The sequence below is a fragment of the Flammeovirgaceae bacterium genome (assembly GCA_015180985.1).
GTDB lineage: Bacteria > Bacteroidota > Bacteroidia > Cytophagales > Cyclobacteriaceae > UBA2336.
Window position 1 is genome coordinate 1,582,570 of sequence record CP054185.1, and the last position, 57,671, is coordinate 1,640,240.

Here is a 57,671-nt window from a genome sequence, read left to right on the forward strand (position 1 = left end):
GGCAAGCTATATGTACCTGGAGCAGTACGAGAAAGCCATCGACCAGTACCTTCAGGTAATACCGATTATCGAAAAACTTAACGATAAGTATAAACTCTGTATCGTATCCGATAACCTCGGGCTCTTGTACCAGAAAATCCTCCAGTACGACAAAGCCCTTCAGTATGGCGAACAATCCGTTAAGCTTGCCCGTGAAATTAACCGGCCGCTGGCTTTGATCAATTCCCTGATCAATTTGGCAGTTACTTACAATTCGCTGGGAATGATGAAGAAGGCCATTGAGCAACTGGAGGAAGCAAGCGTTTTGTGCCGGAAAGCTAACCACCAGTACGGCTTGCTGGTAGCCACGCTCAACCTGGCTGATGCACATATCAAGATGGCCAATTTTGCTCCATTAAAAGGATTTTTTGAAGAAGCGTTGAAGCTTTCTGAACAATTAGGTGAGCCGGAGTCGCACGCTATTGCCCTGCGCGGCATGGCCATTTATTATTTTAATCACAACCAGCCAAAGGAGGCCGAACGCTTTGCAAACCTTTCCTTGCAGGAAGCTCAACAAAACAACATGCTAAGTCACATTGGTAAGGCATATACCGTACTGGCCGAAGTTTCCATATTGAAAAGGGATTTCAGGATGAACTCGGTTTACTCTTTTAAGAGCGATTCCATCCGCAATGTGTTGGTTAACGAATCGGTAGTGCGTAATGTGCAGAGCCTGGAAGCTTTGTACGAATCAGAGAGAAAGGCGCAGCAAATCAAAGACCTGCAACAGGAATCGGAGATTAAGGATTTGCAATTAAGCCGCGGGCGGCTTGTCAATTATATTTTAGGAGGTTCCCTGTTTTCTCTTTTGCTGATAGCCCTTTTTGCCGGGCGAACTTATTTGCAGAAAAAGAAATTGCTGGAGAAAGAAAATCAGATTCAGCAAGCCCGCATCCTGCAACTGGAAAGTGAAAAACAATTGATGGCCAGCGAGGCCATCATCAAAGGCCAGGAAGAAGAACGCGGCAGGCTGGCAAAAGACCTGCACGATGGACTTGGCGGATTATTATCGGGAGTTAAATTTACCTTAACCAATATGAAATCAAACGTTGTACTGGATGCCAACAGCGCGCTGCTCTTTGAGCGGTCCCTCGATATGCTCGACAATTCTATTACTGAATTAAGGCGTGTTGCGCACAACATGATGCCCGAAGTGCTGGTGAAGTTCGGGCTTGCCGAGGCCCTGAAAAGCTATTGCCAATCCGTTAGCGAGTCGGGGGTATTTCAAATAAATTTTCAGGCTATCGGCATGGAAAACAGGATTGAATCGAATAAAGAAATAATTCTTTACCGTGTTGTGCAGGAACTGCTCAACAACATAGGCAAGCACGCTAAGGCTACCGAAGTTTTAGTACAGGTTGCCCGCCAGAATGGCGAGATTATAGTAACCGTAGAAGACAACGGTTCAGGTTTTGATGTAGCCTCCCTGCAACAGGCCAAAGGTTCCGGCTGGACGTCCATCCGGTCGCGGATTGATTATTTGAAAGGAAAAGTGGACATTCAGTCTGTTCCAGGCCAAGGCACCTCCATCAACCTAACCGTGCCGGTATGATTCGGATTTTCATAGTTGATGATCACCCCATGGTAATTGAAGGCATGCGCAGTATGCTGCAACAAGTAGCCGGTGTGCAGGTGTGTGGCTATGCCATGAATGCGGCTTCCTGTATGGGATATTTTGTCAATAACCAGGCGGATATTGTTTTGCTGGACATCAATCTGCCGGATCAAAGCGGTATTGAGGTATGCCGGTTGTTACTCAAGAAAAATCCCCTGCTTAAAATAATTGCGCTTACCAATTTTGATCAGCTCACCTATTTACAAAGTATGCGGGGTGCAGGTGCTAAGGGCTATTTGTTAAAGAATGCTTCGCTGGAAGAATTGGAAAGAGCCATCGGCCAGGTTAGCAATGGCCATGAATACTGGCTGGGTAAAGAAAATGTAAAAGAAAGCATCAGCGATCATAACAAACTGCTGCTCACGCGCAGGGAGATTGAAGTGCTGCGGTTAATAGCCGAAGGATTAACCAATCATGAAATAGCCGAAAAGCTTTTCATCAGCGACAGCACCGTTGACTCGCATCGCAAAAACCTGATTTCAAAACTGCAGGCCAAAAACACCGCAGCGCTTATCCGTACGGCATTTCAGAATAAAATTATATAACTATGAAAACTGTGGTTCAGGCTTTACTGATAGTGGCCTTTCCGTTTGTCGAAATAGCAGCTCAGCAAAAGGAGACGTTGGATATCATAACCTTTACCCCGCCACCGGGGTGGAAGCGCGAAGCCAAAGAGGGACTGGTAAGTTTTTCGATTGTCAATCAGAAAACCGGTACGTGGGCACAACTGGAGTTTTACAAAAGCATCGGTAGTTCTGGTGATGCACGGGTTGATTTTGAGCATGAATGGAAAGAAATGGTGGCAAAACGCTTTGAAAATATTCCGTTGCCGGCTGCCGAAGCAGTAACCGAAGACGGATGGACAGCCCATCAGGGTGCCAGCGTATTTACCTGGCAAGGCAAGCAATCGTATGCTGTGTTAAATACCATATCCGGGTATGGCCGTGTGGTTACGGTTGTGGTGCTTACCAATACCGATCAATACAACCCGCAGATTGACCGGGTTATACAATCCATTGACCTGCAAAAGCCAGCAGGAGGAGTAAATACTCAACCTTTATCGCAACCCCTTACACAACCGATGGTGGTTTCTGATAAACCCGGTAATTCCGGCATTAGTACTTCTACAACCAATTTTGATGACGGCTGGGTGGCCAAACCGTTTGCCGATTACGTAAAGATTACCAAGGGTACCATTACCGTGTTGCTGCACTATGCCATTGAATTGGATGATAACCTTCGAAACGCAGGAAGTATTGAGGGTGCATTATTCGACCGGTTCATGCAGCCCCGGTATGTGGTAAGCAACCTGCGCAAATACGACAACAACGGACCATGCTACTTTTGTATTTACTTTTACGAAGCCGATGTAGTGGATAAAACCACCGGCCGGAAATACTATGCCGGTTTCCGCATACTGATTGAAAGCGGCATTGCCCGTTGCATCGAAATAATAGCGCCATCTGCACAGGAGTTTCAGAAAGAATTTCCGAATCAGGAAAAAATTGCCGGTATGCTGGGTTATAACAAATTTGCCGTTACGCTGGCCGACCTGGTGGGTACCTGGGAGGAATCGTCCGGTGCAGGTGTTAATATGTACAGTGTAGTAACCGGTGCGTATGCCGGCATGGCTACGGCATCGTCTTCCAGTTCATTTACCTTTAATGCCGATGGCACCTACACCAGCAAGCACCAGGGCGCTTCAGGGATGGTGGGTAACATGACCTTCTTCGATCAGAAATATGAAGGCAAACTAACGGTAACCAACTGGGATATAACCATGACCAACCGCTGGCAAGGCAAAACGGAACATTGGTGGGCACAGTTTGAAGCTGTGCGGGGCGGCAGGGTTTTACACATTACTGATAAAGCGGCATCGGCTATGCATTATGCATTAGTCAAGACCAGGTAGTGTTAAGTCGTCTTAAGACTTCAAGTCGTAGGACGACTCTTCTCACATACTTGTTATGCGCATCTCCACCCTCCGGTTTTGCGCTCTGCCTCCGGGTGTATCGTTTGTTGCCACCGGACGGTCGGGTCCGTATCCCACCGCTATCAGCCGGTCTTCAGCTATGCCCGCGGCCACAATATAATCCTTACAGGCTTTTACCCTTCGGTAAGAAAGCGTCTTGTTCAGGCTGCGTTCACCTTCTGACGAAGTATGTCCGGATAACTCAATCTGCGCAGTTGGATTTGCCTTCAGGAAAGCCACCACCTTATCCAGCTCAGGTTTTGATTCATCCTTAATAGCAGCCTTACCCTGGTCGAACAGGATAGTATTTAATGTAATGGCTTCGCCTACCTTTACCTGCCGGTTATCAAACCGGGCCACTTTGCCTTTTGCCAGGTAAATTACCACCTCGGGATTATCATCACCCTCACCAACATCTGCCGTGGCGCTTCCATCGGCATACCCGTTGGCCGAAGCGCCAATAACTTCAAATCCGGTGGGCACCTCGTTGATGACAAACTCACCCCTGGCGTTTGTGTTCACGGTTACTTTATCCACTGTAAATACCTGTGCTCCGGCAACCGGGGTTTCGCTGTCTTTAATTAAAACACGACCACGCACAGTTCCTTTGCAGCTATTTTCACGCTTACGGTTTACCAGTAACCGCACGAAGTCGATTGCAAAGCCATCCGCACTTCCGGTGGATTCATCAATCAGCAACGAAATACCGGTACCTGTTGCCAGCACGGCATAGAACTCTTCGTTTAATGGAATCGACACCAGTTTACCCACCGGCCCGGTTTGATCAATGGCATTCAATATCCGTTCACCTTCTACAAAGCGTTTACCATTAAGAAGCATTTGAAATTTGGAACAAAAGGTAAGCGGTTGAAAATCGTCCATGAAAAGCTGAAGAAAGGCATTCTGGATAACAACATCTTTAAGAATGGTTGTTGGGATTTTCCAGGTTACCGGTTTGGATGTTTTTGGGTCGTAGGCTTCGCTGTATCCGTCACCACCACATGGTGCAATCTTACCCTGCACATATTTGGATGACATCAGGATGCGGTCAAAGCCCGGCATATCGCTGGCATCCGGGCTCCACGGATACCCATGCGCCTGTGTCATACGGCCACAGAAAGGATCAAAGTCATCCGGCCATCCAAAGTTTAAATTGTCGGCATCACCCAGCCGAATAATGTAATCGGCCTCCATGGTGTTGGTTAATACCACCAGTTGACTTTTCCAATCTGTATCGGAAGACACGGTTTTAACCTGGGCCTGAGCGGGTGAGCAGAGCAAACCATAAAAGAGGCAGATAAGAGAAAACGAGGCGTTTTTCATACAAGGTCTTGTTTCGAAGATTAACAAGGTAAAGATAGACATAAACCTCCCGAATTAAAGTCGTCCTGCGACTATAAATCGCAGGACGACTGCTTGCCTCACATTTTCTCAATCTTCGGTTTGGTTTCCAGTATTTCCTTCATTCCAAGGATATCGAACACAAAGGTGTACTCCAGTGCTACCTCGCGCAGCCTTCTGAACCGGCCGCTGGCACCGCCATGTCCTGCATCCATGTTGGTATATAAATAGAGTCTGTTGTTATCGGTTTTCATGGCACGCAGTTTGGCAACCCATTTGGCGGGTTCCCAGTACTGTACCTGTGAGTCGTGAAGACCTGTCGTTACCAGCAGGTTCGGGTAGTTTTTCTTTTCCACCTGGTCGTATGGCGAGTAGGAGAGCATGTACTCATATTCTTCCTGGATGTTCGGATTGCCCCATTCTTTCCATTCAAACGTAGTTAACGGAATGCTTTCGTCCATCATGGTGGTGATTACATCCACGAAGGGCACGGCCGCAATAACCCCGCGGTACAGGTCCGGTCGCATGTTGGTAATGGCGCCCATCAGCAGGCCGCCCGCGCTTCCGCCTGAGGCAAACAACTTATCTTTTGCAACATAGTTGTTTTGAATCAACCACTCCGAACAGTCAATGAAATCGGTAAACGTATTTTTCTTGTTCAGCATTTTACCGTTTTCATACCATTGGCCGCCCATTTCCTGGCCGCCCCGGATGTGTGCGATAGCGTAAACAAATCCGCGGTCAAGCAGGCTGATGCGGTTTGAGCTAAAGGTTGCATACATCGTAGCGCCATAGGAGCCATACCCATAGATCCATCCCGGCATGGAGCCGTCTTTCTTGAATTTGTCTTTGCGGTAAACGATGGACAGCGGTACTTCTTTTCCATCGCGCGCTTTTACCATCACGCGTTCGGTGGCGTAGTTATTTTTATCAAACCCTCCCAATACGGGTTGTTCTTTTTTCAACTCCTTTTCACGGGTATCCATATTGTAATCAAATGTGGAATTGGGTGTGGTCATGGAGGTGTAGGTATACCGGATGATGTTGGTGTTGAACTCCGGGTTGTAACCAAACCCCGCATAGTAAGCAGGCTCACCAAAGTCAACATAGTGTTCCGATTTGTCGGCTCGTTTGATCAGCCTGATTTTAACCAGCCCGGCATTCATTTCGGCCAGGGCCATGTAATCGCGGAAGAAGTCCACATCCTGCAGGAATACATCTTCACGGTGCGGGATAACATCTTTCCAGTTTTCCTTTGAAGGTTTAGCAATTGGCGCTTCGGCTAGTCTGTAATTTTTAGCATCAAGGTTTGTGTAAATGTAAAACTTATCGCCACCGGCATGGTCAACCGAGTACTCCACATTATCCTGCAGGGGTTGAATAACCACCGGCTTGCCGGGTTTGTCGGCATCCAGGTATTGCGAGAAACTTGCATCCGTACGGCCCGAGCTGATAATGAAATACTTCTTTGATTTGGTTTTGCCGATGCCCACATCGAGTGTCTGGTCCTTTTCTTCATAGATAACCGGATCAGATGAAACAGGGGTTCCCAGTATGTGCCGCTTGATTAAATAGTTGCGAAGTGTTTTCGGATCGGGCACCGAGTAGAGAATGGACTTATTGTCGTTGGTCCAAACATAACCACCACGTGTATCAGGTATTTTGTCGGCCAGCAGTTTGCCGGTGGTCATGTCTTTAATTTTAACCGTGTAGAAATTCCGGCCCACCGTATCCATTATAATAGCCACCAGGGTATGGTCGGGGCTTGCCGAGGTGAAAAAATTAAGGAACGATTGCCCTTTGCCGAGTTCGTTTCCATCGGCAATGATTTCTTCAGGGGCATCCAGCGAACCTTTTTTGCGGCAGTAAATGGGGTACTCGCCACCGGTAATGTAGCGTGTGTAGTAATAGTAATCATCCAGTTTGTAGGGTACTGATGAGTCATCTTCTTTAATCCTTCCGCGCATTTCTTCGAACAGCGCATCCTGGAATGCTTTGGTGTGCGCCATCATTGTATCCAGGTACTTGTTTTCAGTCGTGAGGTATTTGATTACGGTTGAGTCTTCGCGGTTTTTCAGCCAGTAGTAATTGTCCGTGCGTTTGTGCCCATGCTTCGACACAATTTCAAACGGCTCAACTTTTGCAACAGGCGGCTTTACATCGGGCAGTTTAACTTCTTTTTCGGAAGGGGAACAAGCCAGTAAAAGAGTAAAAACAAGGAGCGGGAATAACCGGGTTAGTGGACTTTTCATAAGTAGGGTATTAATCAAGATAAAAATAGTGAATGTATTGTTTTAGTTAGTTTACAATTTTTTAAAGGTGAAGATTTATTACCAACGGCTGATATGCACATTCCTACAGGTTTGCGGCTTTGCAATAGCGGGCAAAAAACCGGTGGTAGCCAGCATTCTTGGCTTTTGTTTAATTCCTGAAATTGTAAGCAAATCCGATACAGAGGAAGACCGGTAGTTTTTATCCGTACAGGTACGGAGTCCACAGCTAACTCATGCACCATACTTTTGAAAAAAAGTAGTTTATGGTTAAACAAAAAGTGGTATTGATACTGGCCTGCTTCTTTATGATGTTACGCGCGGCCATCGGACAGTCATTGCAGGAATTTAAAAACGGCAAGGAATATTTTTACAAAGAAAAAGGAGGTATTGGCGATCATGGAACCTGGGGGTTTGCCTTGAGTGTTTCTAATTTATCCAATCCGGCTGCACCAAATAGTAATGCGCACAGCATGACTAAATTGAGTATGCGGATGGATTATAAGCGGTATCGGAAAGAAAAAGGCAAGCCGCGTATGTTTTATCAGAATAAAAGCCTGGGTGATGTATTTGCCATCCTGGGAAGCGAGTTGAAAAGTAATACCGGTGTCAATCAGAAAGAAGGCAGTACAATATCCACATTTATCGGGTGGACCTCATGGGGTTGGAATGTGCTGGTAACTGACAGAGCCATTGTTGCCATGGGGTTTAATATTAATGATTATGTGGTGGGTACCCGGTATTATTACCGCGATATTAATGGGGGTATCATCAGTCAGGAGTCAAAGGAACCTCAGGGGCTTTATTACGGCAGCGGGCTTTCGGTTTTTTTTGATTATGCCCTATCGGAAAAAGTAATTCTGCAAACATTAACCAGTTACACCGCTTCGTTCTGGCGGCCGGTTTCGTTAAGTTATGCTACGGTAGATTCATCGTATCCGAAACCGCAATTCCTGCATCTGAATGCCGAACTGCAAACTTCATTCAAACTGTTTGTAGGTTTTGATTTCAGTATGCTGATTAATCGGGGCGATTTACCCAACGATACCAGGCGACTTGACATTCTGCTGGGGTATCGGTTTTAAGTGCTGTATTTTTATCAGCAGCCGGCATCGGGTTTAAACGGTTATCGTTTAAGCGACAGGAATCCTGTTTTGGCGGGCCTGCCGCTGTTAAACTCGATTTTATAAAAGTAGGTGCCGGTGGTCAGTTCCTTGCCTGAGTTGGAAATACCCCTGAATACCCGTGTATCATTATCGTAGTTGGAAATAGAAAACACCTCATCGCCCCAGCGGTTGAAAATGGTAACACGGTTTTGTTGGGTATCGGGGAACAGGTTGATGTATTGAATGAGGAAAATTTCATTCTTTCCGTCTCCGTTGGGAGAGAATGCATTATAAACAATAATATCTCCTGCCACTTCGATGGTCAGCACTTGTTGGGTACATTCGCCAAATAAGTCGCACACCTGTATCGTTACCTGATCGGTACCCGAAAAGAATACGCCCCCATAGTCAAGTACCAGTTGCAGGGAGCCGTTGATGCTTGCGGAGGCGCCCTGTTGTGAGGTGGAGGTAACAACGCTTAAGGAAGCAGGATCCAGGTTATCATCCGGATCATTAATGAGGTCGAGAACATTGATGGTTATAATTCCTTCTACAGGCACTGCAGCTACCGTTGATTGAATAACGGGTGCCTGGTTGTTGCACGGGGCGGGTACAATATTCACAGTAAGTGCAACTGATGCAGGACTGCTGCAGCCGGTGGCATTGGTAACCGTAACAGAATATAGGCCGCTTGCTGTAACGGTTATCTGTTCGGTGGTTTCACCGGACGACCAGCTGTAGGTAGCGTAGCCAGTTGGGGCAGTCAGTGTGAGCGTGTTGGTGCTGCAGAAGGTGATGGTATTACCAACCGGAGTAATGCTTGAAATAATTGCAGGTTGAGGTGGCACTGAATTGATTATCGCATTTACAGGTACCCGGGCGCTTTCGCAAAATGCATTGACCAATGAAACATAGTACTGAGTAGTAACAGTGAGGGCTGGTGTGGTGTACGTATCATTTTCTTCTCCCGGAATGGGTTCGCCTGCAACCAAATCCGGGTACCACCGATAATCACCAGGGGATCCATTGGCTGCTGAAACAATAACAGGTCCCGGGCCGCAGCGTGCCCCGTCAGTTGTTATGGGGGCGGGTGGAAGCGGGTTGACGATGAGCGTTGCGATATCGGTATACACGGTAGATGCCAAATCGCCATCGATCCTGCACCTGTAATCACCCGATTCAGAAAGCTGCATGTTGTTGATCTGAAGGTTTTTGGTCGTCACATCGGCATAGGCGCCACCATTGGTCAAATCTTCAAACTGAGAACTGATGGTATTGAATTTCTGCCACTGGTATGTGATGTTGGTTGTACCGGTGGCATCGGTTGAGAAGGGATAGTTGTCGCCTTCACACCGGTTGGTTGTTCCACCGGGTTGCGTAGTAATAGTGATACTCGCTCCTGACGTATAGAGTACCCGGGCAAAGCCGTGTATGGTAGTACCATCGTACGAAACAAAGTCACCGACAATCAATATCTTTCCGTCTGGCTGTATGGCCAAATCACGTATCTGGGTATCAACACCGCCTACCGGGTCGAATTCACAAACCAGGTTACCGTCAGGATTCAGCAGAGCCAGCTGGTGTCGAACTTCGTCATTGTACAACGAAAACTGACCGGCTGCGACCATGTTACCATCGGCCGTTCGCTTGATTGCTCTTACCGGTCCATCAAACCCATTGCCGCTGTTGAAGGTAAAGGTTAGGTCCACGCTGCCATCCGGGTTCAGACGTGCGATATTCTCGCAAGGCACCCCATGAATTGAGTTAAATGTCCCGACAATCACAATCTTGCCGTCCGGTTGAATAATCAGGTCGCTGATTTCATCATCTGAGAAAAGTACTTCTTGAAAGGAGGGATCGGCATTGCCAAATTGATCCAGCCGGGCTAACCCATGAGAGCCTCCCAATACAATTTTACCATCGGTTTGTTGCCTGATGACATTGGAGGCCATATTGTCTCCGCCTGCAAATGAACCATCGGGTGTTCCATCCGCATTAAGTCGGTACACGAGAACTTGTCCCACTCCATCATCATAGATAGAGAGGAGTACTTTTCCATCGCTCTGCTGCCCCAACGCATAAATGGTGCTGGCGTAGTAAGCAGGTGAATTAAATGAGTTGTCCAGTGAGCCATCGGGGTTAAGCCTGCGCACATACGATTCAGTACCCGACTCCACGACCAGTATTTTGTCGTCTGGCAGTACAAGCAAATTCCCTTTACGGGGATAATAAACAGAATTGGTAAAGGTATTATCAACTGTACCGTCCTGGTTAAACCTGAGTATCCCCTCATAATTTGTTCCACCTATTATGATCCCGGTTGTGGCAACTATACTTTTTCCATTCGATTGCATGGCAATGGTTGTGAAATCAGCGGGATCTTCAACTGCCGGGTTAAAGGAGGTATCCAAAGCGCCTCCTGTCCGCGAGGTTGGCGGACAATCAAACGGTACTACAGTAAAATCTGTCGCACTGGTTGCCGTGTTGCCCAGCACAAGTACTGTAATGGGTCCTGTTGTAGCCCCCGGAGGAACGATGGCTGTGAGTGTAGAGGAAGTGCTTGAGGTAACATAAGCGCTAACACCATTAAATTCAACGATATTGTTTTCGATTACTGCGGAAAAGTTCGTACCGGTAATGGTGACCAAAGTTCCTACCGGACCACTCGCGGGGCTAAAAGAACTGATGGTAGGGGTGGCTATCAGGTTTTGGTATACAAGCAAAAACCCGGCCGCGCGGGTAAGAATTATTTCCGGTGCGCCATCTTCATTCAGATCACCTGTGGTAATGCCTCGGGGTGCAGTCACTGTGGTATTGAATGGGGAGGCAAACGATGCCGGTGTAAGCGCTCCGCCCGAGTAAATATTTTTAAAAATTGAAAAACGGTTTCCCGATTCGCTAACGGTAATAATTTCCGGTTTTCCATCACCATCCAGATCGGCTACGTGTGCTACGGTGGTGGCACTCGGATTAGTTAGATCAACGCGGTTGAAAGTTAAGCTTCCAGGTGTACTTTGGTTATGGAAAACGGAAAGTAAAGTTGGATTGGTGCCGGTGCCGTGATAAATGAGAAAGTCGAGTTTATTATCGTCATCAAAATCACCGGTGTAAACACGGCCGGGATTGTCGCCCGTGGCAATATCTATCCGGGTTCCTAACGTGGACGCATTTACCCGAGTGGCATTCGTACCCGGAAAAATGCTGAGATTATCGGAACTGGGATTGGTTGCAATAACATCCGGAAATCCATCGGCATCAAAGTCGGCTGCTGCTATTCCTCCACCTGGTGAAGGCTTTGCCGTGCTAAAATCACCCGAAAAAGAACCAAACATACCCGCAGCACTCAGTGTACCTGCAGTACTCCGGTTTTCCAGTAACAGCAGTTGGGCACTTCCGGCATGAGTTTTTGCTAAATCGATTTTTCCATCGCTATTGAAGTCCGCCTGGGCAATATTGGCTGCGCCAGTTCCAATGGCGAGTTGAGGCCCGAACGAAATGAGGCCCGGGGTGCTGTTATTTTGAAACATGGCGCTCAGTCCAACAACGTCAATTAGGCCATTGCCGTCAATATCAAATAATTTTGGGTTAGTGGCATTACCGGAGGTGGTTCCGGCCGCGGTGAGTGATGCAGTTGATATGGGGCCGGTTGCATGCGAATTGATAAAAAAAGCAGTTTGATTGGTTCCCGATACCTGTGCAGCAACATCCGGTTTATTGTCATTGTCCAGATCGGCCACTTCAATGTCGTAGTCAGCATTTGCTAACGCGAATTCAACCGGAGGTGCAAAGTGGGTGTTATCAAACGTTGCCACCGATGAGAATGTTGGATGAAACGGTAAATGATAGACAGAAGTGAGTTCGCCTACCCGTACTGAAACAGGACCATGCCCGACACCCGGGGGTACGCTTACGGTTAACAGCGTTGAACTGGCTGTCAGCACTATGCCCTGTATGCCGCCAAAATAAACATAGTTTTCGAGCGTATTGGGCGCGAAGTTGTCTCCGGTAATGGTTACCGTAGCCCCAACAGGAGCGGCCAGAGGCGAAACCGTGGCTACAGAAATTACGGGTGCGGACACATTTTGATTCTCATAAATAACAATTCTGGCAGGTGTTGTGTTTGTAGTTCCAAAAACCATGTCGGGTTTTCCGTCTCCATTCAAATCAGCCGCCTGCATTGTGGTTGGGTAAGTGGTGGCACCTATTCCTGGAAACATATGTCCCTTGATAAAGTCTGATTCATCCAATGAACCTGCTGAGTAGTTATTTTCGAATACGCCAACTTTATCACTATCAGTAGCCAGTAGATCGGGATTACCGTCCCCATTGATGTCTGTCATACTTAATCCACCATAATAACCTGTTTCTGAATCGAGTATAATTTGTGTTGAAAAATCAGAAATGCTCAACGGGCCTCCTGAGTTGGTGTTTAACCGGATGTAGATGTCATCGTTGCTGAATCCTGCTTTCCACGCCAGATCGTTTTTCCCGTCCTTATTAAAATCGTATACCACCATGCTACCCTGAATTCCAACAGGTAATGTTAGCGCAGGTCCAAAAGAAATTGCCCCTGGAGTGGATGAATTGACATGTATGTTTTGTTGATTGAGTGCATTTTGGATTTTATGAATAAACTCAGGTTTGCCATCACCATCCAGGTCAGCCAATGTAGCCCCCTGGTGTGAAATACTTCCACCAATAAATGTCACCTGTCGATAGCTAAATTCAATGTTGCCCGGAGTGCTGATGTTTTGAATGATCCACGCTGAACCGGGTGAGGAACCTTCGCCACCGACTAAATCTATCAGACCGTCTCCGTCAATATCTTCTGCTGATGTAACAGGGCTTTCATCGGATGCTCCATTCCAGTGTTCCACCGCTTCGAAACTTAAATTTCCAGGTGTGCTGATATTTCGGAAGGTAGCAAAGGCACCGGGCCCGCCTGTCCAGCCGGAAGTTACCATGTCAAGTTTCCCATCATTATCAAAATCGCGTACGGCTAATCCCGCTCCATTGGTACCCGATAATAGCGTGGGGAAGAAAACAGGAGTGGCAAATGAAGCGGCAGAAAGTGCCCCGCCATTGCCCAGGTTTCGATAGACTCGAATGCCTGTGTTGTCCTCGTTAGCTACAACGATATCATTCCAACCGTCTCCATCTATATCCGCTAACAGTAGGCCGCCCATACCTCCGGTATGATCAATCGAAAACCGAAGCTTGAATGAGGCAGGAATAATTCTTCCGCCACCATCAAAGGTTGGAACAAATGGCTGACGCGAAATCCCGGAACGTCCTGTCGTCTTGTTTACAACTCTTATCGGTCCATAATGTGCACCTGAAGGAACCGTAACGGTTAATGTGGTGGGGCTGGCAGAGGTTACGCTACCCTCCATACCTCCAAAGAAAACTGTATTGTTGGTTAGGGTTGGGTCGAAGTTGCTTCCATTTATGGTAATGGAGGTTCCTGGGTTTGCAGATGTAGTAGACAAGGAACTGATTAATGGTGCTGGAAGAATTGATCGTTGATTCAGCACAACATTGTCGATAGCACCACCAAATGTGTTATTGGTGGTGTTGGTATAATCAATGCTGAATCTAAAGGAGTGAACACTGCTCAGGTATTGGAGCAGTTGAGCTTTTGTAGCAACTGGTCCGCTCATTCCTCCCACTCTCCAACCGGCAGTTTCATCCAACCGAATAGTATGATTGGACCAGGCCGGAGCCTGTGCGGGAAAAGTTGGCAGATTCGCTGATAATATCTGACCGGAGGATGTCCTTATTTGCACATCACCAAGGGTGCTTGCACCATGGGTGGTAGGCACATAGGTTAGTTGCAGGTCAAAACTCAACTCTTGTCCATAACAGAAATAGGCTACATTACCACCGAAAGCAGCAGGCGAAGTCCAGAAAAAAGGCTGGGAGGAAGTGGTTCCTGCGGAAATGTAGCCACCCGGATTGCCACCTGATGCGTTGTAATTTACCGTGAGCGGACTACCCAGGCTATTATCAGAACACGTCCATCCTTCAGCATCAATATCAAAAGTGCTTGTTATTTGTGCAATTGCTTTGGCACACAAGCAAGCAAAAACTATAATAATCAGGAGAACCCGAGCCATAAGAGAGGAGTGAGAAGTGAAGGTAAAAATTCATCTGCTCTATTGCAAAAAGTAATGGTAGCTGGGCTACATAGACTCAGTATTATATTATTTAAATAATTCTCTAAATCGAATTTGTATAATTAAAGAATATGGCCAGTACTCCAAGAAGTAGGGTACTATTTCTTCAAGGTCAGATACCCTGTTTTTGTAGCACGTCCGCTGATAAATTCAATTTTGTAAAAGTAGGTGCCGGTGGTCAGTTCCTTGCCTGAGTTGGAAATACCCTTGAATACCCGGGTGTCATTATCATAATTTGTAATAGAAAACACCTCATCACCCCACCGGTTGTAAATGAAAACCCTGTTCTGCTGGGTATCGGGGAAGAGTTCGATATACCGGATATAAAAGAACTCATTTTTACCGTCACCGTTTGGCGATACAGCATTGTAAGGAATAATATCACCAGCCACCTCAACGGTAAACTGCTGGTCGGTGCAATTGCCCAGAATGTCACAGGCGCGGATGGTAAGCAGATCAGTTCCTGAAAAGTTTATGCCGGCATAGTCAATCGTTAATATTCCATTGCCATCAATGGATGCCGATGCACCGCTGGCGGGCGGTATCATTATTTGAAGCGAACTGAGGTCAAGCGTGCTGGATGTGGTAATGAGCGGGACCAGATTAATCGTAACAAGCCCCTCCACCTGCGTTGATAAGGGAACCGGTGTAATTACCGGTGGACTAACCGGAGACACCGTAACGATAAACGGATCGGTTAACAGGGTGAGCCCGGTTACCACTGTGTTGGTAATTTCAACATGATAACTGCCCGCATCGGCCAGTGTTGCCGAAGCAATTGTAAAGGTAGCGCTGGTAGCCCCGGCTACGGGTGTTCCGTTTTTATACCATTGGTATTGGTTGTTTGCACCCGGTGTTGAAAAGGGAATAGTAAGCGGTTGCCCAACAGTTGTGTTAACCGTTCCGCCCGGCAGGTTATCCTGCGGTGCATACACAAACCCTCCCTTGCCCATATTCGGTTCAAGGTGGCCAAAGTGAAGTTTGTTGCCGTACACCCGCAGATCGGTGAAGGAATTGGAAACAAAAAAGGGTATTGACGTGAAGTCGTTATCGCGGAGCGACACATCGGTCAGGTTCGGAAGCAGGCCGATGCCGGCTGGTACATCGCCCGTGAACTGGTTGACTGAAAGGCCGAGTACGGTAAGATTAGTGAGGTTTGCCAGTGTGGCGGGCACTGTACCGGTTAGTTGATTATTGAACACGCTGAACGAGGTGAGGTTATTAAGATTGCCAATGGAAGCCGGTAATGTGCCGGTAAACTGGTTGGGTCCCAAACTCACCAGGTTAAGGGTAGTTGCGTTACCAATTTCTGAAGGAATACTTCCTGTAAGTTGGTTGCCACCAAGAAAAACGGATTGCAGGTTAGGCATACTGCCAATTAAAGGCGACAGGCTACCGGTTAATTGGTTCTGTCCTAAATCGATGGAGCGAAGCGAAGCAATGGTGTACAATGTGTTGGGTATGGAACCGGATAGTTGGTTGTCGTCTAATCGTAAATAAGTAAGCGAAAGCATGTTGCCGATTGTAGCCGGAATACTGCCGGTAAGGCTGTTGGATTGAAGCTCAAGGTCGGTGACCAAGGTAAGGTTGCCGATGGATGTGGGTATGGAACCGGAGAGGGCATTTGAATGAAGCAACAATGTCTGAAGTTTTGTGAGATTACCGATGGTAGCGGGTATTGAACCGGTTAAGGCAGGGTTATTGATTATCTGCAGCGACTCAAGTTCGGTTAAATCTCCCAAAGCTGCAGGGAGGGAACCGCTTAAACCGTTGTTGTTAAGAAATATTCCTGTAACATGGCAACCCGATACCGAAACACCAAACCACGTGTCTTCATCAGCGCTGAGCCAGTTGGTGTTATCCGTCCAGTTTGAACCATCGGTTGCAGAGTATAAGGTAATAAGGGCATTGCGCTCTGTTGCCGGTACGCACGAGCCAACGGTAACTGTGAAATCCGTTGAACTTATTCCCGTTAACCCCGACACGGTAACCGAAATCGGTCCGGTTGTAGCACCGGGCGGTACAGTTGTAGTGATGCTGGTGGTTGTGCTTGCTGTGACCACAGCGGGTGTTCCGTTAAATTCAACAATATTATCTGCCGGTGTGGTGCTGAAATTCAATCCGTTGATGACGACAACCGTACCAACAGGGCCTGAAACGGGAAGAAAGTCGGTGATTACAGGTGAGCATCCCGGCAACGTACCAACCTTTATAGCAAACACGTCAAAATCATCAATGGCCGCCAGATTAAAAACACAGGCAGATGGGTCTGCATCCAGCAAGCCTACAAAGGAACCGGTTACGTAACTATTTCCGGAGGCATCGGATGCAACGCCATACGAAAATTCAAGATTACCCCCCGCACCCAATTGTCCGGCCCAGTCAAAAGTACCGGTGTCTGTAAGCTTTACCAAGAAAATATCCGCACCTCCATTGGCAGTAAGATTGAATGTACCCGGGCCCGGATCAAAATCCACTGTGTTTTCAAAATTTCCGGCCAGGATGATGGCATTGGAAACATCAACTGTAATGTCTCCGTAATAAACAATTCCGGAACCTTCCATGGAGCCGGCCCAGATGAAACTGCCGGTGGGTGTAAGTTTGGTGATAAACAGGCTGCCCATCGGCCCGGCTGTTAGTGGAAAACCTGATCCTAACGGGTCAAAATCCACCGTACCGTCAAACGGCCCACTCACGATTACATTTCCGGTATTATCTACGGCAAGTTGCTCCCCAATGGAGTAACCGGTACCGTCATAAGCAACTACCCAGTCGAAGTTTCCTGCAGGATTAAGTTTAAGCACAAACGCATTATCAGAGCCGGAGCCTGTAACCATAAAATTGCCGGGCCCCGGATCAAAATCAATAGTAACTGATCCCGGAAATGACCCGGAGATCAACACATTTTCACCGGGGTCAACCGCTATGTTGTATCCATATTCATAAAAGGGGCTTCCCACACTTTTTGCCCAGATAAAATCACCGTTGGTATTAAGTTTGGAAATAAAGACATCGGAAAAGCCAACAGCCGTCATCGGAAATACGGATGTGCCCGGATCAAAATCAGCAAGTAATCCGAAGTACCCGGTGGTAAGTACATTACCCAATCCGTCAAGTTTAATGTCGTTGGCATAGTCGGCTTCAGCACCACCTAATTGTTTGGCCCAGATCAGGTTGCCATCATCATCATATTTAGCAACAAACGCATCGCGGTTGCCAAAGGAGTTAAGTAAAAGCGGTTCCGAGGGATCGGGATCAAAATTAGCAGAACCCCGGAAGGCTCCTGCTACATAAACATTGCCGGCTGCATCGGTAGTAATTGCTTTACCTTCATCCGAGTCAGGTCCGCCAAAGGATTCGGCCCACACGAAATGGCCGTTAGGATCGAGCTTTAGGATAAAAAAATCACGGCTGTTAACCACCGAGGTAAGCAGAAATAATCCGGGCCCCGGGTCGAAATCGGCCGTGCCCTCAAACGTACCGATAATATATACATTACCAAAGGGGTCAATGGTAATGCCGTTGCTTTCTTTATAGGCCGGGCCTGCTGTATTTTTTGCCCACTCCAGGTTGGGTACCTGGGCCATAACCTGATAAATTGCCCAACATGTGAATACTGCCGGCAGTAGTCCTGATAACCGCATGAGGTGTACTATGATTGATGATTCAATTTAGCATTAATTTTTTTTCACCATCTAGGATAAACTCATCCAAATAAAATGGCCGCCAGCCAATTCCAGGTGGGATGAAATGGCATGTGGTAAAAGAAAAATATCCCAGTGAGTTGCAAGACGACAACCAAAAGGGATGGCCACACACTGAGTTTTCGCCTGAGATGCAATACAAACAAAGAGAGAAAAACAATCACGACCAGTGCAAACACAAAATTTCCGGCAATTGCATTGAACGGCCACCCGAATGCATCACAGATGTGACCGATCAACCGGTCACCGGCAGGACCCAGAATGGTTAAAGCGGCTGCCAGCATAAAAGTGGCATGCGCCACTACATTTTTTCTGAAGGCTACACCCAGTATGTAGTAAACGATAAGCCAAATCCAGTACACTGTTCCAATAATTGTGAATTCGGCTGCCTTGATGTTGAGCGGAAGATCTTCCGGAAAATAACCGGGTGGTCCAACATCATCACCTTGCAGTGCGCGCTGGTAGGAGTAGCACAGAATAAAGTAGCCAGAGACGAGTATCACGGGCATTACAAAGTAACTCAGTTTTCCGGTAAACCGGTGTGCTGAAAACCTATTATAATGGATAAGTAAAGGCTGTGTAACCACAAGCGCCAACCAAACGACCATCAACAATCCATGAAGGTGCACGATGGGTGGATGCGGGTAGCTTAATTTCGAATAATAAGTAGTGTAGAATCCGACAAACGTAATGGGTATGAGTAGCAGCATGAACCAGGCTGTTCCTGGAGCAAAGACCCGGTTAATAACCGTACGCTTCATTTGGTTTCATTAAGTTTGAGTTCAATATAATTCAGTTTTAGTTCAAAGCTAACTGACACTTGCATTAAGGTAGGTTGGTTAATTGGTTAACAGTTTTTTCCGTAGCTTTGAGTACTTTTTAAACTAATGGCCGAAAACACCTACAAGTCAAACACCTTTCGGAAACCGGACAAAAAAGAGAAGAAGAGCAAAACAGGAAAGTCATCTTTCCAATTTTTTAACGATCCGAAACTCATACTAGCCCTGGGATTCTTTCTGCTGGTCAGCTCACTCTTCCTGTTCATTGCGTTTCTGTCGTATCTGTTTACCGGCAAAGCCGATATGAGCATAGTGGTTCAGTCGGGCGATTCCGTACTGGAGGCAGCCCGTGAAGTTGAAAACTGGCTGGGATTCTTCGGAGCATGGACCTCGCACCAGGTTATCTATAACGGGTTCGGTCTTTCGGCCTTTTTTATTCCACCTATTTTCTTTTTACTGGGTATCCGGATGGTGTTTAAGCGAACCCTGCTATCCATTGGTTCGGTAACACTGTTTTCGGTTTTTGCGGGCTTATGGCTCTGCCTGCTATTCGGTTACCTTACTTTTAGTATTGATGGCCCTGCCGAATGGAGTTACCTGGGTGGTAAAGTCGGTTATGCCCTTGCCGGCATTTCGCATAGCCTGTTAGGATGGGGCACATTTATGCTGCTGGCTCTCTCGCTTTTTGTTTTCATCATCTTCTTTTTTAACGTAACGGCCATTCCTGTATTTGTTAAGGACCCCAAACCGATGGGTAATGATGCACTAATACCCACCGAACCGGTTACCGGGTATACCGATGAACAGGACAACTGGCCCCAGCAGGTTGAAATTGAAAAGCCTGTTGCTGAACCGGTTGTTGTGGTTAAGCCGGAAGAACCTGTAACACCGGCACAGGAAGTAAAACTTGATGTAGAAAAACCCCAACCCCCGAAGAAAGAAACTCCAAAACAGGAACCTGACTTTATCATTGAAGAACGGCTGGAGACCGATGAACTGGCTGAAAAGCTGGTGGAGGAAAAAGGTGTTTACGACCCGACCCTCGACCTGAGCAATTACAAGTTTCCACCCCTTGAGTTGCTGAACGAATACGATACCGGTAAAGTACAGGTGACTCAGGAGGAGTTGAACCAGAACAAGGATAAAATCCTTGCTACATTAACCAATTTCAAAATAGGTATTACCAGCATTAAAGCCACCATCGGCCCGACAGTGACTCTTTATGAGATTGTACCCGATGCCGGCATTAAAATTTCAAGAATAAAAAACCTGGAAGATGACATTGCATTGAGCCTTTCAGCCCTGGGCATTCGCATTATTGCGCCTATTCCCGGCAAGGGTACTATTGGCATTGAAGTACCCAATAAAAACCGCGAGATGGTGGGCATCCGTTCGGTGCTGGCCACTCAGGCCTTTCAAAAAACCGATAAGGAGTTACCGGTTGCATTAGGTAAAACCATTTCGAATGAAGTGATGGTGATTGACCTGGCCAAAATGCCGCACCTGCTTGTGGCCGGTGCAACCGGGCAGGGTAAATCAGTAGGTTTAAATGTAATTCTTACCTCCTTATTATATAAGCGGCATCCCAGCACACTGAAGTTTGTGCTGGTTGATCCGAAAAAGGTAGAGATGGCCCTGTTCAGCAAAATTGAGCGCCACTACCTGGCCAAACTGCCTAACAGCGAGGAGGCCATTATTACCGACACACGAAAAGTGGTTCATACGCTCAACTCATTGTGTATCGAAATGGAAAACCGGTACGAGATTTTAAAGGATGCCGGGGCACGGAACTTAAAAGAATACAATGCCAAGTTTGTGGCTCGAAAACTTAATCCGAAAGACGGCCACCGCTTTTTGCCCTACATTGTATTGGTTATTGATGAGCTGGCCGACCTGATGATGACGGCCGGTAAAGAAGTAGAGACCCCCATTGCACGGTTAGCCCAGTTGGCACGTGCCATTGGTATTCACCTGGTTGTGGCTACGCAACGCCCTTCGGTTAATGTAATTACCGGGGTTATCAAAGCCAACTTCCCGGCCCGCTTGTCCTTCCGGGTAACGTCAAAAGTTGATTCACGTACCATTCTGGATACCGGTGGGGCCGATCAGCTGGTAGGGATGGGCGATATGCTCCTTTCATCCGGCTCGGATATCATCCGGCTTCAATCGCCTTTTGTGGACACACCTGAAATTGAAAAAATATGTGAATACATAGGGGCACAACGTGGGTATGACTCGGCCTACCTGTTGCCTGAGTATGAAGATGAAGACAGTGGTGCCTCAACGGTTGATTTGGCCGAACGCGATGCCTTGTTTGAGGAAGCCGCCCGCCTGATAGTAATGCACCAGCAGGGCAGTACTTCGCTCATTCAGCGCAAACTTAAACTTGGTTATAACCGGGCCGGCCGGCTGATTGACCAGTTGGAAGCGGCCGGCATTGTAGGGCCGTTTGAAGGCAGCAAGGCGCGGGAGGTACTCATTAAAGACGAACTGAGTTTGGAACAATTATTGAATAGTTTGAAGGAAAAACACGGATAAGCACCTATTTTTGCCCTCCGTTTTGCACCAATAAACATCAAAAAACTATTCAGAAATCAATGAAAAAGGCATTTTCCTTTCTTGTACTGTTGCTCTTTGCAAACCTGGGTTTTTCACAATACGACCCCAAAGCCCTCGAAATCCTGGAGGCGATGAGTAAAAAGTATAAGTCATATACCAGTTTTGAGGCAAACATCAGCCACAGCCTGACCAACGAAACAGAAGGAATAAAAGAAGAGTTTAAAGGCAAGATTACGGTAAAAGGAGAGAAGTTCAGGCTGGTAATGGATGACCAGGAAATTATTAATAATGGCACCACCGTTTGGACGTACCTGCCGGCAGCCAAAGAAGTGAACATCGACAATTACGATCCTTCATCAGACGAAATCAATCCTTCCAAGATTTATGAAGTATATAAGAAGGGATTCAAGTATTTATACCTGGAAGATGTTACCGAAGGAGGTGTACTTTGCGAAGTGGTTGACCTGGTGCCTGAAAGGAAAGATGCCCAGTATTTTAAAATCCGGATGAACATTTCAAAGAAAGACCGCAGCATTCAGAGCTGGACGATGTTTGATAAAGGCGGTAACAAATACAAATATGCCATCACCAAATTTACCCCGAACGTAGCAGTAGCTGATAATTTTTTCACGTTCGATCCGAAGAAATACCCCGGGGTAGAGATTATTGATTTGCGGTAAATGTTAATCAGGCGCTATTTCCAATAGTTGTTCCGCTCTGAAGGGTTTTCCTTCTGCCGTAACGCCTTCAATAGTGATTAAATAAGGTCCGGGTGAATCCGATGCAAAGAACGATACGAGGTCGGATCCTGTGCGCGTTGACGAGATCACGGATGGATTCCAGTACAATGTGGTTCTGAAATCAGAATTTGGCGGAATAAAGTAAGCTTTGTGATTTACCCCGTAAAATTTGGCAGGTGTTGCAAAACCATTTAGTTTAATCCGTTTAACGCTTTCGTACTCTTCAAAAGTACCGCGCAGGCCGCCACCCTTGGTGTACACTGCGATAACTCCGTTTGCTCCAGTCGATCCATAAAGCGAATTTAGCCGTGTGGTTACTTCGATGGCAGCAACATCAGCAGGGTTAATGGAAAGCAAGGCCATTTGTGCACTCCCGCCAACAGGCTGATCATCAATTAATATTAGTGGTGACAGGGCTTGCCCAAAAGAAGCCGCTCTTGCAAAACGGATTTCATAATCTATGCCATTAAGGTTTATGATTAGCCCGGGAATTTTTCCCCGCATCATTTCAATAACATTAACAGCCCCGTAATTAAGTTGTGAGCCCTCCATAATATAATCCGGCTCACCAAATGGTCGGAAGATGATAGGTTTATTGACTTCTCTTTTTTCTTCAGCAATTCGTTTGGCCTGAATGATTACTTCATTTAGGAGGGTGGTATTTTTATCGATTTTAAAATCAGCCCGCTCAAGGTTCCTGACTGGGGCCGGCCAGGAAAGCTTTAAAGGAGCAGCGTTGCGCTGGTCAAAAACCAGTTTGCCGGTGTATAGTAGTTTTTTACCCAATGTTGCTGAATACCGTACTGGCATGGAATCATAAAATTCAAGACCGGCCATTGAGAATTTACCATATGGGTCGGTATCAAATTTAAATACCTGCTTTAACTGGTCCCCCATCATGGTAAGGGATACCATGGTGGGTTTGCCGGCTTCATTAAAAAACTGGCCGCTAACAGTAAGTCCTCTTTCCAGCGGATAGTTGATACGAGTAGTTGCAGGAGGGGGCTTAATTGTATGGGTTTTAACAATTACAACAGAATCGTTCAAGAGCCGAACCATTGACATATCGGTAACGGAAACCGACATCCATGCCGATACCTGTTGGTTTAGTTCGTTATTTACTCTGATACTGAACGATATTCTTTCACGGGGTTTGTACTGCCTCTTGTCAAACTTAAGCTGAACAAGGTTGTTGGTTTGTAGTTCACTTCGTTCACCAATGTGATTAGAGCTTCGTTTAATAATCGGCAGGTACTTTAGAAAAAACTGGTCGTCTCCATAGTTGCGTTGCCAGTTGGTGTAAGCCCGTATAGCCAGGTAGTCAGATGAATAGGATTGGGGTATAACAAATTCGCCCCAGGCTTCACCATCATCAATTTTCAGTTTCTTTTCAAAGAGTATGCGGCCGCCTTCGTGTTGCTCAATCAGTTCTACGTGCAACACAGTGCTTAATGACTCAATCAGGCTCAGGTGGTTGTAATTCATGTAGGCCTTAAACCAAATCGTGTCACCGGGTAAATAATAGGGCTTGTCCAGGTGCAGGTAGGCCTTTTCAAAATAGGGCTCCAGTAAGAAAATTTTTTTCTCAACACTGGGCGTGTACTCATTCGGTAATTGAAAGGATAAACTTTTCTCATTAAACACTCCGCCAATTCTTACAGAATCGGAATTCAGTATTTGCCCAACATCTGAAAATACAATACGGCCATCCGCCTCAATCCACGACTCATATCCTTCCTCAATCGTGCCCATGGTAACATTTAACTTGCCCTTAAGGTTAAGGGAGTTCGTCTGTCCGCTAAACCCTGTAGTTAAAAAATTCTCCGGGCTAACCGCGTTGCCATGCTCATCTGTAATTTTATACCCGTTAAGGTGATACGTATTTTGTAAGATGGATTCAAGAAAGTGGTTTACACCATACTGATACGTGATAAACCGGTTTTTCTCCCATAATTTTTGTTCTTCTTCTGTCCCTTTCATCTGATAGAACTGCAACAGGTAAAGAAGTTGCTCTTTGGTGTAGCTGATAACATGGCCTGTAACCTGATAGCCCAGTGCCAGATTATCGGCTTCAAATTTTCCATAAATTCTACGACCATTCTCTTCATCGATGTACTTGAATTGAGCCGTCTTCGTTATGAAACGTTCATTCCAGCCGGGAATAATGTTGTTTTGCGATACAATTGCTTTAAGTACTTCTGCAGTAAGCGATTTATCCGTAAGTTTTTTTCCCGCGTCCTTTTTAAGAAGGAATAGAAGATACTTCTCCTGTTTCTCCAGGCGCACCGTCTGATAGGTAGTTTCACGTCCGTGTGCAGCGCAGCCTACCCGGTAAATTCCCGGTTGAAGCCCCTCCAGCATAAAATAGCCCTTGTCATCGGTTGTAACGTGTACCAGTGTGTTGTCGATGAAAACCTCTGCATTTTTAAGAAATTGTCCGGATTTAAAATCTTTTACCTGGCCTGAAATCTGCGCCAGAAGGTAAGCAGGCACTGTTACTGCAACTAACACAAGCCAGCCGAATGTTTTCATTAGGAATATTGCAATTTGTTGATGCAAAATAAAGCGTGCCTAGTAATAGGTCAAGGGTTTATCGGAGAGGCTACTATTAACAATATTTTTATAATTTCAAGCCATAGTTAAAATTTCGTGAACCGCCAGGAACTAACCGAACAAATCAAAATAAAGAAATCATACCTGTGCATCGGCCTGGATACTGATGTTGGTAAACTGCCTGCTCACCTGGCCTCATCCGAAGATCCGGTATTTGAATTCAACCGCCAGATTATTGATGCCACCCGGCATGTTGCGGTTGCCTATAAACTGAACACAGCTTTTTATGAAGCCAATGGCACCAAAGGCTGGGAAAGCCTGAAGAAAACACTGGCGTATATTCCCAAAGAATGCTTCACCATAGCCGATGCCAAGCGGGGCGATATCGGCAACACGTCTGCCCTTTACGCAAAAGCATTTTTTGAACAACTGAATTTTGATGCAATTACCGTAGCGCCCTATATGGGTGAGGATTCGGTTAAACCATTTCTGCAATTCAAAAACAAGTGGGTTATTCTGCTGGCGCATACCTCCAATCCGGGTAGTGCCGATTTTCAACTCATTGAATCAAAAGTGACTGACCGCAGGTTGTATGAGGAGGTGATAGTGAAAGCCCAAACCTGGGCATCGCCCGATCAGCTCATGTTTGTGGTGGGTGCCACACAAGCTGAAAAAATTAAGCACATTCGTGAACTTGCCCCAGCCAGCTTCTTCCTTGTGCCTGGTGTTGGGGCCCAGGGTGGCGACCTGGATATGATTTCGGTGAACGGCATGAACGCTGATTGCGGATTGCTGGTTAATTCTTCGCGAGCCATCATCTACGCTTCGGCCGAAAGCAATTTTGCAGAGGCAGCCGCTGTTGCAGCCGGGCAGGTTCAACAGGTTATGGAAAAACACCTGCGCGATAAGGGATTGGTGTAGTTATTTAACGGTTAATCGGAATTTACATGACCGAGTCCTTCCTTCATTATGTTTGGCAATTCCAGTATTTCGATAAGAAGGAACTCTTTACCTCCGGAGGAGAGACCATTGAAGTCTTTAATCCGGGTATCAAAAACGCTGATGCCGGTCCGGATTTCAGCGATGCACGAATTAAAATCGGAGCACTGGAATGGCGCGGAAGCGTTGAAATTCATATCCAGGCCTCAGGTTGGGTGAACCATCACCACGATGCGGATGCCGCCTATGAGCGGGTTATCCTTCATGTTGTATGGGAGGAGGATAAAGTCATTAGCCGGTCGGATGGGACACGCATGCCGACCCTGGTTTTAAAGGCTCGTGTTGATCCGGAACTATGGAAACGGTACCGTAACCTGATAACCAGTGCCGAGACCATTCCGTGTGCCCATTCTGTTTTAAAAGTTGATCCGGTTATCCGGTTATCCATGATGGATAAGGTGTTGCTGCAACGGCTCGAAAAGAAAGCCCTGCTTGTAATTGCCTTCCTTGAACAGAATAAAGGTGATTGGAACGAGACAACCTTCCAGTTACTGGCCAGAAATTTTGGTTTTAGGGTAAATGCTGAACCTTTTGAACAACTGGCCAATGTGCTTGCTTATAGAATTATTCTCAAGCATGTCAATCAGCCAATGCAGGTTGAAGCGCTGTTGTTCGGAATGGCCGGAATGCTGGAGAAGGTGGAGGAAGATGAATACACCACAACGCTTAAAAAGGAGTTTGCTTTGCTTGCCCATAAGTATGGCCTGGCAAACAACATGCTCAATAAAGCACAATGGAGGTTTCTGCGGTTGCGACCGGCCAACTTTCCTACTGTACGATTGGCGCAGTTTGCAACGCTGCTTTCGAACCAATCTAATCTTTTTTCAACGTTTATAAATGCTGACCATAAGCAATTAGTTGAGGCACTCGCCATCCGGCAGTCTGCATATTGGCTTTGTCATTATCAATTTGGCAAAGAAGTAAAATCGGTACCCGTGTTTGGTAAAAGCAGCATTGATGGTGTGCTTATCAATACGGTTGTACCTCTGCTGGTAGCGTATGGCAAACAACAGGATGACCAACAGTATATTGACAGGGCTGTGTCAATCTTACAGCACATCCCGGCCGAAAAGAACGCCATTATTAAACAGTATTTGTCTCTTGGGTTGGAAGTGAAATCCTCCTTCGACAGCCAGGCGTTGCTTGAATTGTATGCTGATTACTGCCGTAAACGAAGATGCCTGGAATGCACCATCGGGGCCAGCCTTGTTAAACCGAAATGAGTATTTTGATTACCACAATTAACCTGGCAGCCATTACGGCAATCCTTTATTGGACCTGGCGTAAGGATAACTCTTCAATAAAAAAATTCTATTGGCCGGCAGCGGTTTTAAAGCTGGCGGCCGGAATGGCAGTTGGTTTCGTTCATTACCGGTATTATGCGCAAAGCGATACCATTCTTTTTTATGAGTCGGCACTTCAGTTACGGGAAATGGCGCTGCGGGATATACCAACCTACCTGAAGATGCTCGTTGCTGCGCCTGACGGCTATTTTCTGGGAGAACACCGGACATTGCTTTTTGTAAAACTGGTAAGCGTAACAACCTTGTTTACGGGCGGCAACTATTACCTTAGTTCACTTTTCTTTTCACTTCTTTCGTTTCTTGCTGCGTGGCATCTGGCTGCATGGATAACCAGGTTTAGTTCGGCACTCGCCATCCCGGCCGTGGTGGCTTTTTTGTTCTTTCCCTCATGTGTATTCTGGAGTTCAGGCATCTTAAAAGAAAGCCTGGCCATGGCCGGTTTGTTTTACCTGGCTTCGTTCGCCATTAAAGTGGGACTGCGGCATCAACTCACCTTATTAAACGTTTTACTATTGGTGCCGGCCTTGTGGATTGTGTGGAGTTTGAAATATTATTATGCAGCTGTTTTTATACCCGTTGTCACGGCTCTGCTGTTAACCCAATACATGGCCGAAAAGTTTAAGCAAACTTCTTTTATCAGCGAAGTATTTATTTTTTTGGTGGTGCTGGCGTTGTTCTTATCATTGGGGGGGCTCTTACACCCCAACCTGAAGATCGGCCGGATTTCAACCATTGTTTATGAAACACATCAATTGGTGCAGGCTCAATCCAACCCGGATAACCTTATTCATTACAATAACCTGAAGCCAACATGGGGTGGTTTGTTACAACATATACCACAGGCATTTGTTTCAGGATTTTTCGCCCCGGTCATTCCGAGGTTTTCAAATTTTCTGCAGGTGCTGTCGGTTTTTGAAAACCTGATGTTGCTGGTGTTGGCGCTTTTTGCAATTCCGGCCATGAGTCGCTTACCCGTTGCTTCTTACCGGTTATGGGTTGTGGCGATTCTTGTTTACATGGCCCTGTTAGCTGTGTTTATAGCGTTAAGTACACCCAATGTGGGTACACTGGTTCGCTACCGGGTTGGGTACCTTCCTTTTTTTGTTCTGCTTGTTTCACAGCAACCCTTTTTACAACGGTCGCTTGAACGTTTTTTGGTGCCGAAGTAAGATGGCCGGTTGGCTTGTTCGTTATACCTTTGCCGCGGTTTATCAATTCTGTAATTATGGAAAATCCTGTTATTATTTTGGGTGCCGGCTATCTGGGCCGCATGGCCAAAGAAATTCTTGAGAGTAACGGTAATGTGGTGTATGGTTTTTTGGATGATGACAAGAAGCTGCACGGCCAGGAGGTTGACGATGCCACTGTGCTTGGCAGTATGGATGATAACGGTTTTCTGAAATTAATCGGAAAGAAGTGCGAAGCCTGCGTGGCCGTTGATGAAAATCGTTTAAAGAAAAACCTGGTGACCATGTTGAATGAGCAACGGCACGTACAGCCTGTTAATGCAGTGCATAAGGGAGCATACCTGTCGCCAAAAGCAGTGCTGGGTCATGGTAACCTGATTGATCGTTCCGTACAGGCGGGTGCGGGTGTTGTTATCGGCAATCATGCCGTTATTCATGCGGGCACCATTATCGGAGTGGGTGCGCAAATTGGTGATTACGTACAAATTGGTGCAGGCAGCATTATTAATCCGGGTGCGGTTATTGAAGAAGGTGCATTTATCGGAACCGGTGTTACAATTGTTGCCGGTTTAACAATCGGTAGAAATGCACGGATAGGAGCGGGTTCAGTTGTAATTGCACCGGTAGCGGAAGGAGAAACAGTATTTGGTAACCCGGCCCAGAAAGTAAAGACGTAGCAAGGCATGTAAAACAATAAAGGTTGATCCTGGATCAACCTTTATTGTACATTGATTTAGAAAATCAAGAAGCTTACTTCTTCTTCTTAGCAGCTTTCTTAGCTTTCTTTTTCGCTTTCTTTGCCATAGCGCTTTTGTTTTAGTTAAACATATAGTTTAAAACTATAATAAAGGTAACGGAAGGTTTTGAATTTGCCAAATTTTCGACTATATATTTGCATACTTATGAAGTGGTAGCAGTTCGCTCTATGGTGTTGATGTGGTTAGATTTGTACTGAGCATTCAATTATTCAAAACTTCATTTATTTTCTCCATGCGCATTGATGATCTTGAAAGTTTTTGTATGAGTTTACCTGCCGTAACCGAGGATGTGAAGTGGGACAACGACCTTGTATTCTCGGTTGGTGGAAAAATGTTTTGCGTAACCTCGCTCGAACCTCCGCTGAAGGTATCTTTTAAAGTGCCTGACCACGATTTCGATGAACTGTCATCGCGCGATGGCTTTATGCCGGCTCCTTACCTGGCGCGTGCCAAATGGGTTTTGTCAACCCAACCGGAAAAATTAAAGAAAAAGGAATGGGAATTCCTCGTACGGCAATCGTATGAATTGGTGAAAATGAAGCTTACCCGCCAAATGAGAAAAGATTTAGGCATTGATAAGTAAATCAGCGCAATCTGCTATTTTTGCGCTCCATTGCCCCTGTAGTTAAATGGATATAACGAGAGCCTCCGGAGCTCTAGGTGCAGGTTCGATTCCTGCCGGGGGTACCAAGTCAGGTCAGGCCTGACTTTTTTATTTGAGTTCCTCCAGGTACCGGTCAATATATTCCTGAACACGCTTACGCCTGTACTGCATAATAAACCGCGGATGCGGAAGCGGAATAACCTGTTTGAAGAACTGGTATTCGCTATTAAGCCTGCTTAAAAAGTCAAAGTTTTTACCTTCGCCAAGGCAGTAACATATTTCCCGGTTCAGCCCGAAGTTTATTTGCTGTTGTATAGATTGCACGCAAAAATTATAAACAGCATGTTGCAGTTCAGGAGAGTCATAATAGTTCAGATTTTTACCGTCTTTCACAAAACCCAGCGGGCAAACTGCGCTGATATAAAATTTATCATAAAACTTTTTTTCACCCCCGTAGGCACTAATCATCGTATAGATAAAATCGGCCGAGAGTTCGGCTTTTTTAGGTAATTCATTTTTAATGCCGCAACGTGTTTCAAGTTTTATCGGGTCGGTAAACGGAATGCCGGTAATACCACCACCAAACCGACCCGGGTTGATGCCGAGAATTAAAGTACGGGGTTTGTTATCGTTGTAAAACCTGGTATAAAATGCCCGGCATAAAGCAAAGGCCGATGAATCCTGGTACGGATTCATGGCCTTAATGCCCGCAGGCAATTTAGTTTTAAGGTTTAGTGATTTAAGTAAAGCAAGAATGTTATTGGCCAGCATCACTGTTTTTTCCACCCCGGGCCCCTTACTACCCGGCCAGGCCGGGCCCCGGTGTGCTCTCCGTCTTTCAATACCTGCGTTCCGTTTACAAAAACATGCACCATACCGGTGGAATACTGGTGTGGTTTTTCGAAGGTGGCGTGATCCTGCACCTTGGCCGGATCAAAAATGGCGAGGTCGGCATAATAGCCGGGTTTCAACGAGCCGCGTTTTTGAATTTTAAGGTTGGCAGCCGGCAGCGAGGTAAGTTTACGGATGGCTTCTTCCAATGTGATTACTTTCTCATCGCGAACGTATTTGCCGAGCAGCCGGGCAAAGTTGCCGTACGCGCGCGGGTGAGTGTTGGTTTTAATAAATACGCCTTCGGTAGCGGGCGATTCGGCATCGGAACCAAAGCTTAAATAAGGCAGGGCGATTTGCCGTTTAATGTTTTCTTCGCTCATCATAAAATAAGCCGTACCAACGCGGGTGCTGTCGGTAATAACCAGATCCATTGCTGTTTCTTCTGGCGATTTGCCGTAGAATGCCGCCACTTCGGCCAGCGTTTTGCCGACAAAGCGCTTCAGCGAATCATTGGCAAAATCAAGCAACAGTACCCGGTCAGGGCTGCCGGCCATCAGTAACAAGTTCTCCCATTTGTCAGATGGTTTGCGCATTTCATCCAGTGCCTTTTTGCGGATTTTCGGATCCTGCAGTCGCTTGATCCATTCTTTTATACCACCTTCCTGCACCCAGGGCGGCATGGTAGCATCCAAACCGGTGGCACCGGCAGGATAGGTGTACATATCGGCTGTGATCTTAAGTCCTTCTTTATTGGCCTTATCGATCATCGCCATGACTGAGTCCAGTTTCCACCAGTTTTCTTTGCCGGCCATTTTAAGGTGGTAGATTTCGGCCGGCAGGTTGCCTTCGCGTGCAATGCGGATGGTTTCATCAACCGCACCGAAAATGTTGTTGCCTTCGCTGCGCATGTGGGTTATGTACATACCCCCGTACTGGCCCGCTACTTTGCAGAGTTCAATAAGTTCTTCGGTCGAAGAATAGTTGGCAGGGGCGTATATCAGCGATGAACCCACACCCAGTGCACCTTCTTCCATGGCTTGCTTTACAAGGGCTTTCATCCGTTCCATTTCTTCGGCTGTGGGCAGGCGGTTGGCATATCCCAGTTCATGAATACGCAGCGTTGTAGCTCCTACGAATGAAGCCACATTGGGTGCAATGCCTCTCCGCTCCAGCGATTCGAGGTACTCACCCAGGGTAGTCCAGTCAATATCATATTTCCAGTCGGGGTTGCGCATCATAATATCCTGCTGGTCCGCTTTCATCTTCTCATTCAACGGCCCCATCGACCAGCCTTCACCAAATACTTCAAGGGTAACACCCTGTCGGATGTCGGCCTGCGAGTTGCCATCCAGAATAAGCGACTCTGTGGCCCAGCTGAGCATGTTGATAAAGCCCGGTGAAACAGCCAGGCCGTTGGCGTTGATTTCGGTTTTTCCTTTCGCCCGCGACAGATCCCCGATAAACGCAATGGTATCGGCATTAATGCCGATATCGGTAACCACAGGCGCTTTACCCGAACCGTCATACAGGGTTCCCTGGCGAATGATGAGATCATAGGTTGTTGTTTGACAAGACAGTGTTGCTGAAAGCAAGAGGAGATAAAGCAGGTTTTTCATATTTTTTTTATTTGTAGTTAATAGTACGTGTCACTGAGTGGAGCATAAGTTTTTTATTACCGTTTAATTACCCGACCTGGGCGTGCGGGGGTGGGTATTCCGTTATTCAACACCGGCACGCCATTAACAAGTACGTGCACCATTCCGGTTGCGAGTTGCTTTGGGTTTTCGTACGAGGCAGGATCGTGGACCTTATCAGGATCGAAAATAGCAATGTCGGCAAAGAAGCCCGGCTGAAGCTGTCCCCGTCTTGTCAGCTTCAAGTTGGAGGCCGGAAGTGATGTCATCCGTCTGACGGCTTCCTGCAAGGAAATAAGTTTTTCGTCACGCGTATACTTTCCGAGTACCCTGGCGAATGCTCCAAAAGCCCGTGGATGGGTATTCCAATTCTTGAATAGGGCGGTGGTATCAAGAGAAGCCCCATCTGAACCGAAACTAACATAAGGTAACTGCAGTATCCTCCTTACGTTGCTTTCAGATTGCAGAAAATAGACCGCTGCTGCAGGGGATTTGTCAGCAACGATCAGATCAAGTACAGTTTCATCGGCATTTTTCCCGTGCATTCGGGCCACTTCGTCCAGACGCTTACCCTGATAAAGTTTGTTTAGGGAATCAAGCCGGAAACCAAGGATCAGCACATCTTCTGGTTCGGAGTTCTTGATCGGTATGCCCGCGGCCATTTCATGGAGCACCTTGTTGCGAATGGCAGGGTTTTTCAGACGTTTCCGCATGGTCGATCCGCCACCTTCCTGTACCCAATCCGGTATGCGCTCCTGTAAGGAGGTGTTCGAAGCGGCATACGGGTACATATTGGCTGTGATCTTGAGGCCGGCCCGTTGGGCTCTTTCGATTTTGGCGAGCACGCTATCGAGTTTATTCCAATTTCGTGCATGATTGATTTTAAGGTGGTATATCTCCGTTGGTATAGAAGCTTCCCGGGCTACCCGGAAAGTTTCCTGCAGGGCATCATAAATAAAATCGCTTTCACTGCGCATGTGTGTAATGTAAATACCATGATATTCAGCGGCTACTTTAGCCAATGCGATGAGCTCTTCCGGTTCAGCATAACTTGCGGGCGGATAGATGAGTGAAGAACTCAAACCCAGTGCGCCCTGCTGCATTGCTTCGCGGACCAGTTGTTTCATTTGTTCAATTTCTGTCGAATCCGGTCTCCGGTTGGCAAAACCCAGCACAAAATTGCGGACGGAGGTATGACCTACAAAAGAGGCAATGTTTGGAGAAACTCCGCGCTTCATCATGTAATCAAAAAAACCACCCAGTGTAGTCCATAAACTGTCAGATTCGCTTTGTGTTTTTCTTTTTACAGGACCCGGACTCCAACCTTCACCGAAGATTTCAAGCGTAACTCCCTGTTTGATATCACTCATCGCGCGACCGTCCAGCATGAGTGACAGGGAGGCCATACTGTTCATGTTGATGAAACCAGGCGAAACGGCTAATCCTCCGGCATCAATTATTTTTTTTGATTTCGCATGCTTCAGGTTCCCGATGGCGGCTATGGAGTCGTGGAGTATTCCAATGTCGCCATAAAAAGGGGGTGATCCCGATCCGTTATAGATCATTCCGTTGAGGATAAGCGTGTCGTACTCCGGGGGTTCCTTTTGTGTACAGTGCATCAACAACGCGGGTACAAAAGCAAATAAAACCAGCAACAACCAACGGACGCTATGCATGGATTACCGGATAAAGCTTTTACTCTCGTTGCAACGGTTTGATGGTTCAGCTACCCGCAAATGTCATTACTTTCCGGCCTTAGCATCCGCTTTTTTCGCTTCCTTTCCCTCATGCTTTACGTACGTTTCCAGCCAGCGATCCATTTCCCAAAGGGTGTGCATAATGCTTTCTTTAGCGGCATAGCCGTGGCTTTCGTGGGGGAGTAAAACAAACCGTGCTGTACCACCATGCCCTTTAATGGCGTTGTAGAACCGTTCGGTTTGAATAGGGAACGTGCCTGTATTGTTGTCGGCTTCACCATGAATGAACAGGATGGGCTCCTTTAGTTTATCGGCAAACGAGAAGGGCGACATGATGTAGTAAACCTGAGGAGCTTCCCAGTAGGTACGGGGTTCGGCCTGGAAGCCGAAGGGAGTAAGGGTTCGGTTGTACGCTCCGCTGCGCGCAATGCCGGCTTTGAAAATATCGGAGTGGGCCAGCAGGTTGGCCGTCATAAATGCACCATACGAATGCCCGCCAACCCCAACACGGTTTTTATCCAGCACACCCAGCGAAGCGGCATAATCAACCACGGCCTGTGCGCTGGCCACCAGTTGTTCAACGTAGGTATCGTTAGGTTCTTTTTCGCCTTCACCTACAATAGGCATGGTGGCATTATCCAGCACGGCATAGCCACGGGCTACCCAGAAAATGGGGCCGCCCGAACTTAGCCGGGTAAACGAATATTTAGATCCGCGCACCTGCCCTGCCGCATCGCTGCTTTTGAACTCGCGCGGATACGCCCAGACAAAACCCGGCAGGGGGCCGTCTTCCTTTTTGTAGCCGGGCGGAAGATATAAATCAGCCGTCAGGTCAACGCCATCGGCACGTTTGTAACGCAGCACCTGTTTTTTTACATCGCGCAGTTGCGGGTACGGATGTTCAAAAGAGGTAAGCTGTGTAACCTTTGATGATCCGATGGTGCGCAGATAATAATTCGGGTTTTCGCTGTTCGATTCGCGCGAAGTGGCAAACGTACCTTTCTTCGGATCGAGCAGGGCTACAACAAATTCGTAATAAGGTGCCTGGCATTGCCACAGCCGGCTTTTCTTTCCGGTGGTTAAATCCAGTTTATCCAGAAAGGGCATATCGCCTTCGGGCGAGGAGCCCTGCCCGCTGAAATAAACCGAGTTGTCTTTATTGACCATCAGAACGCTTCGGCCGAAAGCATTGAAAGTTGTTAGTGCATTGCCGGGATCGTTATAGGCATCTTCATAGTTGCGATCAATCAATACTTTTTTGGCAAGTGTTTCCGGGTTGACCTGGTACGTCCGTTCTTTCCTGTCATTAATCCAGCGTTCGTACACCCAGGCTGTACTGTTATTACCCCAGATTATATACGCGTAGCGCAAGGGCAGACTGATAAGTTCTTTTGGCTGAGCGGTAAACGGAAAATCCCACGTAAAAACTTTGTCGCGGATGTCGGCCTTTGCTTTTGGATCACCGCCATCCTGCGCCTGCACCCAGTACAGGGTGGCGGGTTTATCGGCTCGCCATGCGTGGTTGCGCGGTTCTTTGTGTGTGGCATTGTTGCCGATGGGGATGTAATCGGTTAACGGAACATCCACCACATCCTTCACCGTTTTACCATCCCGATCAATTATCTGTACCAGGTGAGGAAACCGGTTTACCGGAACCAGGTAGGAGAAGGGCTTGTGAATCAACTCGACCAGTATAAGGTTGCCATCAGGCGATGGATCGTAATCACCATGTATAGCCGATGGACTGAGTGTTTTTTCTTCACCACTATTCAGGTTTTTCAATATCAAATCGCTGGTGGTGTAGTATTCAAACGCCATTTCATCGTAGGGGTTTTTCAGCAGATCCTGAAAGGTAGGTGCTGGTGTTTTTTTACCCAGGTTTTCTTCCACCACCGGACCGGTTGGTACCCTCGATTTAGCCGGAAGCGGCCTGAGGTTTTGCGGAACCGCGGTAAACAGTACATGCTGTGAATCAGAAAGCCAGGAATAGGCTCCGCCCAGCGTATTGTTAAGTTTGCGCTCGGTAATGCGGGTGGCAGTAAACGATGTTAAATCAATCACCCAGAGTTCAAGCTGGTTAGGGTTGTTCTGTATGAACGCCACTTTTTTACTGTCGGGTGAAAAACCGGCACTGTTTAATAATAATGGAGCAGGAAGATTTTTGATTTCGTATTCCTTGCCGGTTGCAATATGTTTTGCTTTTAACCCGATGATGTAGTTGCCGCGGCTGGGGCCGAAATTATCGGGATTGATACGCAGGCCTGCGAGCCTCAACTCAGGGCGCGATAATTGTTCAATGGTTGGAAAATCCGAACGTTCCATCAGCAGCATCCATTGCCGGTCGGGTGAAAAGCTGACGAACGGGGTAAGCGGGGCTTCAACGAGTTTGGCAATTTCTTCCGGAGGGCGTTGGTAAATTATATTTTCCTGGGCGCTGGCTGCGAAAATGACCAGCAAAAAAAGTAGCCACGTAATTCTTTTCATAGATTGGGAATTTAGAGATGGCCAATGTACAACAATCAGGGGTTGTATTCCAGAGGAATTTGATAAACGAAAAACCCCGGTGTTGCCCGGGGTTTCAATTAGCTTCTCTTCTTTTCTTTCCAGTCTTTCAGTTGCCGTTCCAGCGTATCAACTGCTTTCTGGATTCCCTCTTCGAATGATTCCGTTTGCTTTTTTACAAACAGATCGTTTCCGGGTATGCCCAGCCGTATCTCACACACTTTGTTGTTTTTCTTTTCTGATTTCTCAATACGCAGCACCACCCGACTATCAATAATCCGGTCGCTGAACTTTTCGAGTTTTTCTACTTTTTCATTCACCAGGTCCAGCAGGCTCTGGCGGGGGGTAAAATCCAGTGTTTGAACGTGTACTTTCATTTTCTAAAGTTTTAAATCTCAGCTTGCCATACGGCTACGGGAGCATCGACAGGCCGTGCTTAAACTTAAGCAGAAAATATTTTTCAACAAGCAGTTTGGTCCAGTCGTTAAAAATGTTGGGTATCATCACGGCAAACTTACGCGGTTTAAACAGGTGGTCACCCATGATAATAACCTCTTTGTGGCCGGCATCCATTACACACACGGCCGGAATTTTACCCCAATCGCGTTTTACAAACTTTTGCTTACCACGAATTTCATTAACGATATTCTTCACGGCAATTTTGGCTGATACTTCGGTGGGGAAACCGGTTTTCGGCACCCCGAAAGGCACTACGCAGGCAAAGGGCGCTTTTACTTCAACAGCAAGGCCAACGGCATACACGTTTTTGTACGTAATATGCTGGTAGCCCTCGTTGCAAACCACAAAGCCTTTTTCGTCAACCAGTTCGGGTGAGTGGAACATGGCTTCCGTTCCGATAAACGGTGGCATAATCATGGCCATTTTATAAGGCAGTTCGGTGCCGTCCTTCAGGTAAATAGTTTCTTTTTCGATGCGATCGACAGAGGCGTTAGTGTACCACTTGATGTTGTACATCTTCATAAACATTTCAAGCATGGTTTGGCCGCCTGTAATGCCGCCAATACCAAAGTGCCCGAGGAAGGGCTCCGGTGTAAACCAGGTAAGCGTTACTTTGTCGCGGATTTTGCGCTTACGCAGTTCCTTATCCAGATTAAACAGGTACTCGTAGGCTGCACCCATACAACTTGCGCTTTGTGTGGCGCCTACTACTACCGGTCCAGGGTTGGCCGTCAGTTCGTCCAGTTTTTTAAGGGCCCGTTCACCGTATTTGGGTATCACAATATTTTCTACATACCCTTTTTCGGGATGCAGGTTTTCAATAATGTTAAAGTCCATCTGGATGCCCGTAGAGATGACCAGATAGTCGTAGGTAAAGTTTCCACTTTGTTTTGTTTCCACGGTGTTTTGTTGGGGGTTAACCCGCGTGGCCGCATCCTGTATAAACCGGATTCCTTTTTTCTCCATGATCGGCCTTATCGGGAAGCTGATGTCGTTGAGTTTGCGCCTGCCGAAAGGCACCCAGATGAGGGACGGTATAAAGGTAAAATCCGGGTTAGGCGAAATAACTGTTACGGTGGCCTGGTTCTTCAGTTTGCGCTGCAATTCGAGTGCGGCTGTGGCCCCGCCAAAATTGCTGCCCAGTACGATGATATTTTTTGTTTTCATATGGGTTTGATTTTTGTTGTTCATATCGGTCTTAATTCCGATATGAATTAACCAACAGAATTGGTTAATTCCGGTAACTGCGGTCACAATGCGACCTGATGTTTATCATTTCGATTGCTAAAAAATACTGACGTTAGTCAGCGGGATTTAATACGAGCCGGTTTTTTGATTGGGATATGATTTCTTCGCGGTTCATCGTCATCTTCCGGGTTTTGCCGGTGGCGAACATTTCGGCCTGGTTGCTGTAATGCGGGCTCATTACATTGCCGCTTTGGCCGGTTGGTGAAATGGTAATTCCATTTTCAATATCTCCAAAGTCGGTAACCTTGCGTAAAGCAGGCCCGCCATCAACATTAAAGTAACCTGAGTTTTCAAGTTTGTAATGCAGGTTATTGATCACCTCACTGCCGCCATCAACTACGAAGGGCCCGACATTAAAAAATTTGTCCAGCGGCTTTACAACTCCAAGTGCGTGGACGTGGGTGAGGGTGTGGATCTTGCCCCACGTCCATGATTCGGGTTTTTCACCGCAGCTTTTTTTGAGTAATTCGATTGTTCTGTGCGCAGCCTGCTCAACGATTTCTTCCCGGCCTTCGGTTTTGTCCTTAGTAGTTACATCGTCCCACCAGGGGTTTGCTGCTGATGCGATAAACAGGTGGTACGAATTTTTCGGAACGGAAGTTTTAAGCAGAGAAGCAAGCGCGGTTTCACCCAGTTCATCCAGCATGGCGGCATGCATAATCTGGTCAAGCAGGTTGTTATAGATGGCGGGAGCAACCTGGGTAGCCTGGTGTGAACCATCCCACGCATTGAGTTCCTTAATCAGTATTTCAAATGCCGGCTTGTTTAACGTTGAGAGTACCGAAGCAATCTCTTTAGCTACTTCAACATGCATGGATGAGGTAACGTCCAGTTGCAGGGCGCTGAGTTGTTCCGCTGAAAACTTTTTGTCACTGCTTAGCAATTCTACAATCCGGCCGGCTCGGCCTTTGGGGTAATAGTATCCGGGGTACAAAACACCATCAACCGCTTCAGGCTGGTTGTTGGCCGAATACACAAACCCCCAGGGCGGGTTAACGGCTTGCGGATTTTTTGAAAAATCATAGAAGCCGGTGTATTCATCACGGCCGCTTTCGCCATTCAGAAAGAGTTTGCTCACAACATGGTCTGGTCTAACCGGAAGTTTCGCAGCGGCCCACCAGGCAATATTTTTATCGGTATCGGCATACATTACGTTGAGGCCGGGTGCTGAAAACAGCGAGACCGCTTCACGGGCTTCTTCGAATGTAGAGGCATGATTCAGTTTCCAGGCAGCCTGCAGCGCATGATTTTCAACCTGCAACAAGAGCCATGAGAGTGCGATGGGCTCTCCTTCTTCCGGTGTATTCTCAACAATGCCGTTGATAATCGGGCCGTGTCGGCTTTTTCTTACCTCGAATGCAACATCCCGAGAGCCTTTTACCAGAATATTCTCTTCCCTTACATTAAGATTTTCCCAGGTGCCCATATACATCACCTGGTTTTTATTTTCCGGATTTGATTTTTCGAGGAAGAAATCCACATCGTCATTTTCAAACATAGTCAGCCCGAATCCGCAAAAGCGGTTGTTGCCAAGCAGGCCCACCGGTATGCCGGCCAGGTGATGACCATAAAAACTGAAGCCCGGATACTCCAGGTGTGCCTCGTACCAAACAGCAGGCTGTGAAAAGCCGATGTGCGTATCGTTGGCCAGAATAGGATATCCGCTGGCTGACTTTTCGGCCGATACAACCCAGCCGTTGCTCCCCTGCCACAGCGGAACAGGTATTTTATCAATGGCCTGATGAATGGATGCAATCAGCTTATCGCCCGAATGTGTTTTTACTGTTCCGTTGTAATTCTTGATTTGCACGGCATCGGGCGGAGTTTGTACAGCGAGCGGAGCCAGGTACTTTTCGCCCCATTCCGATTTTATTTTTTCAAGCACCGGGTCGGCATGAAACCCTTCGGCAAACCCAAACGACATAAAGCCGACCGCCAGGTAAATGTCTTCGGGGGTGAACTCCGTTTTCGGAATACCCATGATGGTAAATTCGATGGGTGTTTTTCCGGTTTTGATGTATTGATTGATACCGCGCTGGTATGCGTGGGCCGCCCGTTGGTAATCGGCCGAGTCGGCACTCAGAAATTTTGCTGCATGTTCTTTGGCAAAATGGTTAAGACCCAGTGTTCTGAAAAATTTATCAACAGGAAGTAACTCCTCACCAAGAATTTCAGCCAGTCTTCCGGCTGCCGCACGCCTGAGCATCTCCATCTGGAACAGCCTGTCCTGGGCATGTACATAACCCAGGGCATAATAGGCGTCTTCCATGGTTTGTGCATAGATGTGTGGCACACCGTAGGTATCAAACAAAACCTCAACAGGTTGCTGCAATCCAGGCAGGGTTTGTTCGCCCGATAGTTGCGGCTTAAGGCTTTGCAGGTAAACAAACAGCGCGATAGCGAGCAGAACAAGAACTGCAAACAGGCTGAGAAGAATTCGTTTAACTAGGTTCATGGACTCATGGTATAATAGCGGTACAACTACTTTTCAGCCAGCCACACAAAAACAATATTCAGTACAACATAAAGCACAATAACAATGCGCGAGCCCCAATAGTCAACCCGGGCGCTTGCTTCTTTTTTGTCTTTTTCATAGAGCCGAAGGGCAATAGCCGAAATCAGCAGGGTTACAAAAATACCGAGGAAGGTGATGGTGTGCAGCGTATCCACCAGGGTAAATGACGATGATTCGGGCAGCAGCGAGTCAATGATATACTTGTTGCCCACGGCTGCAAACAAACCGCCAACCGGCAGGCCATAGCGGGGTTCCAGTTCGGTGGCTTTCGGTGTGAAGCTGAGCGCGGCAATCAGAAAGGCGATGTACATGCCGATGAAAATTTTCAGAAACAACCCCCAGGCATCGCGTTCAATGTCAATTACAATATTAAATGAAGCATACTCAGAGTGCATCATATCCGAACGGGGGTCGCCAAATACGGTAATGTACTCGTGCGTGTTGGTGTTCACTTTAAAATCGCGGATGCGCCAGCCGTCAAGTGTCAGTTCACGGTCAAATGTGCTGCCGAACTCATCGGCAACAAATACCAGTTGGTTTTGATCGTAAATGGAGTTTTCAATGTGCACAACAAGCCGTTGCTTATCGAACGGAAAATCACCCACCTTCCAGTTTTGCTTCATCACGCATTTCATCTTCATAAGCTGCCACATTTTGCCGTCAACCATATCCATCAGTACTTCAGGTTCTTCGATGGTTTTAGCGTTGGGTATGTCAATCTGTTTGGCAAAATCAAACTGCAGGTTCTGGTAAATCAGCCACAGCCAAAAACGGATGGTATACTCTTTTTGCTGAAAATTAATATCATGAATGCTGATGATGTACGTACCGATCTGCACCGTATCCGGAGGTTTAGCACTGCTGTCATCAGGTTGTGCCTCGGCAAAGGGGGCGACAACAAGTAAAAGCAGAAAGGCGCAGTATTTCATGAGGCAGGTAAAAATATCATTTTTCGGAAGTTTCGAAAAGCATTCCTATTTTCACGCCTCAAATAAAGCAATCTATGTACACCGGCTTATTACATACCCACACCCTGCTTCGTTACTTTATTTTGCTTGTGCTTGTAGCCGTAGTTGTTATTTCGTTTAGAAAATGGCTTGGCAGGAAGCCCTACACGAACTTTGATAACAAGCTCTCACTTTACCTGCTCATCTTTACGCACCTGCAACTGGTGGTGGGCCTTATCCTGTATTTTGTAAGCCCGAATGTGAAGTTTAATGAACACACAATGAAAGACAGTACCCTGCGGTACTGGTCGGTTGAGCATATTTTTCTGATGCTGGTGGCCATTACATTAATTACCGTAGCACGGATAGGTGCAAAGAAAATTTCGTTGGACGCCCTGAAACATAAGCGCATGTTTATTTTTAACGGGGTTGCACTGTTATTGATTGTGGTTTCTATCTACATGAGCGGCAGGGGCATTTTGCACAAAAACCTGTTTTAACAGATTGGATTACTTTACCGGATTGTCTGATGTTTGTTAACTTTACTAAGTTAAAAGATACATTGGATGAGACCCTCTTTTTTATTTATCAGCCTGGTACTGTTTTCATCCGCTGCGGCACAATTTGCCGCACGGTACGAACTGGTTAAGCTGAACCGCGAAGTAAACACCTTTTACCACGATGCCGCACCGGTGATTTCGCAGGATGGGAAGCAGCTGTATTTTTTCATACACAATCATCCTGAAAACAATTACGGCAAAGAGGGGAGTGACGAAATCTGGATGTCGACCCTGAATGAAAAAGGCGAGTGGACGGCCGCCAAACACCTGGGCCCCCCGTTTAACATCCACCGCAGCAACCAGGTGTTTACCTGCCTGCCCGATGGCTCCCTGTTTATAAAAGGAGGCCGTGTTAAAGACACAAAGGGATTTTCCATTGTAAATCCGGCTGGTGTATTAACTGAAATCGAGGTACCGGGCTTTCGTGAAATGAACAAGGGCAGGTTTTACGGGGCCAGCATGTCATCGGATGGAAAGCACATCATCATGTTTTTCAGTGAAATGCCAAACAGCCAGCGAAGCAGTTTGTATGTAAGCAACAATGAAGGAGGTAAATGGACAATGCCCAAGCGACTGAATATTTCAGTGCGCGATGATGATGTAGGCCCGTTTATCGGCCCCGATGATAAAACACTCTACTTTTCAAGCGATCGAAACGCACCCGGTAAAAAGGGCAAGGCTGATATTTACCGGTGCACCCGGCTTGACGATACGTGGCAAAACTGGTCGGTCCCGCTAAACATGGGTGCGCCCATCAACACGGCAGCCGATGAGTTGTATTTCTGTATCGATAAACCGGGTAATGTATTCACCAGCCGCTCCAACAGTACACAGGACGGTGGCAACCTTGACTTATTCAAACTGGTGCCGCGTGATGTTAAGGTGATTGTGGCAGGCGTGGTTTATAATGAAAAAACACAACAGCCCATCCAGGCCAATGTTGAACTGAAACCGGCTGAGCACGATGTATTGAAAATGCGCTCGGCAGCCACCGGAAAATTTGAAACACGCATACCCGAGGTGGACGGTTTTTCGGTTTCCGTTTCTGAAGCGGGGTATTTACCAAAAAGTGAGTCGTTTACCATTCCACCGCTTGGCAATGATACTACCATTACCATTGAAATTTATCTTACCCCGGTAGCTAAACAGTTGGTGCTGGCCGGTACGGTTTATGATCTGAAAACGAGCAAACCGATACCAGCCGAACTCACTATTTATCCGAAAACAAACAAGCGGGCTGAAATGAAACCCGCCACACCGGGCGGTAAATACGAACAAGAGATAAAACAACTGGGCAGATACATTCTTGTAGCAACCGCTGAAGGATACCTGACGGCTACCGACAGTGTGGAAGTTATCAGCGAAGACGTTACCCCGGTAATTAAAGACATTGCCCTGCAGCCGATTGAAGTTGGTTTAACCGTGCGGCTCGATCATATCTATTTTGATTTTGACAAAACTACACTGAAGAAAGAATCGTACGAAGAACTTGCCAAAGTGATCGATTTCTTAAAACGCAACCCGACAGTGGAGATTGAAATTGCCGGGCATACCGACAGCAAAGGTTCGGACGAATATAACCAGCGCCTCTCGCAAGGCCGTACCCAGGCGGTTGTTGATTACCTGGTTAGCCAGGGCATCAGCGCCCGCAGGCTGGTGGCCATGGGCTATGGCGAATCCAAACCGGTGGATACCAACGAAACCGAAGGAGGCCGCGCCAAAAACCGAAGGGTGGAGTTTACGGTGCTAAAGATGTGAAGATCTGCAACCGTTAGACTGTTAACCTGTTTGGAATTGGATTATACTGACTGGACATTTTTTTCCGGAGCGTAGGCATTTCGTCATAAGTCCGTCCCTTTAACAAACGCCCGGATTTTTTCTTATTTGTGCCACCCCATTGTTTAAAAAAGAAAGATACTTTACTTATCCGGCACTGTTTTTTAATATCGATAACCCATTCGGGTTTTATCGGTCTGGGTTTTCTGCCGGATTCACCACCTACAATAACCCAATCAATGTTTTGAAGGTTAAGGTTGGGCAATGGGCCTATTAGGGGCTCACACGACAAAAATTTGACCTGTGCCGAGGTTTTTCTCAGATCATCAATTCGTGAGACTACACGCTCATCTTCAACCGAAACACCCATCCAGATATTATGAGTCCAGGTTAGTTGTTCATGGTATTTAAGCAGTATGTCAGACCGCTTGGTTAATACCTGAAAAGTATGTTGCGGGTTCTCATTCATTACCCGGAAGACTTTTTTCAAAAAATCCAGGGGAATATCTTTATGAAACAAATCGCTCATGGAGTTTACAAAAACAATTTTTGAACCTTTCCATGAGTATGGTGCTTTTAACTCGCTCTCATGGAGTGTAAGTTTAAACCCATTCTTGTACTTATCCAGCCCCATGGCTTTTAGCCGCCTTGACATCACCTCCGCATAACAGAACTTACAACCGGCAGAAATTTTATTACACCCGGTTGTGGGATTCCAGGTTAGTTCAGTCCATTCGATACTTGATTCAGCCATTTACTTGCTAAATTTTTTTACGATATCATTCCCAATATTGACTGCTGTTTTGTTGTTTGAAGATAAGAATAAATGATACATTACAGAATTCGTGGAGTTTCTAAGTTCATAAGGTTTTGATACGAATTTAAAGACCCCCCTCAACCTGTCTCTATAGAGTAAAGCCGATTTTTCAATCGCATCTCTTTCTTTTTCAATAGAAGTATAATCAGAAAATAATGTTTCTGTCTTTTTATAAAAATGATTTTCGATTTCTTCTCTTGAAAGTCCAAGGAATTTTTCTAATCGTTCGGCCCATGTATCTGATAACCTACCATTCTTTTTGAGGAGTCGATTAACTCCCATCCCGGTCGGAACCAAGATCCATACATCAATAGGTAAAGATCTAAGACTTTCAATTGACCTCCACTCTAACTGCATTCCACATGGATCGAGATAAGCAAGTGTTCGATAATTTTTATTTTTTGGATCCCTTAAAAAATTCGCCATATCAATCAACTTCTTGGTATAATAATTAAATCACCTCAAATTTCCCTTAAACATATTCATCTCCATGCGCACCCTGCGACTTACGCCCATGGTGGTGGCGCGCACCAGTTTCTCAACACCATGCCGGTGTTTAATGTGGTCGATGGCCTGGTAGAGGTTAATCGCCTCGGCAGTATCGTCAAACAGGCTGATCTGATGGTTGCCGTGCACCAGTCCGCTTAGCCGTACGCCTACCAGCCGGATGAGCATCCTGCGGTGGTAGAGTTTGTCGAACAGTTCCTGCACCACGCGAAGAATAACATGGTCGGATGACGTGTAAGCAACCTGCACCTGCCTGGTCTCCGTATCGAAATTGGCATACCGGATTTTTACCGTAATGCACGAGGTTAGCTTTTTCTGCTCTCGCAGCGTAAAGGCCACTTTCTCCACCATGGCGATGAGGATGGATTTTAATCGCTTCACATCAATGGTATCTTCCTCAAAGGTGCATTCCGTGGAAATGGATTTTTGTTCGCTGTATGGAACCACCGGGCTGTTGTCGATACCATGCGCTCTGTTCCATAGGGAAATTCCATTTTTACCGAATGCGCTCACCAGGAATTTCAACGGCATTTCGCGCAGCGTGGCCACCTTGCGCACACCCATATCGTACAGGAAGGAGGCTGTTTGTTTGCCGATCATCGGGATTTTCTCTATGGCCAGCGGGGCGAGAAAATCTTTTTCGGTGCCGGCCGGAATATGTTTTCTGGCGTTGGGCTTAAACTCACCGGTAGCCACTTTCGATACGAGTTTGTTTACCGACATACCCAGCGAAATGGGCAGGCCGCTCTCCTTCATAATTTTTTTCTGCAGTTCCAGCGCCCAGGTAAATGCCCCGAAGTACTTATCCATGCCGCTGGCGTCAATATAAAATTCATCAATAGATGATTTTTCGAACAGCGGGGCTTCATCGGCAATCACTTCGGTTACCAGGTGCGAAGCCCGGCTGTAGGCCTCCACATCACCGGAGATGACCAGGGCATCGGGGCACAGTTGCAGCGCCAGGTACATGGGCATGGCCGAGTGTACCCCGAACTGCCGGGTTTCGTAGCTGCAGGCCGCTACCACGCCCCTGCGGCTTTGCCCGCCAATGATCAGCGGCTTGCCGTTTAGTTTCGGATTGCGCTGACGTTCTACGGCTACGAAAAAGGCATCCAGGTCGAGGTGAATAATGTTGCGGTCCATGCCGCTATATTAAACTAAATAAATTAGTAAATAAATATTGTTTAACTAAAATATTTAGTATTACTTTGAACATGCCGTTAATCAGCAAAAACCTGAAGTTTTTAAGAAGCCGGCAGGGGCTTACACAAAAGCAACTGGCCGAGAAACTGAAACTCAACCAGCCGGTAATCGGTGCCTATGAGGAAGGGCGCGCGCTGCCTCCGCTGCCAACATTACAGAAACTGGCCACTCTTTTTCAGGTAAGCCTTGACGACCTGGCCACTACCGACCTGAGTAAGCCGGGGCACTTGTTTAAACAGGCATCATCCTCCAAAGAAGTTCTGGCCATTACCGTTGATCGCACCGGCCGGGAGAATGTGGAACTGGTTTTACAAAAAGCGGCTGCCGGGTATCTTAACGGCTACCACGATCCGGAATATATCAGCGAGCTGCCGAAAATCCAGTTGCCGGTGCTTCCGCAGAACCGTACTTTTCGGGCATTCGAAATCAAGGGCGATTCCATGTTGCCGGTTCCTTACGGCAGCATCGTGTTTGGCGAGTACATCGAAAAAATTGCGCAGGTAAAAAATGGCAAAGCCTATGTGCTGGTAACACACAGCGAGGGAATTGTTTTTAAGCGGATTTTTTTTCTGGATGATCAGCCCGATAAACTGCTCCTTGTATCCGACAACAAAACATATCAGCCTTACCTTATCGCTCTTGGCGATGTGCGCGAGGTATGGCTGGCGCGCGGGTATTATACCCCGCTTACGGATTAGCTTAAGTCATCGTCACACTGTCCATCCGGATAATATGCCGGCTTGCATTAAGCGGGTCATCGTTGTAAAACCCGGAAAGAATGCGATGGGCAATCTGCTCGATGATTAGCTCCTGATCGGTTTTTCCTTCTTTACCGCGCCAGTAAATACGGTTGGGGTGCCGTTTCATATCTTCCACATACGCTTTGGCCCGGTTAAACTGCTCATCGGTATAGGTAATCGTAAAACAGGTTCGTACGTTTTGTGTATCCATATCAGTATAGCGTTTACAATTAAAATGCCAGTGAAAAAGCCTTGAAATATTAATCAAAAAGATAGACCCGGTGCAACGGGTTGCCCGCCTGCGGTCATTTTTGTTCGCAGTTGGGACGGTTCCTTAAAACACGGTACTTTTATCGGGCGAATCTCAGCCATGGAAATTATTCATCCTTTTATTCAGCGTTATTCCGAGGAACACACATCTGCTGAAAGCCCGTTGTTAAAGCTAATCAACCGGGATACACATGCTCAGGTGTTAATGCCCCGCATGCTTTCCGGCCATTTACAGGGCAGGTTGCTTGCAATAATCAGTAAGATGATTAAGCCAAAAGCTATTTTGGAAATAGGAACGTACACCGGCTACTCGGCCATTTGCCTGGCCGAAGGCTTGCTGGAGGGAGGTATATTGGTTACAATTGATAACAACGAGGAGCTTGAAGATCGCGTACGAAACTATTTCAGCGAAGCAGGATTGGAACAACGCATTGATTATCGCATTGGCGATGCGATGGAAATTATTCCGACACTTCCGGGCCCGTTTGATTTGGTGTTTATCGATGCCGATAAAGAAAATTACATGCGCTATTACGATTTGGTTGTCAATATCGTACCTTTGGGTGGTTACATTCTGGCTGACAATGTGTTATGGAGCGGCAAGGTGCTGGATACTAAGCCCGATAAGGATACCCGGGCCATCCAGGAGTTTAACCGGAAGATTCAGGATGATGAGCGGGTGGAGAATGTGCTGCTTCCGGTGCGTGATGGAATGATGATTGTCAGGAAGATTCAGTAATCCTGAGGCAACATGTTGCAGGATGACTGTGTATGAAATTTTTTTTGGCTGACTATTTTTTAAACGCATGATCCGATTAACAGCCTTACTACTCGTACCTGTTTTATCAACAGCGCAAAGCCCGCAGGTACCCCACAAAATGCAGGTGGCCGGCATTACGCTCAGCATCCGCGATGATGCGCGGAGGGAAATACAGAAAGATGTGGACGCACTTACGCAATACCCTAAATATTTTGATGTAAAAGTTGAACGTGCCAAAACCTACTTCCCGATTATTGAACAAATTTTTAAAGACGAGCGTGTACCGGATGACTTTAAATACCTTGTGTTGCAGGAAAGCGCCCTGATTGCCGATGCCGTTTCGGTTAGCAATGCCGTTGGCTTTTGGCAGTTTAAGGATTTCACGGCCACTGAAATGGGCCTACGGGTTGATAACGAAGTAGATGAGCGCATGAATATAGTTTCCTCAACCCGCGCGGCAGCCCGCTACTTAAAAAAGAATAACTATTATTTTAATAATTGGCTATACGCACTACAGGCTTACCAGATGGGTGCCGGTGCTGTACAGCGTACCTATACCGATTACGAGAGCGGTGCCAGACACATGGAAATTACCAGCAACACGTATTGGTATGTAAAAAAATTTCTGGCCCATAAAGTAGCCTTCGAAGGGGCGGTAACCGGCATGCCTGAAGTAAAACTGCTCACATTTACCAACCATAAAAGAAAAACACTTTCCGATATCGCCCGCGAGATTGACGTCAGCGAAGAAAAACTGGCGGAATACAACAAATGGATAAGGAAGACCCATATACCAGACGACCGTAAGTATGCGGTAATGATTCCGGTGGAAGGTAAAGAGAAAACGGTTTATGCGGCTGTAGCCAAAAACAACGAGGCATTGCAGCAATCGTTAGGTGGATCGCCAGGAAAGGTTGAGGCGCGCTCAGGTTATGCTACGGCTAATGATGTAAAGATTATAAACGGCATTCCGGCCATCAGGGCCGAAGCGGGTGAAAATGCTGCGGCAGTAGCCAAGCGGGCCGCCATTGGGTTATCGGCTTTTCTTAAGTTCAACGACCTTTCCATCAGCGATCCGTTAACAGCCGGTGCCTATTATTATACCCGCAAGAAGAATACCCAGGGTGCAGTTGCCCAGCATGTAACTGGTAAGGATGAAACCCTGTGGTCAATCAGTCAGCAGTATGGCGTACAACTCAGGCGGGTAAAAAAATTCAATCCCGGAGTTAGTCAAAGCAGGTTACCGGAAGGAATGGTAGTTAATCTTATCTCCAATAGCACCGCACATCAGCCAACTAATGCCGAACAGGTAGTTGAATTGAATACAGAAGAAACTTTTAGCTGGGTTACTCCTGCAACCGATAGGGTAGAGGTTCCGGTTGTGGAAAGTCTAGTGGAAAATCAGGCGGTGCCCGTTCTGCAGGAACCTGAGTGGCCAACGGTAAATAATGAGGCGGTAACGCCACAGTTTTCCCATCAACATGTGGTTGCAGCCGGTGAAACGCTCTACGGAATTGCCAAAAAGTACAATATAGGCGTTATGGATTTGGCAGGATGGAATAACCTGAACCTGGAACAGGGAATTAAACCCGGGCAGGTGTTGAGCATCCGGAAACCTGAAGAAAATTCAATTCCGGCCGAAGGGTTCATTATTTATGAAGTAAAATCAACTGATACGTTGTACAGCGTGGCCCGCCAGCATGGAGTAACCATTAAGCAACTCATGGATTGGAATGGCAAAACCGACTTTACCCTTTCGGCCGGAGAAAAGTTGAAAATTCAACGACATCCGCGCTAATTTTTTACAAATAATAGGCTGAATATTACCTGAGTGGTTGATTTTGTTTTTGCCACGGTATCTAATTGAGTAAAAAGGAATAATTTTGAGTTCTTAATTAAGAAGGTTTAAGTTTCTTTAGCATGTACACGCAAGCGGTTGCAAAGCCTGTAGATTTGGTGATGTTGGTTGACGACAACGAAACCGATAATTTTATCAGCAAGCGAATCATTGAAATAACGCAATTCTCCAAACGGGTAGAGGTAAAAAACTCGGGTAAAGCTGCGCTTGAATACATAAAGGAGAATGAAAAAAATCCGGATAATATCCCTTCGTTAATATTTCTTGACATTAATATGCCCATTGTGGATGGGTTTGTTTTTTTATATGAGTTTGAAAAATTCAGTGAACTGGTACGGAACAAATGCAAAGTAATTATCCTCTCCAGCTCGGATAACAAGCGCGATATTGATAAGATTATCAATAACAACCATGTTATCAAGTTCATTACAAAGCCCCTCACCGAGGTTTCGCTGGAAGAAATTAAACTAAACAATATTTAAGCAGGCTTTCATTTTTACTCGTTTTGAGGCTATTTTTCTGAAAAAAAACCTAGCCTCATGAAACTTAAAAAACTCTGTCTCTTCTTACTTCTTTTTTGGATCTGCACCGGGTTAGCATCTGCCCAGGTGGTTAAACCCGATACAACTTCTAATTGGAAAAAGAAATTTACTTCAGGTCTTAATCTGAACCAGGCCTCGTTTTCATCGAACTGGAAAGGTGGTGGTGTAAACTCCATCGGATTAAATGTATTAGTTAATTACAAAGCCAACTTCCGCAAAAACAAAACTTCGTGGGATAATGAATTCGACTTTCTGTATGGTTTTGTAAACAACGAGGGGCAGGGCTTCCGGAAAACCGTTGACCGGATATTTCTAGACAGCAAGCTGGGTTACTCAGTGAGTAAAAAATGGGATGTGTACACCTCGCTCAACTTCCTAACACAGTTTGCGCCCGGATACCGGTATGCAGAAGATAATACGGCCAGTCTTATTTCCGATTTTCTCGCCCCTGCATTCATCACCTCATCGTGGGGGGCTGAGTATCATCCGGTGGATTACTTTAGGATCAGGATTTCACCCTTTTCGCCACGGGTAACTATCGTGCAGGACAATAACGGGAGGTTTAATGCGGTAAGTATTACAAATCCGTATGGCGTTGACGTTGGCGACAATACGCGCTTTGAATGGCTTGCTTTTCAGCTGATTGCTGATTTTAATAAAGATATTGCCAAAAACATGAATTTGAAGTGGCGCTACATGGCATTTGCCAATTACGAAACCCTTGAGGCAAAAACCATTGACCACCGGCTTGACCTGAACCTGGCGGCCAAGGTTAACAAATTTGTAAATGTAAACTTTGGCATTATTGCCTTGTATGATTTTGACCAGGATGACGGGCTTCAGTTAAGTCAGTTGTTTAATATTGGCTTCTTGTATTCCTTCCAGAATTTTGAAGAGAAGAAATAGTGGTTAGAATTGCATCTGCTTTTTGTAGTAGGTGCGTTCGGCCTTCTCACATAATGGAATAAATTGCCTGTAAAACTCTTTCCAGTCGGGTTGGTTGGTCAATCGGCATTCCGATGGTTCCATTTCGCTAAAGGATTCATATTCAATTTCCAGGATTAATGTATAAGCAGGCCCGGAAACATCAGTAAGCAGCCGGGCATGAATATTTTGATCGCGTTGATGAACCCGTTGCAGGTAATCTTTCCACATCGGAATAGCTTCACTGCTGGCTCCGAATTTCAGATAGAAAACATTGCGTTCAACGTACATGGTGTTGCGGGTTGATGGTGCCTGGGCAGCCGCCTGCAGTATGGAATAACCGGTAACCAAAATAATCAGTATTGCTTTCATATCCATCCGGTTCAGGATATGAAGGTACAGTTCTTTCAGAAATCGGTATCCAGGCCGAGGCGATTTTTCAGTTCTTTTAAATGAGGGTTTTTCTTTGCCATGTAATCGTACTTTTCCCGGTTGGTGTACAGAATACCTTGATCGTCTACGGTTTGCATCACACCTTCTATTTGAATTTGCAGGTTACCGAGTTCTGTGCGCAGAAACGCAGCCAGTTCACTGCGAAGATTGTGAAGCAGGGTTTCCTGAACAGGATGATGGAGTGGTACGGTTACCGTGGTTCCGGTTACTTCTACCGGCTGGGTTAGTAATTGATACTCGGCCTGATATGTTTTTTTTGATTCTGCATACCGCATCCATGCTGCTTTTAATTGGTCGGAAGTAAATTCCTTGTTTTCGATTTTACCTTCTGCAAGCGATGGTTTTTTTTCGGCCGATGACTCGCCATTACTCAATGAAGAGTGAATGGCCGTCAGTTTGATGGTTTTGGAGGGCCGGTTGCCGGCCGGACCGTTTATTTTTTTGATTGCAGGTTGCTGTGCGGACTGTGTGGCAGCAGCTTCGCTAAACCTGCTTTCCGCAGCAGGCTCCTCTACGGGGTTTGGAGTGTCAGTACTTTTTTTTTTGAGCTTTCGCCCGACTCGAGAGTGCTTAAATCTAAAACAGACTGTACGTGGGCCATTTTCATCAGCGCCAGTTCAACCAACAGGCGCTGGTTTTTGCTCATCTTGTAGTTAATGTCGCACTGGCTGGCAATGCTGAGCCACGACAGCAGCAACGAGGGCGAAGTTTCTTTGGCTTGTTTGGCGTATTTGTTTTTGACGCTTTCAGGAACTTCCATCAGTTGTACGGTACGTGCATCCTGCGCCACCAGCAGGTTTCTGAAATGCTCACTCAGTCCGACAATAAAATTTTGCCCGTCAAAACCGTGGCGGAGAATTTCATCCAGAATGAGCAGGGGGGTGCTGTGATTCCGGCCGAGCAGGCCATCAACAACTTTAAAATAGTAATCATAATCCAGGATGTGCAGGTTGCTGATTACATCGCTGAAGGTGATGCCCTTACCCGAAGAATACGTTACCATCAAATCAAAAATAGAGAGGGCATCGCGCAGGGCGCCATCAGCTTTCTGGGCAATCAAATGCAGGGCCTCTTCTTCAGCCGGAATGGACTCCTGGTCGGCCACTTTTTTCAGGTGGCGGGCAATGTCGGAGATCTGTATCCGGTTGAAATCAAAAATCTGACACCGCGAAAGAATGGTTGGAATAACCTTGTGTTTTTCGGTGGTGGCCAGAATAAAAATCGCGTAGGCAGGCGGCTCCTCCAGTGTTTTCAAAAAGGCGTTGAATGCCGCATTGGAGAGCATGTGCACCTCATCAATAATATACACCTTGTACTTTCCGAACTGGGGCGGGTAGCGCACCTGGTCAATCAGGTTGCGGATGTCTTCCACCGAATTGTTGGAGGCGGCATCCAGTTCAAAAATGTTGAGTGAATTAAGCTCGGTTTTCTCTTCAAAGCCGTTAATCAGGCGGGCCACAATACGGGCGCAGGTGGTTTTGCCTACCCCGCGCGGACCGCAAAACAGCAGCGCCTGGGCAAGTTTGTTTGAATCGATGGCATTTTTGAGCGTGGTGGTGATGTGCTCCTGCCCCACCACCTCGTCAAAACCGGTAGGCCGGTATTTGCGTGCCGATACCACAAAATTATCCATGCGGGGGCAAGATAGAACGCGGCCGACAATTATCCATACCAATCGGCATCCGGCCGGAAACCTTTTTCAGGCTATATTTGTAGTGGATTGGCAATGGCAGCGAGCCAATTGCCTGACGTTGTTTGAATTACTGGGGCCGACCGGTTTTGACAGGCTGTGTGAAGCCGGATGCAGCATGCAGGCTCATGGGGTGAGAGCCTTAACAGATAGCCCTACACCATACGTGGCGAGAATACTTACGCCATGGCTGCTTAATCTGACGGTACGTTAGGTTAGCTTATGGCGCGTAAGACGCGCCAGGCCATCATCGCTCAGCGCCTTTGTTTTGCGGGCGCTGGTATAGCGGTGTCGTTCAGCAAAACCGCTCCGTGCGATGTCGCTAAGCACGGCTAAGACAAGCGGCTACGGAGTAGCTCAGGTGGTTGCCTGCCTTGCCACTCCCGACAAGTAAAGGCAACTAAGCATGTAGAACGTTCGGGGTCATCTTCGCTGGACCAGGGTTCGATTCCCTGCGGCTCCACTTTTATTGTTTTGGCATTTTAAAGCAACAGAGTTTCTTCTCTAGTTTCTCTCTTTTTTTGCAAGAAGTCTTAATTTATTTTCCCTATTCTGAGAAACTTCACGTAAGACAAAATCGATGTTCCAATCGGATGTAAATGAAAATAAAGCGGTAGTATTCAAAAACTTCCTTCTTACAGTGTTAAAAATATATGCGCTAAGTTCAACTAACGCTTTAAGATCATCATCTGATACAGCTTCAACTGTAATATTCGAATCACGATGCGCATAGACTTTATCTCTGGCATCAATCACTTTCTTGATTGATTTACTGAATTTTCCAATTTCGCTTCTTAACTCTTCGATCGCTAATATTATTTCTTGTCGGGATTTAAAACAATTAGAAAGTTCTTTCTTGTTGTTTGATTTTAATAACAACACAATATCATTGCCGTATTTCGACTTGATGAGTCGATTAAATAGTCTGTGGAATGAACGTTTTTGACTTGAACTGCTGCTAAATAGTTTAGCGAGTTGTACAATTAAAATGAATTTCAATTGGTACCAGTGATGTTGAAAAAAGCCATGTTTTTTAATATGCTCCTCATATGGATATCGTTCCTCCTTTAGTCGGAGTAGATTATTCAAAGAAATGTGAAGATCGGCAATGATATTCCAGAGGTCTTCAAACCAGTCCTCAAGGTTCTTTAATGATAAAATTTCATTCAAGCTTACTTCTTTATCTTATTCTTTCTCACCTCCACACTTGCCTTTTTGCACTTGCCCCCTATAGGCGGGTTGGTTTTTGAAATCTTGAGCGATACTTCGGTTACGGAGGGAAGTTGCAGGAAAATGTTGTCAATGATTTTGCCGGCAACACTTTCCAGCAGGTGCGAGGGTTTTTCCATTTCGTCCTTTACAATCCTGTAAAGTGTTTCGTAATTCACGGCTTGACCGAGATCATCGGTTTGTGCCGCTTTAGCCAAATCCGTTTCAACCGAGATATCCACTTCAAACCAGTTGCCCGATTCGCGCTCGTGCGGGTAAACGCCATGAAAGGCATGAAACTCCAACCCCTCAAGCGCAATGCGTCCGGTCATTCGATCTCGTCAAAGAAAGATGTAATTTTTTTTGTGCTGCGTGCTTCAACCACCACGGTTTGCTCCATTACCAGTTCCGGTTCGGGTTCGGGCAGTGTGGGTTCTTTAGCAGGAGAAACAGGAGTTTCTGCTTTCGGTGGTGTGTAATCTGCCTGCTTGTTGGGGTAAACTACTTTGTGCAGTTCTTTGGTAGCCGTAGCGATATGCTGGTCGGCATCAAAATCTTTATTGCTGTTGCGGATACGCTCGGCCCGCTCGATGGTATCCTGCGAAATACGTTTCAGTTCATGCAACAGGTCATCGCGGGTGTTTTCCAGCTTCTTGTAATTTTCTGCCAGGGCTTTGAGGCGCATTTCCATTTCGGCTAAACGTTGGCGCGAGAGAAGTTCGGCTTCATCGGTAAGGTCTTTGGCTTTTGTTTTGGCTTCGTTGAGTACGGCATCGGCTTTAAGCTGGGTTTCACGCAGCAGCAATTCGGCAGCCTGGCGCGATTGTTCAATCAGGTTGGAACCGGTGTCTTCCGCGGTTTTGAGGGTTTTGAACAGTGAACTTTCCACTTCGCGCAGTTTGGCCACTTCTTTTTCGGAGGCTTCCAGTTTAATGCGAAGTTCTTTGGTTTCATCCATCAGCCGTTCCCACTCCTGCGAAAGAGTAAGCAGGAAGGCGTTTACTTCATCTTTGTTGTATCCCCGAAAGTTTACTTCGAAGTTTTTCTGGCGGATTTCAAGCGGTGTAATTTTCATAACCGTGTTGTTTAGTTTAAAAAATCAGGCGCGGTAAAAAATCAGGTCAACGCGCATCGTCAAGTATATTAATATCCCAAACGGAAATTGTTCTGTCATCGCTGGCGCTGAGCAGGCAGTTGTTGTGGTTTGTCCACAGCACCCGATTTACCGAAGTACCGTGCCCTGCATGGCGCCCTTTGTCAATCACTTTAAGCAACCGCATCTCGGTTGCATCCCACACTTTAATCGATTTATCCAGGCTACAAGTTACAAAATGTTTTAAATCCGGGCTAAAATCGAGGTGATTAATTGCATACAGGTGGGCCACCACTTCACCGGCCAGTGAGTAACCGGCTTTCATATCCCAGGCTTTCAGGCGGGCATCGCGCGAGCCGCTGAGCAGGTAACTCCGGCCGGGCATATACCGAACGGTGAAAACTGAGTTGGTGTGGGCGTGTACTTCGTGTTTCAACGTTAACATATTCAAATCAAAAATACGGATGGAATGGTCGCTATAGCCGGCAGCCAGTTCATGGGCTTTTTCGTTAATTGAAAGAGAGCGCACATGTTTGTCGGAAACTTTTATTTTTTCACGCACGGTAAGCGTATTCAAGTCAACTACAAACAAGGTTCCGTCTCCGGTAGCTGCAAAAACATAGTTGCCGGTTGTTTGCAGGTCGAAAATGTAGGCCTCGCTAAGTTTTAACGAGCCAACCTGCTTTTTATTTTTCCAGTCGAGCAGGTGGATGCCTTCAAAATTTTGTCCGGCAATTAATAATCCGGAGGGCTGGTGAAAGTTCAGCGCGTACACGGAGTTAGGAAGTTGTGCCAACAGTTGGCCATCATCCGGACGTTCCAGGTTCCATTGCACTACCATGCCGTCACCACCAGCGCTGAAGAAAACAGAATCACAATCGGAGGGTTGCAGTGTATACACACTGTTGCGGTGACCGGTGAACGTATGCAGTTTCTTTACGGTAACAGGCATGCGTAAAAGAAGAATGTGAACTGGAATTTTTGCATCTTGAACCTTCAAAGTTGAGCAACCTGATGCCAATTACCAAAATCGAAGTTTCAAAAGAACGGGCCTGGGGTGTATGGAAAATTGAAGAAGATGAGCTTGGCCTTGTTGAGCAAACCAATGGACTTGACTGCATTCCTGAAAATATACGGCATTCGGGTAAACGACTTGAATATATTGCCGGCCGTGTGTTGGTAAAGCACCTGATGGAAAAAGCGAACCTGCCCTTTACCGGGTTGACCAAGGATGCATATGGAAAGCCGTTGTTGAAAAACTGCTCCTGGCACGTATCGCTTACCCATTCGTTTCCGTTGGTGGCCGCTGTGCTTGATGCCAAAAATTCACCGGGCATTGATTTGGAGCAGGTTAATCCGAAATTGTTGCGCATGGCCCCGCGGATTTTTCACATTACTGAACTGCGCGATGCCGGAAACGATGTAATCAAACACACGGTGTACTGGTGCGGCAAAGAAACGCTGATGAAGATTTACGGCAGGCGCGATGTAGTGTTTGCCGAAAACCTGCTGATTGAACCCTTTAAATTGGACAACAAAGGCGAATTGCGTGGCAGGATTGTTGCGGATAATACCCAAACCCATGTTACCTTGCGCTATTACTTGTTTGATAATTTTGTGCTGGTTATGAATACCTGAAAATGAAGTGGCTTAAATTTTTTCTGGTGATTGTTACGATTTCTGTGCGGGCACAGGTAGTCGCTGATTTCAGTTTGCCCAACGTGGTT

45 protein-coding genes, 1 tRNA gene and 1 other RNA gene (2 of these 47 only partly in view) are annotated in these 57,671 nt (G+C 46.6%); 22 read left to right on the forward strand and 25 right to left on the reverse strand.

All coding sequences use genetic code 11. The features are described from left to right. The 3 genes in view from HRU69_07530 to HRU69_07540 are tightly spaced (at most 2 nt apart) and all read left to right on the forward strand, a layout consistent with a single transcriptional unit that may run on beyond the window. A protein-coding gene (locus HRU69_07530) for a sensor histidine kinase (GenBank protein QOI97349.1) crosses the window boundary here: on the forward strand, positions 1 to 1,591 show its 3' portion. The gene continues 383 nt to the left of window position 1, outside the view; only the last 1,591 of its 1,974 coding nucleotides appear in the window; its start codon lies beyond the left edge, outside the window; the stop codon is at positions 1,589 to 1,591. Further along, positions 1,588 to 2,199, forward strand: coding sequence for a response regulator transcription factor (locus tag HRU69_07535; protein ID QOI97350.1), 612 nt, complete (start codon positions 1,588 to 1,590; stop codon positions 2,197 to 2,199). Before HRU69_07530 ends, HRU69_07535 begins: the two co-directional genes overlap by 4 nt. A 2-nt stretch (positions 2,200 to 2,201) precedes the next feature. Then, positions 2,202 to 3,566: a hypothetical protein gene (locus HRU69_07540; protein ID QOI97351.1), complete on the forward strand. Its 1,365-nt coding sequence runs from the start codon at positions 2,202 to 2,204 to the stop codon at positions 3,564 to 3,566. Positions 3,567 to 3,608: 42 nt separating this feature from the next. Here the strand turns inward: HRU69_07540 and HRU69_07545 are convergent, their stop codons facing one another. Beyond that, positions 3,609 to 4,949: an OmpA family protein gene (locus HRU69_07545; GenBank protein ID QOI97352.1), complete on the reverse strand. Its 1,341-nt coding sequence runs from the start codon at positions 4,947 to 4,949 to the stop codon at positions 3,609 to 3,611. 98 nt (positions 4,950 to 5,047) lie between these two features. Then, positions 5,048 to 7,219, reverse strand: a complete 2,172-nt coding sequence (locus HRU69_07550) for a S9 family peptidase (protein QOI97353.1) — start codon at positions 7,217 to 7,219, stop codon at positions 5,048 to 5,050. Between the two features lie 284 nt (positions 7,220 to 7,503). Between HRU69_07550 and HRU69_07555 the strand changes: the two genes are divergently transcribed. Beyond that, positions 7,504 to 8,322 (forward strand): hypothetical protein, encoded by an 819-nt coding sequence (locus HRU69_07555; GenBank protein ID QOI97354.1) that lies wholly within the window; start codon positions 7,504 to 7,506, stop codon positions 8,320 to 8,322. A 41-nt stretch (positions 8,323 to 8,363) separates the two neighbouring features. Here HRU69_07555 and HRU69_07560 read toward each other — a convergent pair whose 3' ends face one another. From HRU69_07560 to HRU69_07570, 3 genes are all read right to left on the reverse strand, one after another. Then, complete coding sequence (locus HRU69_07560; protein QOI97355.1) at positions 8,364 to 14,459, reverse strand: VCBS repeat-containing protein; 6,096 nt, start codon at positions 14,457 to 14,459, stop codon at positions 8,364 to 8,366. A 158-nt stretch (positions 14,460 to 14,617) separates the two neighbouring features. After that, complete coding sequence (locus HRU69_07565) at positions 14,618 to 18,106, reverse strand: gliding motility-associated C-terminal domain-containing protein (protein ID QOI97356.1); 3,489 nt, start codon at positions 18,104 to 18,106, stop codon at positions 14,618 to 14,620. 119 nt (positions 18,107 to 18,225) lie between these two features. After that, a complete protein-coding gene (locus HRU69_07570) occupies positions 18,226 to 18,984 on the reverse strand; it encodes a hypothetical protein (protein QOI97357.1) in 759 nt (252 codons plus the stop codon). 126 nt (positions 18,985 to 19,110) lie between these two features. On the opposite strand from HRU69_07570, the gene HRU69_07575 reads away from it, so the two are divergent. Together HRU69_07575 and HRU69_07580 are read left to right on the forward strand one after the other, a co-directional pair. Continuing rightward, positions 19,111 to 21,540 carry a DNA translocase FtsK gene (locus HRU69_07575; protein QOI97358.1) on the forward strand — a complete coding sequence of 810 codons (2,430 nt, stop codon included), beginning with the start codon at positions 19,111 to 19,113 and terminating at the stop codon, positions 21,538 to 21,540. Positions 21,541 to 21,599: 59 nt separating this feature from the next. After that, entirely contained in the window at positions 21,600 to 22,241 is a 642-nt protein-coding gene (locus HRU69_07580; protein QOI97359.1) for an outer membrane lipoprotein carrier protein LolA, read from the forward strand. Positions 22,242 to 22,244: 3 nt separating this feature from the next. Here HRU69_07580 and HRU69_07585 read toward each other — a convergent pair whose 3' ends face one another. After that, the gene (locus HRU69_07585; protein QOI97360.1) at positions 22,245 to 24,833 is read right to left on the reverse strand and encodes a carboxypeptidase regulatory-like domain-containing protein; all 2,589 of its coding nucleotides are present in this window, start codon (positions 24,831 to 24,833) and stop codon (positions 22,245 to 22,247) included. Between the two features lie 117 nt (positions 24,834 to 24,950). On the opposite strand from HRU69_07585, the gene pyrF reads away from it, so the two are divergent. From pyrF to HRU69_07615, 6 genes are all read left to right on the forward strand, one after another. Then, entirely contained in the window at positions 24,951 to 25,775 is an 825-nt protein-coding gene (pyrF, locus tag HRU69_07590) for an orotidine-5'-phosphate decarboxylase (protein ID QOI97361.1), read from the forward strand. A gap of 26 nt (positions 25,776 to 25,801) precedes the next feature. Continuing rightward, positions 25,802 to 27,076, forward strand: coding sequence for a DUF2851 family protein (locus HRU69_07595; GenBank protein QOI97362.1), 1,275 nt, complete (start codon positions 25,802 to 25,804; stop codon positions 27,074 to 27,076). Beyond that, positions 27,073 to 28,326: a hypothetical protein gene (locus tag HRU69_07600; protein QOI97363.1), complete on the forward strand. Its 1,254-nt coding sequence runs from the start codon at positions 27,073 to 27,075 to the stop codon at positions 28,324 to 28,326. The genes HRU69_07595 and HRU69_07600 overlap by 4 nt, the downstream gene beginning before the upstream one ends. A gap of 56 nt (positions 28,327 to 28,382) precedes the next feature. Then, a complete protein-coding gene (locus HRU69_07605) occupies positions 28,383 to 29,021 on the forward strand; it encodes a NeuD/PglB/VioB family sugar acetyltransferase (protein QOI97364.1) in 639 nt (212 codons plus the stop codon). A gap of 313 nt (positions 29,022 to 29,334) precedes the next feature. Beyond that, entirely contained in the window at positions 29,335 to 29,685 is a 351-nt protein-coding gene (locus HRU69_07610; GenBank protein QOI98858.1) for an MmcQ/YjbR family DNA-binding protein, read from the forward strand. 32 nt (positions 29,686 to 29,717) lie between these two features. Beyond that, positions 29,718 to 29,792: transfer RNA gene (locus tag HRU69_07615), tRNA-Arg, on the forward strand. A gap of 22 nt (positions 29,793 to 29,814) precedes the next feature. On the opposite strand, the gene HRU69_07620 is transcribed toward HRU69_07615, so the two are convergent. The 8 genes from HRU69_07620 to HRU69_07655 all read right to left on the reverse strand — a co-directional run bounded on the left by HRU69_07620 (position 29,815) and on the right by HRU69_07655 (position 41,524). Then, positions 29,815 to 30,477, reverse strand: coding sequence for a DUF4918 family protein (locus HRU69_07620; GenBank protein QOI98859.1), 663 nt, complete (start codon positions 30,475 to 30,477; stop codon positions 29,815 to 29,817). Beyond that, positions 30,477 to 32,156, reverse strand: a complete 1,680-nt coding sequence (locus tag HRU69_07625; GenBank protein QOI97365.1) for a D-aminoacylase — start codon at positions 32,154 to 32,156, stop codon at positions 30,477 to 30,479. The genes HRU69_07620 and HRU69_07625 overlap by 1 nt, the downstream gene beginning before the upstream one ends. Positions 32,157 to 32,212: 56 nt before the next feature. Continuing rightward, positions 32,213 to 33,850, reverse strand: a complete 1,638-nt coding sequence (locus HRU69_07630) for a D-aminoacylase (protein QOI97366.1) — start codon at positions 33,848 to 33,850, stop codon at positions 32,213 to 32,215. Between the two features lie 66 nt (positions 33,851 to 33,916). After that, positions 33,917 to 36,355 (reverse strand): S9 family peptidase, encoded by a 2,439-nt coding sequence (locus HRU69_07635; GenBank protein QOI97367.1) that lies wholly within the window; start codon positions 36,353 to 36,355, stop codon positions 33,917 to 33,919. Between the two features lie 98 nt (positions 36,356 to 36,453). Next, the gene (raiA, locus tag HRU69_07640; protein QOI97368.1) at positions 36,454 to 36,750 is read right to left on the reverse strand and encodes a ribosome-associated translation inhibitor RaiA; all 297 of its coding nucleotides are present in this window, start codon (positions 36,748 to 36,750) and stop codon (positions 36,454 to 36,456) included. 34 nt (positions 36,751 to 36,784) lie between these two features. After that, entirely contained in the window at positions 36,785 to 37,999 is a 1,215-nt protein-coding gene (locus HRU69_07645) for an FAD-dependent oxidoreductase (protein ID QOI97369.1), read from the reverse strand. Between the two features lie 133 nt (positions 38,000 to 38,132). Then, entirely contained in the window at positions 38,133 to 40,535 is a 2,403-nt protein-coding gene (locus HRU69_07650) for a penicillin acylase family protein (protein QOI97370.1), read from the reverse strand. A 26-nt stretch (positions 40,536 to 40,561) separates the two neighbouring features. Beyond that, positions 40,562 to 41,524: a hypothetical protein gene (locus HRU69_07655; GenBank protein ID QOI97371.1), complete on the reverse strand. Its 963-nt coding sequence runs from the start codon at positions 41,522 to 41,524 to the stop codon at positions 40,562 to 40,564. 74 nt (positions 41,525 to 41,598) lie between these two features. Here HRU69_07655 and HRU69_07660 point away from each other — a divergent pair, with 74 nt between their 5' ends. Further along, complete coding sequence (locus tag HRU69_07660) at positions 41,599 to 42,042, forward strand: cytochrome B (protein QOI97372.1); 444 nt, start codon at positions 41,599 to 41,601, stop codon at positions 42,040 to 42,042. Positions 42,043 to 42,108: 66 nt separating this feature from the next. After that, a complete protein-coding gene (locus HRU69_07665; GenBank protein QOI97373.1) occupies positions 42,109 to 43,860 on the forward strand; it encodes an OmpA family protein in 1,752 nt (583 codons plus the stop codon). Positions 43,861 to 43,873: 13 nt separating this feature from the next. Here HRU69_07665 and HRU69_07670 read toward each other — a convergent pair whose 3' ends face one another. The 3 genes from HRU69_07670 to dinB are packed head-to-tail and all read right to left on the reverse strand — an operon-like array spanning position 43,874 to position 46,345. Next, positions 43,874 to 44,632 carry a phage Gp37/Gp68 family protein gene (locus HRU69_07670; protein QOI97374.1) on the reverse strand — a complete coding sequence of 253 codons (759 nt, stop codon included), beginning with the start codon at positions 44,630 to 44,632 and terminating at the stop codon, positions 43,874 to 43,876. Beyond that, positions 44,633 to 45,121: a three-Cys-motif partner protein TcmP gene (gene tcmP / locus HRU69_07675; GenBank protein QOI97375.1), complete on the reverse strand. Its 489-nt coding sequence runs from the start codon at positions 45,119 to 45,121 to the stop codon at positions 44,633 to 44,635. It lies immediately after the preceding gene. Positions 45,122 to 45,151: 30 nt separating this feature from the next. Then, on the reverse strand, positions 45,152 to 46,345 hold the full coding sequence (dinB, locus tag HRU69_07680) for a DNA polymerase IV (protein QOI97376.1): 1,194 nt from the start codon (positions 46,343 to 46,345) through the stop codon (positions 45,152 to 45,154). A 71-nt stretch (positions 46,346 to 46,416) separates the two neighbouring features. On the opposite strand from dinB, the gene HRU69_07685 reads away from it, so the two are divergent. Then, on the forward strand, positions 46,417 to 47,103 hold the full coding sequence (locus HRU69_07685) for a LexA family transcriptional regulator (protein ID QOI97377.1): 687 nt from the start codon (positions 46,417 to 46,419) through the stop codon (positions 47,101 to 47,103). A 1-nt stretch (position 47,104) separates the two neighbouring features. Here HRU69_07685 and HRU69_07690 read toward each other — a convergent pair whose 3' ends face one another. Next, complete coding sequence (locus tag HRU69_07690) at positions 47,105 to 47,356, reverse strand: hypothetical protein (GenBank protein QOI97378.1); 252 nt, start codon at positions 47,354 to 47,356, stop codon at positions 47,105 to 47,107. Positions 47,357 to 47,515: 159 nt separating this feature from the next. Here HRU69_07690 and HRU69_07695 point away from each other — a divergent pair, with 159 nt between their 5' ends. From HRU69_07695 to HRU69_07710, 4 genes are all read left to right on the forward strand, one after another. Then, positions 47,516 to 48,154 (forward strand): O-methyltransferase, encoded by a 639-nt coding sequence (locus HRU69_07695; protein QOI97379.1) that lies wholly within the window; start codon positions 47,516 to 47,518, stop codon positions 48,152 to 48,154. Between the two features lie 67 nt (positions 48,155 to 48,221). Next, the gene (locus HRU69_07700; protein ID QOI97380.1) at positions 48,222 to 49,973 is read left to right on the forward strand and encodes a LysM peptidoglycan-binding domain-containing protein; all 1,752 of its coding nucleotides are present in this window, start codon (positions 48,222 to 48,224) and stop codon (positions 49,971 to 49,973) included. Positions 49,974 to 50,134: 161 nt separating this feature from the next. After that, complete coding sequence (locus HRU69_07705; GenBank protein QOI98860.1) at positions 50,135 to 50,515, forward strand: response regulator; 381 nt, start codon at positions 50,135 to 50,137, stop codon at positions 50,513 to 50,515. Positions 50,516 to 50,572: 57 nt separating this feature from the next. Next, positions 50,573 to 51,481 carry a DUF3078 domain-containing protein gene (locus HRU69_07710; GenBank protein ID QOI97381.1) on the forward strand — a complete coding sequence of 303 codons (909 nt, stop codon included), beginning with the start codon at positions 50,573 to 50,575 and terminating at the stop codon, positions 51,479 to 51,481. Positions 51,482 to 51,484: 3 nt separating this feature from the next. On the opposite strand, the gene HRU69_07715 is transcribed toward HRU69_07710, so the two are convergent. The 3 genes from HRU69_07715 to dnaX all read right to left on the reverse strand — a co-directional run bounded on the left by HRU69_07715 (position 51,485) and on the right by dnaX (position 53,585). Next, the gene (locus HRU69_07715; GenBank protein QOI97382.1) at positions 51,485 to 51,871 is read right to left on the reverse strand and encodes a hypothetical protein; all 387 of its coding nucleotides are present in this window, start codon (positions 51,869 to 51,871) and stop codon (positions 51,485 to 51,487) included. A 35-nt stretch (positions 51,872 to 51,906) separates the two neighbouring features. Further along, positions 51,907 to 52,326 carry a hypothetical protein gene (locus tag HRU69_07720; GenBank protein QOI97383.1) on the reverse strand — a complete coding sequence of 140 codons (420 nt, stop codon included), beginning with the start codon at positions 52,324 to 52,326 and terminating at the stop codon, positions 51,907 to 51,909. Positions 52,327 to 52,463: 137 nt separating this feature from the next. Then, positions 52,464 to 53,585 (reverse strand): DNA polymerase III subunit gamma/tau, encoded by a 1,122-nt coding sequence (gene dnaX / locus HRU69_07725; protein ID QOI97384.1) that lies wholly within the window; start codon positions 53,583 to 53,585, stop codon positions 52,464 to 52,466. A gap of 132 nt (positions 53,586 to 53,717) precedes the next feature. On the opposite strand from dnaX, the gene ssrA reads away from it, so the two are divergent. Then, positions 53,718 to 54,108: a transfer-messenger RNA gene (gene ssrA, locus HRU69_07730) on the forward strand. Between the two features lie 38 nt (positions 54,109 to 54,146). Here ssrA and HRU69_07735 read toward each other — a convergent pair. From HRU69_07735 to HRU69_07750, 4 genes are read right to left on the reverse strand one after another with little or no spacing between them, the layout of a single operon-like run. Continuing rightward, entirely contained in the window at positions 54,147 to 54,812 is a 666-nt protein-coding gene (locus HRU69_07735; GenBank protein QOI97385.1) for a hypothetical protein, read from the reverse strand. Between the two features lie 2 nt (positions 54,813 to 54,814). Then, entirely contained in the window at positions 54,815 to 55,183 is a 369-nt protein-coding gene (gene folB / locus HRU69_07740) for a dihydroneopterin aldolase (GenBank protein QOI97386.1), read from the reverse strand. Next, positions 55,180 to 55,926, reverse strand: coding sequence for a DivIVA domain-containing protein (locus HRU69_07745; protein QOI97387.1), 747 nt, complete (start codon positions 55,924 to 55,926; stop codon positions 55,180 to 55,182). The genes folB and HRU69_07745 overlap by 4 nt, the downstream gene beginning before the upstream one ends. 46 nt (positions 55,927 to 55,972) lie before the next feature. Then, on the reverse strand, positions 55,973 to 56,896 hold the full coding sequence (locus tag HRU69_07750; GenBank protein ID QOI98861.1) for a WD40 repeat domain-containing protein: 924 nt from the start codon (positions 56,894 to 56,896) through the stop codon (positions 55,973 to 55,975). 62 nt (positions 56,897 to 56,958) lie between these two features. Here HRU69_07750 and HRU69_07755 point away from each other — a divergent pair, with 62 nt between their 5' ends. Continuing rightward, positions 56,959 to 57,582, forward strand: a complete 624-nt coding sequence (locus HRU69_07755) for a 4'-phosphopantetheinyl transferase superfamily protein (GenBank protein ID QOI97388.1) — start codon at positions 56,959 to 56,961, stop codon at positions 57,580 to 57,582. Positions 57,583 to 57,584: 2 nt separating this feature from the next. Continuing rightward, positions 57,585 to 57,671, forward strand: partial view of a redoxin domain-containing protein gene (locus tag HRU69_07760; GenBank protein ID QOI97389.1) — the 5' end (the start) only. Its footprint extends 471 nt past the window's final position; the window shows 87 of its 558 coding nt (coding positions 1–87); it begins with the start codon at positions 57,585 to 57,587; its stop codon lies off the right edge, out of view.

Bases quoted from the DNA above. Each gene is read 5' to 3' on its own strand.
- HRU69_07625 (QOI97365.1), bottom strand. From the start codon at position 32,156: ATGAAAAACCTGCTTTATCTCCTCTTGCTTTCAGCAACACTGTCTTGT.
- HRU69_07545 (QOI97352.1), bottom strand. From the start codon at position 4,949: ATGAAAAACGCCTCGTTTTCTCTTATCTGCCTCTTTTATGGTTTGCTC.
- HRU69_07570 (QOI97357.1), bottom strand. From the start codon at position 18,984: ATGAAGCGTACGGTTATTAACCGGGTCTTTGCTCCAGGAACAGCCTGG.
- folB (QOI97386.1), bottom strand. From the start codon at position 55,183: ATGACCGGACGCATTGCGCTTGAGGGGTTGGAGTTTCATGCCTTTCAT.
- HRU69_07540 (QOI97351.1), top strand. From the start codon at position 2,202: ATGAAAACTGTGGTTCAGGCTTTACTGATAGTGGCCTTTCCGTTTGTC.
- HRU69_07695 (QOI97379.1), top strand. From the start codon at position 47,516: ATGGAAATTATTCATCCTTTTATTCAGCGTTATTCCGAGGAACACACA.
- HRU69_07610 (QOI98858.1), top strand. From the start codon at position 29,335: ATGCGCATTGATGATCTTGAAAGTTTTTGTATGAGTTTACCTGCCGTA.
- HRU69_07560 (QOI97355.1), bottom strand. From the start codon at position 14,459: ATGGCTCGGGTTCTCCTGATTATTATAGTTTTTGCTTGCTTGTGTGCC.
- HRU69_07600 (QOI97363.1), top strand. From the start codon at position 27,073: ATGAGTATTTTGATTACCACAATTAACCTGGCAGCCATTACGGCAATC.
- HRU69_07685 (QOI97377.1), top strand. From the start codon at position 46,417: ATGCCGTTAATCAGCAAAAACCTGAAGTTTTTAAGAAGCCGGCAGGGG.
- HRU69_07665 (QOI97373.1), top strand. From the start codon at position 42,109: ATGAGACCCTCTTTTTTATTTATCAGCCTGGTACTGTTTTCATCCGCT.
- HRU69_07585 (QOI97360.1), bottom strand. From the start codon at position 24,833: ATGAAAACATTCGGCTGGCTTGTGTTAGTTGCAGTAACAGTGCCTGCT.
- HRU69_07660 (QOI97372.1), top strand. From the start codon at position 41,599: ATGTACACCGGCTTATTACATACCCACACCCTGCTTCGTTACTTTATT.
- HRU69_07630 (QOI97366.1), bottom strand. From the start codon at position 33,850: ATGCATAGCGTCCGTTGGTTGTTGCTGGTTTTATTTGCTTTTGTACCC.
- HRU69_07710 (QOI97381.1), top strand. From the start codon at position 50,573: ATGAAACTTAAAAAACTCTGTCTCTTCTTACTTCTTTTTTGGATCTGC.
- HRU69_07635 (QOI97367.1), bottom strand. From the start codon at position 36,355: ATGAAAAGAATTACGTGGCTACTTTTTTTGCTGGTCATTTTCGCAGCC.
- HRU69_07645 (QOI97369.1), bottom strand. From the start codon at position 37,999: ATGAAAACAAAAAATATCATCGTACTGGGCAGCAATTTTGGCGGGGCC.
- HRU69_07580 (QOI97359.1), top strand. From the start codon at position 21,600: ATGAAAAAGGCATTTTCCTTTCTTGTACTGTTGCTCTTTGCAAACCTG.
- raiA (QOI97368.1), bottom strand. From the start codon at position 36,750: ATGAAAGTACACGTTCAAACACTGGATTTTACCCCCCGCCAGAGCCTG.
- dinB (QOI97376.1), bottom strand. From the start codon at position 46,345: ATGGACCGCAACATTATTCACCTCGACCTGGATGCCTTTTTCGTAGCC.
- HRU69_07550 (QOI97353.1), bottom strand. From the start codon at position 7,219: ATGAAAAGTCCACTAACCCGGTTATTCCCGCTCCTTGTTTTTACTCTT.
- HRU69_07715 (QOI97382.1), bottom strand. From the start codon at position 51,871: ATGAAAGCAATACTGATTATTTTGGTTACCGGTTATTCCATACTGCAG.
- HRU69_07690 (QOI97378.1), bottom strand. From the start codon at position 47,356: ATGGATACACAAAACGTACGAACCTGTTTTACGATTACCTATACCGAT.
- HRU69_07700 (QOI97380.1), top strand. From the start codon at position 48,222: ATGATCCGATTAACAGCCTTACTACTCGTACCTGTTTTATCAACAGCG.
- HRU69_07575 (QOI97358.1), top strand. From the start codon at position 19,111: ATGGCCGAAAACACCTACAAGTCAAACACCTTTCGGAAACCGGACAAA.
- dnaX (QOI97384.1), bottom strand. From the start codon at position 53,585: ATGGATAATTTTGTGGTATCGGCACGCAAATACCGGCCTACCGGTTTT.
- HRU69_07595 (QOI97362.1), top strand. From the start codon at position 25,802: ATGACCGAGTCCTTCCTTCATTATGTTTGGCAATTCCAGTATTTCGAT.
- HRU69_07670 (QOI97374.1), bottom strand. From the start codon at position 44,632: ATGGCTGAATCAAGTATCGAATGGACTGAACTAACCTGGAATCCCACA.
- HRU69_07655 (QOI97371.1), bottom strand. From the start codon at position 41,524: ATGAAATACTGCGCCTTTCTGCTTTTACTTGTTGTCGCCCCCTTTGCC.
- HRU69_07620 (QOI98859.1), bottom strand. From the start codon at position 30,477: ATGCTGGCCAATAACATTCTTGCTTTACTTAAATCACTAAACCTTAAA.
- HRU69_07605 (QOI97364.1), top strand. From the start codon at position 28,383: ATGGAAAATCCTGTTATTATTTTGGGTGCCGGCTATCTGGGCCGCATG.
- HRU69_07755 (QOI97388.1), top strand. From the start codon at position 56,959: ATGCCAATTACCAAAATCGAAGTTTCAAAAGAACGGGCCTGGGGTGTA.
- HRU69_07745 (QOI97387.1), bottom strand. From the start codon at position 55,926: ATGAAAATTACACCGCTTGAAATCCGCCAGAAAAACTTCGAAGTAAAC.
- HRU69_07650 (QOI97370.1), bottom strand. From the start codon at position 40,535: ATGAACCTAGTTAAACGAATTCTTCTCAGCCTGTTTGCAGTTCTTGTT.
- HRU69_07555 (QOI97354.1), top strand. From the start codon at position 7,504: ATGGTTAAACAAAAAGTGGTATTGATACTGGCCTGCTTCTTTATGATG.
- tcmP (QOI97375.1), bottom strand. From the start codon at position 45,121: ATGGCGAATTTTTTAAGGGATCCAAAAAATAAAAATTATCGAACACTT.
- HRU69_07750 (QOI98861.1), bottom strand. From the start codon at position 56,896: ATGCCTGTTACCGTAAAGAAACTGCATACGTTCACCGGTCACCGCAAC.
- HRU69_07705 (QOI98860.1), top strand. From the start codon at position 50,135: ATGTTGGTTGACGACAACGAAACCGATAATTTTATCAGCAAGCGAATC.
- HRU69_07565 (QOI97356.1), bottom strand. From the start codon at position 18,106: ATGGCCCAGGTACCCAACCTGGAGTGGGCAAAAAATACAGCAGGCCCG.
- HRU69_07535 (QOI97350.1), top strand. From the start codon at position 1,588: ATGATTCGGATTTTCATAGTTGATGATCACCCCATGGTAATTGAAGGC.